Below are 55510 nucleotides of genomic sequence, written 5' to 3'. Positions count from 1 at the left end.
GGCGGCCTCGTGACCAACCTGCTGGGCCTGCACCCGCCCGAGGTGGTGGCGATGACGCTGAACCGGCTGGGCTCGGCCTCGACCGCGCTGGGGCTGATGACGGTGGGCGCCGGGCTGCAGATGAGCGGGGCGACCGGCACGGTGGGACCGGTGGCCTGGTGGACCGGGATCAAGCTGCTGGCGATGCCGTGCGTGGCGTGGCTGGTGGGACGGTACCTGCCGCTGACCGCGTTGCAGTACCAGATCGTGGTGCTGTATGCCTCGCTGCCGACCGCGTCAAGCGCCTATATCCTGGCGGTGCGCATGGGCGGCAACGGGCCGATGGTGGCGGCCACGATCTCGGTGATGACGGTAGGTGCCATCGTTACCACGCCGCTGTGGCTGGCGCTGGTCAGCTAGATCATCAGTTCTAAGGTCAGCCAGATCCGGCCGGCCGGATCCGATTATCCGCTGCGTGCCGGCTCGCCTTGCGCGAGCGCCCAGTCGATATGTTCTTGCACCAGCGGTGAAGCGGATTCGCGCCGCGCCTGCAACGCCTCGCGGATGCGCGCGGCGAGGGCGGCGTCTTCCGCGCCGGTGCCGGAAAGCGCCGTGCGCAGGCTGTTGCCAAGCCCGACGGCAAGGTTGCGCAGCCAGCGCTCATGGCCGATGCGGCGGATCGGGCTGCCCTCCAGGCGCTGGTTGAACTCGTCTTCGGTCCACTGGAACAGCGCCACCATGTCGGGCGCCTCCAGGCCATTGCGCACGTCGAAATCCGGCACGCTGGCCACGTGCGCAAACTTGTTCCACGGGCAGGCAAGCTGGCAGTCGTCGCAGCCATAGACGCGGTTGCCCATCGGCGCGCGGAATTCGACCGGGATCGTGCCCTTGTGCTCGATGGTCAGGTAGGAGATGCAGCGGCGCGCATCGAGCCGGTAGGGCGCGACGATGGCGCGCGTGGGGCAGATGTCGAGGCAGCGGTGGCAGTTGCCGCAGTGGTCCGGTTCGGGCGCATCGGCCGGCAGCGGGATATCGACCAGGATCTCGCCCAGGAAGAACATCGAGCCGCCGTCGCGGTCGAGCAGCAGCGTATGCTTGCCGCGCCAGCCGAGGCCGCCCTGGCTGGCCAGCGCCACTTCCATCACCGGCGCGGAATCGGTGAAGACACGGTAGCCGAACTTGCCGATTTCGGCCTCGATCCGGCTGGCCAGCTGCTGCAGACGGCTGCGCAGGACCTTGTGGTAGTCACGGCCGCGCGCGTACAGCGACACCACCGCCGTGGCCGGATCGCCCAGCCGCGCCAGTTCGCGCCGGCGCCAGTCGGGCGCGCCCGGCGGGGTCTCGGTGGCGGGGACATAGGGCATGCGCGCCACGATGGCGCGTACCGTGCCAGGCACCAGTTCGGCCGGACGGGCGCGCCGCAAGCCGTGGTTCGCCATATAATCCATGTCGCCGTGGTAACCCTGCTCCAGCCATGCCAGAAGCCCCGGCTCGGCGTGGCCAAGATCGACGTCGGCGATGCGCACCGACGCAAAACCCAGCGCCGCGCCCCAGGCGCGGATGGACTCCGCAAGCGCCGCCAGCTCCCCCGGGCCGGCCTGGCCGGATTGCCCTGGAGCATTTGCGGGAACACTGTGCGCGCCTGGCGCGCTGGCCGGCGGCTTGACTGCTGGGTCGATCATCCCTGAATTGTACGCAATGCCCTTGCTCGAAGAACGCACCCTGACGCTGCCCGACGAAGCCGCCACCGCGCGCCTGGGCGCCGCGCTGGCCGGCACGGTGCAGGCCATGCCGCCGCGCGCGGTGCATGTGCAGCTCTCCGGCGACCTTGGCGCCGGCAAGACCACGCTGTCGCGCGCGGTGCTGCGCGCGCTCGGCCATGCCGGCAAGGTCCGCAGCCCCACCTACACGCTGTGCGAGCCTTACGAGGTGGCCCGCGCCGACGGCTCGCCGCTGACCGTCTACCACTTCGACCTGTACCGCTTCGCCGATCCGGAGGAATGGATCGACGCGGGTTTCCGCGACTGTTTCGCCGAACCGGCCTTCAACCTGGTCGAATGGCCGGAGAAGGCGGGCCGCCTGCTGGGGGAACCCGACCTGCATGTGTTGCTCCAATCGGACACGGCACCGCCGGCCGACAGCGAAAACGATGCCGGCGAGCGGCGCATCGCGACCTTGCGCGCCTATACTCACACTGGACTTTCCCTGCTGAACGCATGCTGATCAAGCGACTTGCCACCGACCGCCCCGATGGACCCGACGGCCTGCTGCAGGCGCGCCGCAAATGGATGGCGCAGGCGCTGAAGCTGGGCGCGGGCACCGCCGTGCTGACGCTCGCCGGCCCGCAGATCGCGTTCGGTGCCGGCATCGTCGCGGTGCGCGTATGGCCGGCCGAGGACTACACCCGCGTCACCATCGAATCCGACGCGCCACTGGTCGCGGTGCACCAGATGATTCGCGATCCGGACAGGCTGGTGGTGGATATCGATGGCCTGGACCTGTCGCCCACGCTGCGCGAGCTGGTGGCCAAGATCACCCCCAACGACCCGTATATCCAGACCGTGCGCGTCGGCCAGAACCGCCCGCGCGTGGTGCGCATGGTGTTCGACCTGAAAGAGAGCGTGGCGCCGCAGGTGTTCACGCTGCTGCCGATCGGCAGCTACCGCAACCGGCTGGTGTTCGACCTGTACCCGGTCAATCCGCCCGATCCGCTGTGGAAACTGGTGCGCGACACCGAGGACAAGCAGCGCCGCTTCGCCACCTCGGACCCGGCGCCGGGTCCGGACAGCATCGCCGGCGCCCCGGCCGGTGCCGAGGAAGATGCCATCGGCGCGCTGGTGCGCAGGTTCGACGAGAAGGGCGAAATGCCGGCCACCACCGCGCCGCCCCCGCCGGTGGTCGCGGCCCGGCCCAGGCCGTCGTCGCCGGTGGTGCCGAAGCCCGATGCGCCCGTGGTGCCGCCTGTCGCGCGCGAGAACCCGACTGCCGAGCGCCCGTTCAAGATGCGACGCCTGCTGACGGTGGCCCTCGATCCCGGCCACGGCGGCGAAGACCCCGGCGCGATCGGCGCCGCGGGTTCTCGCGAGAAGGACGTGGTGCTGCAGATCGCGCACCGGTTGCGCGCCAAGATCGATGCCCAGCCCAATATGCGCGCGATGATGACGCGCGATGCGGATTTCTTCGTGCCGCTGAACGTGCGCGTGCAGAAGGCGCGCCGGGTGCAGGCCGACCTGTTCGTGTCGATTCACGCCGATGCCTTCCTGTCGCCGGAAGCCAATGGCGCTTCGGTGTTTGCGCTGTCCGAGCGCGGCGCTTCCAGTACCGCGGCGCGCTGGCTGGCCAACAAGGAAAACGCTTCCGACCTGATCGGCGGCGCCAACATGGGCAACAAGGATGCGCAGGTTGCGCGCGTACTGCTGGACCTGTCCACCACCGCGCAGATCAACGACAGCCTGCAGGTCGGCAAGTCCGTGCTGGGCGAGATCGGCGGCATCAACCGGCTGCACAAGGCGCACGTGGAACAGGCCGGGTTTGCGGTGCTGAAGGCGCCGGACATCCCGTCGATCCTGATCGAGACCGCGTTTATCAGCAACCCGGCGGAGGAGCGCAAGCTCAACGACAGCGCGCACCAGGAACAGCTGGCGAATGCCATCCTGCGCGGGATCAAGGCGTACTTCGCGAAGAATCCGCCGTTGTCGAAGAACCCGTCGGTCTGACCGTAGCGCCGCCGCCACGGCGCACGCTCAGCTCTCGCCGAACTCCTTCTCGCTGCGTGGCGCATCAGGGCATTGCCGGTCCAGCGATTCGCGGTACTTCACGCAGCCGCGCATAAACTGGGGCCACGCCGGAACCGTCGGGACCTGGTCGCCCGGCTCGGGCAGCAATGCCCACAGATCCGGATGGTGCCAGCACAGGTCGTGACCCGAAGCATCCCGATGGCGGCGTATGCCCGCGCGCAGTACCTTCACTTCTTCGATCAGCCGCTCGCGGCTCATCGTATCGAGGTCGTCGTCCATATCCACTCCTCAACCCTCGGGGGTTGCACGCCATGCAGCGGGCCGGCGCGACGACGGATGGCGCAGATCAGGCGCGCGCCGCGGCGCGGTCCTCCAGCAGCGCATCGCGGTTGGCGTAGCGCGAGGCAATCACCGAGCAGACGATCAGCTGCAACTGGTGGTAGACCATCAGCGGCAACACCAGCAGGCCCAGCGCGGGGTGGCCGGCAAACAGGATCTTCGCCATCGGGATGCCGTTGGCCAGGCTCTTCTTCGAGCCGCAGAACACCGCGGTGATTTCGTCCTCGACCGAGAAACCCATCCGGCGGGCGGTCAGCGTGGTGAAGCCCAGCACCACGAACAGCAGCACCGCGGCGATCAGCATCACCGCGCCGATGGTCTGCCACTCGTACTGGTGCCACAGGCCTTCGGCAGTCGCATCGCAGAACGACGAATAGACGATCAGCACGATCACGCCGCGGTCGATCTTGGTGGTGATCTGCTTCTTCTTCGCCAGCCAGCTGCCGATCAGCGGCCGCAGCAGCTGGCCCAGCGCGAACGGCAGCAGCAGCTGCAGCGCCACGCCGGTGAGCGCCTTGCCCAGCGGCATCGAGGCGCCGCTGGCGCTGATCACCAGCCCCATCAGCAGCGGCGTGACCAGCATGCCGATCAGTCCCGAGATGGTGGCATTGAAGATCGCGCCGGACACGTTGCCGCGCGCCATCGAGGTCATGGCCACCGACGACGACACCGTCGAAGGCAGCGCGCACAGGAAGAACACGCCCAGCAGCAGGTCCGCCGGCAGCGTGTTGTGCAGGGCCAGCATCAGCAGCGCGCCGACCACCGGGAAGACCACGTAGGTGAACGACTGCACGAACGCATGCAGGCGCCAGTTCTTGGCGCCAGAGACCAGCTTGTCGCGCGACAGTGCCGCGCCATGCAGGAAGAAGACCAGCGCCACGCCCACGCTGGTGACCACGCCCAAGTGCAGCGGGCCCTTGCCGCTGCCGATTTCCGGGGCTGCCAGCGCGATGGCGATGGCGGTCAGCATGATGAGGACGAAGCCGTCGATCAGGTCATAAAGTTTCTTGAGCTTGGCAAAAAGGCGAGACATGACTGCGGTTGGTTAGGGTTTTGCCTAGTATTGGACGCCAGCCGGGTCTAGAATGCAAATTCATTTATAGAATCTATTTATCCGGTCGTTGCATGAATTACACACTGCGCCAGCTGCGCGTCTTCCTGGCGGTGGCCGGCAGCGGCGGTTTCAGCCGCGCTGCGGAGGTGGTGGGACTGACCCAGCCGGCGGTCAGCCGTGGCGTCGCAGAGCTGGAAGAGGCACTTGGCGTCAAGTTGCTTGACCGCACCACGCGTGAAGTGGTGCTGACCGATGCCGGCCATGCGCTGGTGCCGGCGCTGGAGCGGCTGCTGGGCCAGCTCGACGACACCCTTGAAGAAACGCGCCAGTTAGGCGAACGCTATCGTGGTCGCGTTGTGATAGCCGGTGCGCCGACGATTTCCGCGCGGCTGATGCCGATGTATGTCGCCGCCTGCGCCGCGCAATACCCCGATATCCGGCTGACCGTGCGCGATAACGTGCAGGCCGACGGCCTCGAGCAGGTCCGCGCCGGCGCCGTCGATTTCGGCGTGCTGATCGATCCGCTGGTGCGCGAAGGGCTGGCGGTGGAGCCGGTGGCGACCGACCCGTTCTGCTTCGTCTGCCGGCGCGACCATCCGCTGGCACAGTCGGCGACGGTGCCGTGGTCGGCGCTGCATGGCATGCGGCTGGTGCTGCTGGATTTTGCCTCGGGCAGCCGGCCGCTGATCGACCGCATCTTCGGCCGCCACGGCGTGGCGCCGCAGGTGGTGCAGGAACTTGGGCACTCGGCCAGCGTGTTCGGCATGGTCGAGGCCGGCATCGGCGCTTCCGTGCTGCCCTCGTTCTCGCTGCCGCTTCCTGCCGCATCGCCGCTGGTGTGGCGGCCGCTGGTGCCGCGCGAAGAGCGCAGCATCGTCATGGTCCGGCGCGAGGACCGCTCGCTCTCGCCGGCGGCGGCGGCGGTGTGGGCGCTGGTGCGGCGCCTGACCTTGCGCGTTGAGGCGCCCGCGATGGGCGCCGCGGCCTGAGCGCCGCCGGGTCAGCGCGCGGTGACCATCACCGCTTCCAGTTCAAAGCTGCCATCTGCCTGCACGCGATAGTGCTCCCGCACTTCGGCCGGCGCGACCTGCCACAGATGGCGGATCGCCGCGACCGCTACCGGCGGCGTGCGCATGCGCCGGACCCAGCTGTCGAACTCGATGCCGATGCGCCAGGGCTCGCCCACGCTGACACCCTGCGCGGCGAAGCCCGCCGCCTCGAACAGCGCGCGCCAGCCGCCCGGCGTGTAGTCGCGCACATGCGACGGATCGCGCAGCAGTTCGACCGACTGCAGCCAGGTATCGCGCAACGGATCCGCGGAACCGGCAATATCGATCAGCACCACCTTGCCGCCCGGCTTGAGGACGCGCCGCACTTCGGCCAGCGCCGCGGGGACATCGCGCCAGTGGTGCGCGCTCATGCGCGAGACCACCGCGCAGAAGCTGGCGTCGTCAAACGGCAGCCGCTCGGCAGCGCCCTGGCGCGTGCGGACGTTGGCCAGTCCGCGCTCGCGCGCGGCGCCTTCCACCACGGCCAGCATGTCGGGAGACAGGTCGTAAGCCGTCACTTCGCCTGCCACCGCGGCGGCGGCAAAGCTGGCGTGGCCGGCGCCGCAGCCAAGGTCGAGCACGCGGCTGCGCGGCCGGTTCGCTTCCGGGATCAGCGCGGCCAGTTCGTCCTTCAGCTGCTGCAGGTCGGCGCCGCTGGCATGGACGGCACTGGTGAGGTAGGCGCTGGCGGTGGCGCCAAACTGCGCGGCGACGAGTTCCTGTTGTTGCATGGCTGGCTCCTTGGGCTTTCTTGAGGGAAAGGGTTGCCCGCTAGGCGGGTTCGGCATACTGTAGCGGCACCTATTCCCGGTACAAGTCAGCGTTTTATCCTGGTATAAACGCCACCTGCCTGCGATGTCCGCTTCCGTCTCCGAATCTCTTACCCCATCTACCCGCGAGGCCGTGCTGGGCGCCTTCCTGCGCGCGCACCGCGAGCGGCTGGCGCCAGCCGATGTCGGCCTGGCCCCCGGCCGGCGACGCCGTACCCCGGGCCTGCGGCGCGAAGAGGTGGCACAACTGGCGGGGCTGAGCGCAACCTGGGTGACATGGCTGGAACAGGGCCGTCCGGTCTCGCTGTCGGCACGCGCGCTGGCCAGCCTGGCAGCGGCGCTGCGGCTGTCACGCGCCGAACGCGCCTATCTGTTCGAACTTGCCGGCCGGCGCGATACGCAGCAGGCCGCCGACGAAGCCGTTGCGCCCGCGGTGCTGGCAAGCGTGCATGCGGTCTCGGGCCCGGCCTACCTGCTCGACCGGCAATGGACCGCGCTGGCCTGGAACGACGCCGCGGCGCGGCTGTTCACCGGCTGGCTCGACGCGGCCAGCGGCGAGCGCAATCTGTTGCGCGCGATGTTCCTGTCGCCGCCGCTGCAGGCGCTGGTCGAAGACTGGCCGCACCGCGCCGCGCGGCTGGTGGCCGAATTTCGCGCGCACAGCATCCGCCATGCCGACGAGGCGCCGACACGCGCGTTGATCGATGGACTGATAGGGGAGAGCGCGGCCTTCCGCGACGCCTGGCTGTCGCAGGATGTGGAAGACCGCGAGGGCGGGCGCCGGGGGTTCCGGCATCCGCAGCTGGGGGCGTTGCAGTTCGAGCAGCTGACGCTGGTGCCGGCGGCGGCGCCAGGGCTGATGCTGGTGATACTGCTGCCCGGCTGAGCGGGCTTGCGAGCTTGTTACTTCGGCTGCATCCGGATCGCGCCGTCGAGGCGGATCACTTCGCCGTTCAGCATGGTGTTTTCGATGATTGCGCGTGCCAGCCTGGCGTATTCGGCCGGGCGGCCCAGGCGCGGGGGGAACGGGACCATCTTGCCGAGGGCATCCTGCACTTCCTGCGGCATGCCGAGCAGCATGGGCGTTTCAAAGAGGCCCGGGGCGATGGTCATGCAGCGGACGCCGTCGCGGGACAGGTCGCGCGCGATGGCCAGGGTCATGGCGACCACGCCGCCCTTGGAGGCGGCATAGGCGGCCTGGCCGATCTGGCCATCGAAGGCCGCCACCGAGGCGGTGTTGATGATTACGCCGCGCTCGCCTTCGCTGTCGGGCGTGTTCTGGACCATGGCAGCGGCGGCCAGGCGGATCATGTTGAAGGTGCCGACCAGGTTGATGCGGATGGTCTTGTCGAAGGCATCCAGCGGATGCGGCCCGTTCTTGCCCACCGTCTTGTTGGCGGTGGCGATGCCGGCACAGTTGACCAGGCCTGACAGGCGGCCCAGTACCTGGGCGGCGGCGACCACGGCCTGGCCGTCGGTTTCGGAGGCGACATCGCAGCGGATGAACTGGCCGTTCAGTTCGGTGGCGAGGGATTGGCCGGCTTGCTCGTTGAGGTCGGCGATGACGACTTTGGCGCCGGCTTCCGCCAGCATGGTTGCCGTGCCGGCGCCCAGGCCGGAGGCGCCGCCGGTGATGATGAAGACGTTGTCCTTGATTTGCATTTTGCGGTGTCTCCTTTGTGGTGAGGTTTCCGTTAACGTAAACGTCAACTATTGTACGGGGCGGAGTTTGTAGTGCAAGGGGTTTGGGCCCGTGCGGGTATCTGGTAGTGATTGATGTGCCCGGTTCCGCCCTAAAGGGCGGGTACCTTTTTGTCCGAGCGACAAAAAAGCACCAAAAAGCGCGTTTACTGCCCTGGGCGGGCGGCCACTCTTATCGTAGTGTGCGAGTGCTTTCGTACGGGGCCTTGCTTCGTTGCAGGGCAGGACTGCCTGCCGCCCTGGTGCGCTACGGTGCCTCAGGATGGATGCAATGCCTGAACGAGCCCAGAGCTGGGGGTGGTTCCTGCTGCTGGCGGCATGGTAGGAACGCCTTCGGCTGCGCTGAGCGCGGGTCCAAAGGAAAAAAGCGGCCTTTAGGCCGCTTTTTTGTTGCCGCATTCGACGACGAATTACTTCAGCGCGTCAAACACTTGCGCGGTAATTTCGTCGACGTTGCCGACGCCGGAGATTTTCCGGTACTTCGGCGGAGCTACCTTCGCAGCGGCGTCGCCCTTGGCGGCCCAGTCCGAGTAGTAGTCGACCAGCGGGCGGGTCTGCTGGGAGTAGACGTCGAGGCGCTTCTTGACCGTCTCTTCCTTGTCGTCGTCGCGCTGGATCAGCGCTTCGCCGGTTTCGTCGTCGATGCCTTCGGCCTTCGGCGGGTTGTACTTGACGTGGTAGGTGCGGCCCGAGGCCACATGCACGCGGCGGCCGCTCATGCGCTCGATGATGGCGTCGAACGGCACGTCGATTTCCAGTACGTAGTCGATCGCCACGCCGGCTTCCTTCATCGCTTCGGCCTGCGGGATGGTGCGCGGGAAGCCGTCGAACAGATAGCCGTTCTTGCAGTCGTCCTGCTTCAGCCGGTCTTTCACCAGGCCGATGATGATGTCATCCGACACCAGTCCGCCCGCGTCCATGACCTTCTTGGCTTCCACGCCAAGGGGGGTGCCGGCCTTCACCGCCGCGCGCAGCATGTCGCCGGTGGAGATTTGCGGAATGGCGAACTTCTCGCAGATGAACTTGGCTTGCGTGCCTTTGCCGGCGCCGGGTGCGCCCAACAGGATCAAACGCATTTACGGGTCCTCAGAGTTTTGAATCTGGTATGGCGGGAGATCAGAAGGAGGGTAATGCCGCAACTTGACGCAAGACTTACTGCTGTCTTGCCGGATGTTGACGGCATCTGGCGCGGGCACATCTGCCCACGCGGACGTCTGGCGGCGGCTGCCAGGGGGATGGCTGCGCGGCGCACCAGTCGGGCTCTATCTTTATCTCCCCACCGAGCCTTGGCCGGCGGCGCGTTGGCGCACAGCCGGGCGGCTCTGTATCGGCAAGCATTATGCCATGAGGTGGCGCCGATCCGGCCTGAAATCCGCCCCCCGGTTCAGGTTGCAGCAGTTTGAACCTGAGCGGGCGGCCGGCCGGGCGGGGTGGCGAGCCGGGTGACGATCAGGGCCCGTCCTGCGCCATCGACTCGGCCCACAGCGCGCGCACGCGCTCCAGGTCGGCCGGGGTGTCAACACCCGGCGCCGGTGCGGCAGCGGTTTCCACCACCGCGATGCGCTCGCCATGCCACATTGCGCGCAGTTGCTCCAGCGCCTCGGTCTGCTCGAGCGGCGCGGCGGCCAGGGTCGGGAAGCGCCGCAGGAAGCCGGCGCGATAGGCGTACAGGCCGATATGGCGCAGCACCGGCATGGCCGGCAGCGGGACCTGGGCCATGGCGGCGGGCACGGCCGGCACACCCGCCCAGGCGTCGCGCGCCCACGGGATCGGCGCGCGCGAGAAATACAGCGCGCGTCCGGCGGCGTCGCACACGACCTTGACCACGTTGGGATTGAAAACCTCGGCGATGTCGTGCAGCGGGTGGGCCGCGGTGGCGACGGCGCAGTCGGCGTGGTGCGACAGGTGCAGCGCCACCTCGTCGATCAGGGTCGGGTCGATCAGCGGCTCGTCGCCCTGCACGTTGACCACGATGGCGTCGTCGGGGAGGCCCAGTTGCGCTGCCACTTCGGCCAGACGGTCTGTGCCGGTGGCGTGGTCCGCGCGGGTCAGCACGGCTTCGATGCCGTGGTCCGCGCAGGCCTGCGCCACCGACGGGGCGTCGGTGGCGACCACGGTGCGCGTGGCCGACGAGGCATGGGCGCGCTCGGCCACGCGCACGACCATCGGGCGCCCGCCGATATCGGCCAGCGGCTTGTCAGGCAGGCGGGTCGAAGCGAGCCGCGCGGGGATGACGACGGTGAAGGCCGGGACGGTCATGGTGCTGGCTTGGTTAGCTTCGGTTGCCCTCGGTTGCCCTCAGTTGCCATTGGTCGGCGCGTCCGGGTCGATGGCACGGCCCGGCACCGACTGGCGCGCTTCGTCGGCCAGCATCACGGGGATGCCGTCGCGGATCGGGTATGCAAGCTTGTCAGCGTGGCAGATCAGTTCCTGCGCGGCGCGGTCGTATTCCAGCTTGCCCTTGCACAGCGGGCAGACCAGGATTTCAAGCAGCCGGTTGTCCATCTCGGTGTTCCTCGTTGCGCCCGGCGCTGCCGGACGTAGCCGCCGCGGACTGCGCGGTCGGTGCGGTGTTGATATGCGCCAGCACGGCGCTGCGGATTTTGTCGATCAGGCCCGCGTCGATCACCGGCCTGGTAGGCACGACCCAGATGCGCGGGTCGTCGAAGCGCTCGCATTTTACGGCATCCTTCTCGGTGATCAGGATCACGTCGGCATCGAGCGCGTCGGCGTTGCCGGCGAACGGGTCTTCGGCAAAGTCATAGTGGTCGGGCAGCGGCAGGGTCTTCGGCGACAGCCCGGCGCCGCGCAGGCTGGCGAAGAAGCGCTCGGGGTTGCCGATACCGGCCGCGGCCAGCACGCGGCGGCCAGCGAAGGCGGAAACCGGCCGCGCCATGGTCGGGTCGTTCAGCTGCCAGGCGTCTTCCAGCTCGAGCCGCATGCCGTAGACACCGGGGCGGTCGGGCGTGGCGCGGAAATTGGGATCGTTGATCAGCGTGGCATCGCGCGGGCGCGTCAGCGGTTCGCGCAGCGGGCCGGCCGGCAGCATCAGGCCGTTGCCGCCCATGCGCGTGTCGAACATCACGATCTCGAAATCGCGCTGCAGCTGGTAGTGCTGCAGGCCATCGTCGAGCAGCAGCACGTTGACGCCGGGGTGCGACACCAGCATGGTCTGCGCGCACAGCGCGCGGTCCGGGAACACCCACACCGGCACGTCGGTGGCGCGCGCGATCAGCAGCGGCTCGTCGCCGACGTCGCTGGCCTGCGAGGTCGGCTTGACCCGGCGCGGATGCTTCAGCTCGACGCCATAGCCGCGCGACACCACGCCGGGGCGCAAGCCGGCCTCGGTCAGCGCGTGGGCCAGCGCGATCACCGCCGGCGTCTTGCCGGTGCCGCCCACGGTCACGTTGCCGACCACCACCACCGGCATCGGCAGCCGCGTGGACTTGAACCAGCCGCGCCGGTAACCGTGCCGGCGCACGCGGGCCACCAGCCCGAACAGCAGCGAGAACGGCAGCATGACCCAGGCAAACCAGCCGCGGCGCTGCCACTGGGCGGTCACGAAGTCGGCGAGGGCATGGCGGGGAGCGGGCATGGACGCGGCGGGTCGTTCAGGTCGTGGATGGGATGGGATTGTAGTGCGCTCGGGACTCGCGCCCGGAAGGGAGGATCGGCAAAGAGGCGGATCGATCCATTATGGGCACTGCGCAGCGCATGGGGCAAGGCCGGCCAGGCTTCGCGCCCGCAGGCATAGCCGGTCCCCGCTTGCGCGGGGACGGCGATGGCCAGCGCTCAGCGCGGCTGCGCGCTCTGCGTGGCGAAGGTCAGGCGCGACAGCCCGGCCAGCCGCGCGGCTTCCATCACATTGACCACCGCCTGATGGCTGGCCTGCGCGTCGGCGTTGACGATGACCACCGGCGGCTGGCCATTTCCGGCCCCGGCGGGCCCGGAGGCGGCGCGCAGTTGGTCGGCCAGGCTGGTGACATCCTTCTGCTCCAGCACTTTCTTGTTGACCGAGTAGACCCCGCGCGACGACACCGACACCACGATTTCCTGCGGCCGCTGCTGGGCGCGCTCGGCGTCGGCGGTGGGCAGCTGGATCTGCAGCTCGGTATAGCGCGAGTACGTGGTCGTGATCATCAGGAAGATCAGGATCACGAGCAGCACGTCGATCAGCGGGATCAGGTTGATCTCCGGCTCTTCGCGCCGCTGGCGGGAACGGAATCGCATGGCGTGGCGGGTCCGTGATCAGCTGCGGCGCTGCGGCAGGATCGCGTCCAGGAACGCGGTGGCGCGGAATTCCAGCTCGGCCACGTAGTCGTCCACGCGGCGGCGGAAGTAGCGCCAGAAGATCAGCGCCGGGATCGCCACGATCAGGCCGAAGGCGGTGTTGTAGAGCGCCACCGAGATGCCGTGCGCCAGCTGCTCGGGGTTGGCGCCGGTGCCGCCCTGGCTGCCGAAGATCTCGATCATGCCGATCACGGTGCCCAGCAGGCCCATCAACGGGGCCACCGAGGCGATCGTGCCGAGCGCGTTCAGGTAGCGCTCCAGCTCATGCGCGACCGCGCGGCCGGCTTCCTCGACCACATCCTTGGCGGCGTCGCGCGAGGTGTGCGGCTGCAGCACCACGTGGCGCAGGCCGGCGGCCAGCACGCGGCCGAGCGGCGAATTCTGTTCGAGCGTGTTGACCACTTCCGGTGTGGCGCGGCGCTGCTGCGCGGCGGCCAGCGCTTCTTCATAGAGCCGGGGCGGCAGCACCTTGCTGCGCTTGAGCGACAGGAAGCGTTCGACGACCAGCGCCAGCGCGAGGACCGAGGCCAGCAACAGCGGCCAGATCGGCCAGCCGGCCGCTTGAATGATGGAAAACAATTGGACCCCCGGGATCGACAACCCAATAAAGAAACCCCAACCAGCTGGTCGGCATGCCTTGAGGCGCGTCAGCAGGCAGCGCACTCCGGCATTGCTCTGAAAAATCAGGCGCAACTCTACCCCGCGGCCTGCCGCGCGGCAAGCGAAGGCGGGCCGGCTGTCTCCGGCGCGCATCGGAGCCGGCCGATGTTGCCGCGGACTTTCCACAGGGCGCAGGGACAGAATTGTGGATCGATTGTGGAAAGGCGCCGGACAAGCGATGCAAGTGCTTGATTCGCAAAAGGAAGCCGGGGGTTGCCTGAAAATTGTGCAAGCGTGCTCGGGGCGCTCGCGACGCTTGCCGCACACCGTGGAAAAGTCGGATTCGGCGCTGCCGCACGCCATGTCTGCGCGCTAACGCAGGCTGCGATGCGGTCGTCCACACGAGTGCGGGACAGAATTGTGGAGCGGTTGTGGACAGGTAGCGGAGAAATCATTTAAGTCATTGATTTTAAATGGTTCGCATGTAATTGCTTAAAAAATGGGCAAATGGTTCGTGAGCGGCCGCGGGATGGGCCGATGGTCTGCCGCATGGGTATACCCGAGCTTTTCCACACTGTGCAGGGAGAGGATTGTGGATCGCCTGTGGATAAAGTCTGGAGAGTTCGGCTAACCATTTGATTTCATTAGGTATGCGGCCGAGTGCCTAGAAATTGGGCAGCGCCCTCTGGTTCGGGTGTTTCACATGGTGCAGTGCGGGCGCGCGCCATGACATGCCGGCTACGCCGCCTCGGGCGTGATTCCGGCCGCGCTTGACATAGGGAGCGGCGGAAAAGTCGGGTAAACACCGTGTTTTATCCAGAGATCCTGTGGATAACTTTGTGAACAAGCGCCGTCGGCGCCCGCTAAGTGGTTGATGCAAAAGAGAATCGGTTATATTGCCTAATTTTTATTTCGATCATAAACCTCATAAAAATCAAAGAGTTGAACGAAGCAATGCGGCTTGCCGGGCAGCATTCGGCCATCATCGCTACCCCCTTGACAGACCAGTTATGCTGTGGACATGTCCCATTAACGCCGCTTGACCGGCGTGCGCCATGCCCGACCTGACCAGCTTTTCGCGTGACGCATCCTCCACCGGCCCGCGCAGTGGCCGTGAAGTCATTCCTGTCGGTGAGTTGAATCACGCCATTGCCCGATTGCTGGAGCGCAGCTTTCCGCTGGCCTGGGTGCGCGGGGAAATTTCCAACTTCACCCGCGCTTCGAGTGGCCACTGGTATTTCTCGCTCAAGGATGCGCGTGCCCAGATCCGCTGCGTGATGTTCCGCGGCCGCAACCAGCATGTCGACTTCCAGCCACGCGAAGGCGAGGCGGTCGAGGTGCGCGCCGTGGTCACGATGTACGAGGCGCGCGGCGAACTGCAGCTCGGCGTTGAGGCGATGCGCCGCGCCGGCCTGGGCAACCTGTACGAAGCTTTCCTGCGGCTGAAGGAAAAGCTGGCGCAGGCCGGCCTGTTTGCCCCGGAGCGCAAGCGGCCGGTGCCGTCGCACCCGCGCATCATCGGCGTCATCACCTCGCTGCAGGCCGCCGCCTTGCGCGATGTGCTGACCACGCTGCGCCGGCGCGCGCCGCATGTGCCGGTGGTGGTCTATCCGGTACCGGTGCAGGGAGCCGGGGCGGCGCAGAAGATCGCCGACACGATCGACCTGGCCGACGCGCGCCGCGACTGCGACGTGCTGATCCTGTGCCGCGGCGGGGGCAGCATCGAAGACCTGTGGTCGTTCAATGAAGAGGTGGTGGCGCACGCGATCGCGCGCTGCGCGCTGCCGCTGATTTCCGGCGTGGGCCACGAGACCGACTTCACCATTGCCGATTTCGTCGCCGACGTGCGCGCGCCGACGCCGACCGGCGCGGCCGAGCTGGTCAGCCCCGACCGTTCGCACCTGCTGGCGCAGACCCTGCGTGGCCGCGACGCGCTGGCGCAGGCGATGCGCCGGGCGCTGGACCTGCGCGCCCAGCACCTGGACTGGCTGGCGCGGCGCGTGCGCAGCCCGCAGGCGCAGCTGCAGGAACGCCGCGCGCGCGTCGACAATCTGGCCCGACACTTGCGGTCGGCATTGCGCGACACCGTGGTGTCGCAGCGGCATCGTCAGCAGGTGCTGGCGATGCGCTGGAGCGCCTGCCGTCCCGATACCGCCGCGGCACAGGCGGACCTGGCACGGCTGTGGCAGCGGCTGCAGGCCGCCGCCACGCGCGGCCATGAACGCGCCGGCCAGCGCCTGGCGCGCGCCGCCGGTGCGCTGGAGTTGCTGGCGCCGCAGCGCACCCTCGAGCGCGGTTACGCGGTGCTGCTCGACCAGCGCGGACGCGCGCTGCGCTCGCCCTCCGAGATCCGCCCGGGCAGCGTGGTCGAGGCGCATTTCGCCGAGGGCGTGGCCGACCTGTCGATCGCCGGCGTGCAGGCGAAGCTGCCTGAATTCTGAGCTGCTCGGCATGTCCGCAACGGGTCCGATCCGCGCCCGGGAAAGGGTCAGTAAAACCCCCGGAAACCCGCCTCCGGACAAACTAACATCGGAGCAGGGGGCATAGGCCTGCGGTTTGCGCGGGTATTCCAAGTCCCCTACAATCCGCAATTCCGGACCCTACAACCCCAACCCACAGAGACAGAACAATGGAACACAAGCTCCCCCCGCTTCCGTACGCGCATGATGCCCTGGCTCCGCACATCTCCAAGGAGACGCTGGAGTTCCATCATGACAAGCACCACCAGACCTACGTCACCAACCTGAACAACCTCATCAAGGGCACCGAGTTCGAGAACGCGACCCTGGAAGAGATCGTCAAGAAGTCGTCGGGCGGCATCTTCAACAACGCTGCCCAGGTGTGGAACCACACCTTCTACTGGGATTCGCTGAAGCCCAACGGCGGCGGCCAGCCGACCGGCGCGCTGGCTGACGCCATCAACGCCAAGTGGGGCTCGTTCGACAAGTTCAAGGAAGAGTTCACCAAGGTTGCCGTCGGCACCTTCGGTTCGGGCTGGGCCTGGCTGGTGAAGAAGGCCGACGGCTCGCTGGACCTGGTGTCCACCTCCAACGCCGCGACGCCGCTGACCACCGACGCCAAGCCGCTGCTGACCTGCGACGTGTGGGAACACGCCTACTACATCGACTACCGCAATGCCCGTCCGAAGTACGTCGAGGCATTCTGGAACGTCGTGAACTGGGACTTCGCCGGCAAGAACTTCGCTGGCTGATCCCCGGTCAGCGTTGCATCAGCGAAAAGCCCCGGAAATTCCGGGGCTTTTTGCTTGGCGTCCCGACTCTGCCAATCTCGGTCGCCGTGCGCGTCTGCGTTTGTGCTGCTCACTGCTGTGCCTGCGGTGCCAGCTGCCGCGCCATCTCGAGGTGGTGATTCAGCGTCGGCAGCGTCTGCCGCGCGAATGCCTTGACGCTGTCATCCTTGGCCTCGTCGGCGGCCTTGCGGAACAGCGCCACCGCCTCCTGATGGGCATCGACGCCGATCTGCCGCGCGTAAGCGCTGTCGAACGCGCCGCCGCTGAGCTTGCCGAGGTCTTCCAGCTGCTGCTTCTTTACCTCTGGCGGCGACGCCGGCAGCTGAATGCCGAGCCTTCTCGCCAGCTGGCGCATCTTTTCGTCCGCCGCCTGGTGGTCGCGGATCATCTGCGCGGCGAAGGTCTTGACCGCTTCGCCGCTGGCGCGGGTCTGCGCCAGCTTGCTGGCCGCGATCTCGAGCGCGCTCGCCTCGGCCGCGTCGCGCAGGAACAGCGCGTCTTTGTTCGGTGCCATCGCGGTGCCTGGCTTGTCCGACAACGGCGCCGCAAAGGCGCCGGTGGTGGCAAGGAGCAGCGCTATCGCCGCCAAAACCGTCTTGTGGACCAGTCGCTTCATGATCGATGTCAGCGTCCCTTGGCATCGGGCACGCGGGTCTGGTCGATGCTGGCGCCGCCGCTGCCGGTGCGCGGCTTGCCGTGCAAGCCATCGCGGTCGGCCTTGCCGGCGCTTTCCGACGCCGGCTTGGGTCTGTCGCGGCCAGGCAGGCCGCCAGCCGTATGCGGTTCCTTCGGCACGTCGCCCAGCTCGCGCGCGAGCCCGCCTGGATTGGTCGGTGTGGCACCCGGCGTGCTTGATGGCGCCACCGCGGCGCCCGGCGGCGGAATGGTCTGGCTGCCCATGGGCCCCTTGTCGGTGCGCACACCGGTGCTGTCTGCCTTCTGGGCCAGCGCGCCGCCAGCCAGTAGCGAGAGCAGCGCCGCGGCCGCGGCAAAGCGGGAAGTGGAGGCAAAAGCGGACATCAAAGCGGACACGATGCGGATGCGCATGGATCTCTCCTGACGTGATGGTTTCCTGCTGTTGTTGCGCAAAGCATTTGCCGGGCCACGGACACAGCAGCGGCCCGCGTCAACCGAGGCCGGTCCTTGCATCGCACTTTCTACAAGCACTGGCGGTTCTTACAGGCGTCACCTGCGGCATCTGGTGCCGCCGGGCATGTGTCCGCCCCGCCGCAGCAAGGCCGCGGTGGAATGAAAGTTGCGCGCCGTACTGAAATGGCCGCGCCGCGGCCGATGCCTCAGGAGGTGCCATGAAGCAAAGCAAGCACGACACGTCGGGCAATCCGTCGCTCGACAAGCGCCAGGGACTGGATGACCGCGAACTGCAGGAAAACGCGGCGGAAAACCAGCGCGCGCGCGAACGGGCCGCTGCGGAGTGGGAGCATGCGGCTTCGCATCGAAAGAACGGGCCTGCGGACCGACCCGCGCCGCAAAGTGAAGAAAAGCCAGGCCGCGGCGAGTTTCCGCCGGGCGTAGGCAAGCGCGACCTGCACGACCCGGGCAGCCGCGATCCCGATGCACCGCCCACGGTGAACCGTTCCTGAGTCTGGCTAGCGTTCGCCGCGCGCCAGCCGCGCGGCGGCGCGCAGGCTGCGCACGATGCGATCGAACGCAGCCGCACGCGCGTCGTCGGAACGCTGGCGCAGCGCGAACGACGGATGATAGGTGGCGATGACGAGCCGGCCCTCGTGCTCGACCGGTGTATCCATCATCGTGCCCAGCGTCACGCTCTTGCGGCCCAGCACCGCGCGTGCGGCGGTCGCCCCCAGCGCGACGATGACCGTCGGATCCACCTGCTTGAGCTCGCGCTCGAGCCAAAGGTGGCAGGCTTCGATCTCCAGCTGGCCCGGCGACTTGTGCAGCCGCCGCTTGCCGCGCAACTCGAACTTGAAATGCTTGACCGCATTGGTCATGAACAGCTTGTCGCGGTCCAGTCCGGCCCGCTCCAGCGCATCATCCAGCAGGTGTCCCGCGGGGCCGACGAACGGCGAGCCTTGCAGGTCTTCCTGCGAGCCGGGCTGTTCGCCCACCAGCATGATGCGCGCGTGCGACGCGCCGGCGCCGGGCACGCCCTGCGTGGCGTTGCGCCATAGCGGGCAACGCCGGCATTCATTCAGTTCGGCTCGGCTGACTGGCGGCTTCTTGCGCTCGGGCATGGCATCGATGTCTGGGGGCCGGGACGCATGGCCCCGCTAGCCGGTGCGCAGCAGTTTCCGCGCCATGCGCCGCTGGCGCGACGCACGGTACGGAATTTGCCTCGCCCCAACACCCCGAGGCGGCCGATCCCGCCGCCGTGCCACCTGCGGCACCGAATGCAGATTCCAGTCACGCATGCCACAGCAACCGATAGCGCCCCCGTCCCGCCGCCGCATTGCCGCGGAGCTGTTTCGTGCGATCTGGCGTTTCCGCCTGCGAGTGGTGGTGGCGGTATCGCTGCTGCTGCTGGCCAAGGCCTGCGCGGTGGCGGTGCCGTTGCTGCTGAAGCTGGTGGTCGACGAAGTCACGCCGGCCGCGGCCGGCACCGATGCCGCGCGGCTCGGGCTGGTGACCATGCCCGTGTTCCTGGTGCTGGCCTACGCCATCCTGCGGCTGATGGGCAATGCGTTCGGCGAGTTGCGCGACGTGGTCTTCGCCTACGTCACGCAAAGCACCGTGGCAGCATTCATGGAGCGCACCTTCGCGCACCTGCATGCGCTCGGTGCGCGCTTCCATGCCAGGCGGGCCACCGGCAGCGTGATCCGCGACCTGGAGAAGGGCACTGCGGCGATCGGCTTCCTGCTGGGCGTGGCAGTCTTCACCATCGTGCCGACGCTGATGGAAATCGTCTCCGTGCTGGCCATCATGATCGCCGCCTATGGCGGCGCGTTCGCCGCGATCATCCTCGGCGTGTTCGTGCTGTACTCGGCCTTTACCTGGCACTTCACGCAGCGGCGCATGCGCGTGCAGCGCAAGGTCAATGCGGTGGAGGCCACCACCAACAGCAAGGTGGTCGACAGCCTGCTCAACTACGACACGGTCAAGTTCTTCGCGCGCGAGTCGTTCGAGACGCGCCGCCTTTCCGGCATATTGCAGCGCTGGGTCGGCATCAGCGTGGAGAACCAGTACGCGCTGTCGACACTGCATATCGGCCAGAGCGTATGCATCGCGCTGGGTGTGGCGGCGGTGATGCTGCTGGCCACGCAGCGCGTGATCCAGGGCTCGCTGTCGGTGGGCGACCTGGTGCTGATCAATGCCTACATCATCCAGGTGGTGCTGCCGCTCAATACGCTGGGCTTTATCTTCCGCGAGTCGAATGACGCCATGACCAACGTCGAGCGCCTGTTCGCGTTGCTCGACGCGCGCGGCAAGCCCGGCGAGGACGACGATGCGCCGGCGGCGCGGCCGCTGCGCGTAACGCGCGGCGAAATCGTGTTCGACCGCGTCAACTTCAGCTACGACCCCAGCCACCAGACGCTGTGGGACGTCAGCTTCCGCGCGCAGGCGGGGCAGACCGTGGCGGTGGTCGGCGGCAGCGGCTCGGGCAAGTCGACGCTGGCGCGGCTGCTGTTCCGCCTGTACCAGCCCGACAGCGGCAGCATCGGCATCGACGGGCAGGACCTGCGGCTGGTCACGCAGCGCAGCCTGCGCGAAATGATCGGCATCGTGCCGCAGGACACCATCCTGTTCAACGACACCATCGCCTACAACATCGGCTACGGCCGCGAGGGCGCGAGCCGTGCCGATATCGTCGCGGCCGCGCGCGCGGCGCAGCTCGATGCCTTTATCGACCGCCTGCCCGACGGCTACGAAACGCAGGTCGGCGAGCGCGGCGTGCGCCTGTCCGGGGGCGAGCGTCAGCGCGTGGCGATTGCGCGCGCGATGCTCAAGCGCCCGCCGCTGGTGGTGTTCGACGAGGCCACCTCGGCGCTCGACACGCGCGCCGAACGCGCGATCCAGCAGGAGCTGTCGGCGGTGGCGCGCGGCCGTACCGCGCTGATCATCGCACACCGGCTTTCTACCATCGTCGATGCCGACCAGATCCTGGTGATGGAGCACGGCCGCATCGTCGAGCAGGGCTCGCATGCCACGCTGCTGGCGCGTGGCGGCATCTACACGCAGATGTGGCAGTTGCAGCAGCAGCAGCGCGAACTGGAACGCGCCGAGCGGCGCCTTGCGCTGCAGCCGGTGCGGCTGGAGACGCTGGTGGCCAGCGTGGTCGATGGCCTGCGCGAAACCATCGCCGAGCGCCACGTCAACCTGTTCACGGTGCAGAGCGAATCCGAGCTGCGCGTGACCGGCGATCCCGGCGTGCTGCAGAAGGCGATCTGGGAGCTTTGCCAGCAGATGATCGCCACCACGGAACCGGGCGGGCGGCTGGAGCTGCGGCTGGAACGGCATGACGGGCAGGCCGGGCTGCGCGTGTCGGCGTCGCCGCAGCAGGGGCCGCTGGACGATGTGGAGGGACTGCGCGAATGGCTGGGCGAGCACGGCGTGACGTTGACCGCCGATCCCGGCGCCCATGCGTGCCAGTTGCTGATGCCGATGCGCGCGGTGCAGGAGCCGGAGCCGCGGCCCGCCCCGGCGCCCGGCACGCCCGAGGCGCTCGAAGTTCCCGACACGCAATCGCTCAAGGGCTTGCGCGTGCTGCTGCTGGACGACGACGAAACCACGCGCGAGGTGCTGAGCGGCGCGCTCGAGGACTACGGCGCGCACGCGATCGCGCAGGAGCGCGGCGACGAAGTGATCGGGTTGCTGGCGGCAACGCCTCTGGCCGAGTGGCCGCAGGCGCTGCTGTGCGACCTGGCGCTCGACGAGGAAGACGGCTACACCGTGCTGCGGCGCGTGCGCCGCCTGGAAGCGCAGATGCAGGTTCCGCTTGGGCGGCGCATGACGGCCATCGCGCTATCGGGCCATGCCGAGCCGCAGGACCGCATGCGCGCAATGATGGCGGGGTTCCAGCTGCATCTGTCGAAGCCGGTGCGGATAGGCGAGCTGGTGGCGGCGGTGAGGTCGCTGGCAACGCGGGCAGAGCAGGAGCCTGGATGAGGGCTTTCACCGCCCCTGCAACCTGCGCCTCAGCACCGCCAACTCCTCCGGTATCACCCGCCGCTCGCGCATTACCCACGGCATTCCCTTCAGCACCTCCCCAATACCACGCCACCCCTGCGAACGCAGCAAGCCCGGCAGCTCCGCCGCCGTTTCCTCCAGCGCCTCGCGCCACGGCAGCCGCAGCCAGGCCGCCCACACCGCATTGCGCGCCAGCAGCGAGCGGCGCTGGCAGCCGTCGCGCAGCGGGCTGGGATGGTGGTGCACCACCAGTTGCGGCGCATAGACCAGGTGCCAGCCGCTGGCGGCGAGGTCGAGCGCCAGCAGGGTCTCTTCGCCACCGATAAAGAAGCGCGGATGATAGCCGCCGGCCTGGCGGAATGCTTCAGTGCGGAACGCGGTGGCGCCCGCCATCAGCCCAAGGATGGCGCGCCCCGGCAGCATGGCAGACGGCAGCGGGCTGTCGGCCATGCGCGCGCAGGTCGGATCCTCGCGTCCGCATTCGCCGACGAGGATGCGCGCGGTCAGCGCTGCCACGCGTGGATGGTCACGGAACATGGCACAGGCGGTGGCGAGCGAGCCCGGTGTCCACCAGCAGTCGTCATCGCAGAAGGCGACAAAGGGCGTGCGCGCGCATTGCGCGCCCAGGTTGCGCCCCGCGGCGCCGAGGTTGCGCTGGCAGCGCAGCAACGTAGCATCCGGGAATTCGTCACGAACCATCGCACTGGTGCCGTCGCTGGAGGCGTTGTCGACCACCACGATGGGCGGCCGCTCCGGCAGCGTGCTGAGCTGGCGCAGCGCATGGCGCACGGTGTCGCGCCGGTTATGCGTGAGCACCACCACGCTGATGTCGAACGGGGCATGCGCCGGCGCGGCGTGCAAGGCTTGGTCAGCAGGCATCGGTATCGGCAAGTTGGATCAGCCTTGCGCAGGCTCGCCGGCGGACAGCGACCAGTAGCGCTCCGGCGCGCACAGGTCGCATAGCTGCTCTTCGCCGAACATCTGCAACTGGCTCTGGTAGGCATTGACCGCATAGCTCTTCTGCGCGAGATGCTGGCTGACCGGCAGGTTGACCGGGGTCGCGTGCAGCCCCGCGCGCAGGCATTCGGCCAGCCGTTGCTGCAGCACACCGGGCAAGCGGCGGTAGATCGCGTCTTCGTAGTACAGCCACTGCACCGGCGCCGTCGATGCCGCCTGCGCTCGCGAGGGCACCAGCAGCGCGGCCCACGCCGCCGCGCGCACCTGCGCCGCCTGCATCAGCATGCGGCAGGCTTCATGCGCCAGCACATGATCGGAATGGAACAGGCCGAGCGGCGCAGCCACCATGCCGTCGGTCTGCGTCACCAGGACGTGCTGCAGGCTGTCGGCGATCTCGCGCGGCGTATGGCGGCGGCCGTACTGGCCGTCCCAGAAATCGAGCCAGACCGGCTGCGCGCCCAGCATGCCAAGCGCGCGGTTGTCCTCGCGCCGGCGCGCGCGCACCGCCTGCTCGGCGCTGTCGAAGCCCGCGGCGCGGTCCCAGTCCGGTGCCGGCACGCCGGCGGGCGGGACGCCGGCGAAGACCGTCACCACGCGCGCGCCGCGTGCCGCGGCGATCAGGCCGCCGCAGCTGAACACCGCATCGTCCAGGTGCGGTGAAATCACCGTCACCGGGGCGGCTATGTCAGTCACCATCGAATCACCCTTGCCATTGCCACTGGCAGGTTCGTGTCGCGCGCTACTTGTTGAGCACCACGGCGCGGGCTTCGCGTGCCGTGGCGGATACCGGCACCACGTTGCCCGGCGCGCCCCGCGCATGCGCTTGTGCCGCGAGCCGCGCGGAGAAGTAGTCGACCGTGTGGCGCAGGCCTTCCTCAAGCGACGTGCGCGGCTCCCAGCCCAGCAGGCTTCGCGCCAGCGAGATATCGGGGCAGCGCTGGTGCGGGTCGTCGGCGGGCAGGGGGCGCATCTCGACCGGCGAATGCGAGCCGGTGGCGCGCAGCACTTCCTGCGCAATCTCCAGCATAGTCGTCTCGCGCGGATTGCCGAGGTTGACCGGCATGCCGGAAGCGGGCGCTTCCATCAGCCGCACCAGCGCGTCCACCAGGTCGTCGACGTAGCAGAAGGCGCGCGTCTGCGCGCCGTCGCCATAGACAGTCAGCGGCTGGCCGGCCAATGCCTGGGTGATGAAGTTCGACACCACGCGGCCGTCCGCGGGATGCATGCGCGGCCCATACGTGTTGAAAATGCGCGCGATCCGGACATCGAGCCGGTGCTGCCGGTGGTAATCCATGAAGAGGGTCTCGGCGCAGCGCTTGCCTTCGTCATAGCAGGAGCGGATGCCGATGGGATTGACGTGGCCCCAGTACCCCTCCTGCTGCGGATGCATCTCGGGGTCGCCATAGACTTCGCTGGTCGATGCCTGCAGGATGCGCGCCTTGAGCCGCTTGGCCAGCCCCAGCATGTTGATCGCGCCGTTGACGCTGGTTTTGGTGGTTTGCACGGGGTCGTGCTGGTAATGCACCGGCGAGGCCGGGCAGGCGAGGTTGTAGATCTCGTCGACTTCGACGTACAGCGGAAAGGTAATGTCGTGGCGCAGCAGCTCGAAGTTCGGCCGGCCCAGCAGGTGCGCGATGTTCTCCTTGGTGCCGGTATAGAAGTTGTCCACGCACAGCACGTCCTGCCCGGCCCGCACCAGCCGTTCGCACAGGTGCGAGCCTAGGAACCCCGCGCCGCCCGTGACCAGGATGCGCTTGCGGTCGCTTTCCTTCATCTCTGTCTCCTTTGAGGCGGGGGTCACGCCGCGGCCCGGCGCGCGCCGGCCGTGGCGGTGCCTGCGCCGGCGCACACGCCGGCATACACGGCTTCCATCTGCTGCGCCACGCCGGCCCAGGTGAAATGGCGCTGCGCGCGGCGCCGCCCCGCTTCGCCGAGCTGGCGCGCATGCGCGGGGTCCGCCGCCAGCGCCGCCAGCCGCGCCGCCAGTGCGGCCGGCGCCTTCGGCGGCACCAGGTAGCCGGTCTGCCCATCGACCACGGTGGAGCGGATGCCGCCCACGTCGGCGCCGATCACCGGCGCGCCGCACGCCATCGCCTCCACCGGCGTGATGCCGAAGGGCTCGTACCACGGCGTGGTGACGAACACGTCGGCGGCGCTGTAGAACAGGCGCAGCGCGTCGCGTCCGCGCCGGCCGACGAAGACCACGCTGTCGGCCACCCCTTCCTCCTCGGCCACGCCCTGCAGCCGGCCGATTTCCGGCGTGGCCTGCACGCTGGGCTGCTCGGCATTGCCGCCCACCACGTACAGCGTGGCGCCCACGCCGTGATCGCGGCGCAGGCAGCCGAGCGCGCGGATGACGTTGTCGATGCCCTTGCGCGGCACCATCCGGCCCAACTGCAGCACGCTGAAGCCATCGCGCGGCCAGCCCAGCTCGCGACGCGCTGCGTGTCGCGCCACCGGCGCAAACTCGGCGCCGTCGAACCCGCATGGCACCGTGCTGATGCGGCCGGGGTCGGCGCCGTACAGGCTGACCAGGTCTTCCAGGTCCTGCGGACATTCCGCCACCACGCAGTCGGCCGCGTGCACCAGCGTGTCTTCGATGTCGAAGCGCGCATCGGGGAAGCCGTCGGTGCTGCCCTGGTGCAGGCGCCGCACCTTGCCCAGCGCATGGAAGGTCATCACCAGCGGAATGCCCAGCGCCTGGCGCGCTCGCAGCGCGGCCAGCCCCGACATGAAGAAGTTCGCGTGCAGCACGTCGTAGCCCACGGGATCGTGCCGGATGAACTCCACCAGGAAATCGCCGAATGCGTCCATGTAGGGCAGCAACTGCTCCTTGGGCACCTGCACTGGCGGTCCGGCCGGTACGTGGATCACATGCACATTGGGGGCGAAGGTGACCACCTCGGGCAGCAGCGCCTTATCGCGGCGGGTGAACACATCGACCAGATAGCCGCGGGTGCCAAGCTGGCGCGCCAGGTGCGCCACATAGATATTCTGGCCGCCGCAATCGGTGCTGCCGACGCTGGCCAGCGGCGAAGCGTGTTCGCTGATAAGCGCGATCTTGCGCATGGTGGGCTCCTGTTTGCCGCTATGCCCGCGGGTTGGGGCCGATTTGGGCAGGGCTGGCGCCAGCAGCTAGCGTGCCAGTGCGCGGGCGCGACCGGGCGCGATCGGGCGCATGCGAAATGCGCTGCCAGGCGAGGGCGGAAGGGAACCGATGGAGAAGCGTTATAGCGGTTCTCGGCGTTTCGCCTTCCAGGAGCGTCTTCGTGCGTAGCACGGGCGGAGCTTTGCGTAGTTGCTGCCGCATTGAGTCATTCTTACGCCGCCCGTTGTAATTTGCGCTTCCGAATCTTTCGATTCCAGCCAGGGACAGTGGAACGCTTGCAACACGTGCCAGCGCCTTCCGTTCGGGCGCGATGCTTGCAACGTCGAAGGCGCAAAACATCCAACCACGGAGCAGCCCATGAATCCGAACGACAACGCACGTCCCGCGTCCGGGTCTTCCCCGCGCGCCTCGCATGCCGGCGCGAGCCGCTTCAGCGATGCCGCCGCGGCAAGGCGCGCCGTCGAACTGGCGCTGCCGATGCTGGAAGCATCGCTGCGCGACAAGACCGTCGGCGAGAGCGGATGCATGCACGTGGTCGTGATGGACCCGACGCTGCAGCCCGGCGACTGCACCTTCGAGGAAGCCATCCTGTTTGAACATTCGCTGCCTTCGCGCGAGGCGTGGGACGCGGATTACAGCCTGTATGCGCGCGCCAAGGCCAGCCTGGCGTGGCGCACCGGCATGGCCAGCGCAGCGGTGGTCCACTGCGCGCCGCACCGGTTGCGCAGCGACGACACGCTGCTCGGCGGCGCGGCCGTGCTCGACGGCATCGTGGTCGCGGTAAGCGGTGCCAATGCCTGGTACGACGAAGCCTTCGCGGGCTGCGTGGCGGCGCTGTTGCGCGGCGTTGCGCAGGAGGGTTGCCATCGCGCGCAGGCCGGCTGACGCAAGCTCGCGCCGCGGCTTGGCACATATTTCGCTGCGGCGTGATTCCCGGTCGGGCCGGCGGACTTTTTTCCAGAGTGGCCGAGTCTGTCCGACCGGCTGACCGCCTGTCCGATTCCCGGCTGTCCGAATCTGCGGGGCGCCATGAGCGCCGCGGCAACCGTTCACCTTCGCACGAGGAACCACCATGCAGACTCAGCAAGCTTCACAACGTCCCGAGCCCAACGCGGCGGCGGCGCCGCCGCTGCAGGACCGGCACTACCTGGTGACCGGCGGCGGGCGTGGCCTGGGGGCCGCCGTGTGCCGCACGCTGGTCCAGGCGGGTGCGGGCGTGATCGTTGCCGATATCGACGACAAGCTGGCCCGCGACAGCGCTGCGGCACTGGCCGACGCCGGCGGCCAGGCGTGGGCGCTGCGGCTCGATGTGGCGGAGCCGGCTTCGGTGCGTGCCGCCTTCGATGCCGTGCGCGAACGTGTGCAGCGTCTCGACGGCATCGTCAATAACGCGGCCATCGACGTCACGCTGCCGGTCGAGGAAGTCGATGCGGAGACCTGGCGCAAGGTGCTGATGGTCAACCTGTACGGCCCCTACCTGATGTCGCATGCGGCCGTGCCGCTGATGAAGGCGCAGGGCGGCGGGCACATCGTCAATATCGCGTCGACCGCATCCAAGCGCGCCTGGCCCAATGCCTCGGCGTATCACGCCACCAAGTGGGGCCTGCTCGGCTTCTCGCATGCGCTGCACGCGGAACTGCGCCCGCATGGCATCAAGGTATCGGCGATCATCGCCGGCGGCATGCGCACGCCGTTCCTGCTCGACCGCTTCCCCGACATCGACCAGGGCAACCTGCAGGATCCGGCCAACGTCGCCAATGCCGTGCGTTTCGTGCTGACGCAGCCGGAAGAGACCGTGATCCCCGAGGTCATGGTGCTGCCGATGAAGGAAACCTCCTGGCCATGAGCGACCCGGTTCAGAACACGCGCACATTGCCCGGCGCGGTGCTGCTCGACAAGGACGGCACGCTGCTGGACGACGTACCGTACAACGTCGATCCCGACCGGATGCGGCTCGCGCGCGGCGCCGCCGCGGCACTGCGCGAACTGGGCGGCCTGGGCGTGCCGCTGGTGGTGGTGACCAACCAGCCGGGCGTCGCGCATGGCTACCACGCCGAGGCCGACCTCCTGCCGGTGCGCGAGCGGCTGGGGGCAATCTTTGCCGAGCATGGCGCTACGCTCGCCGGCTTTTATTACTGCCCCCACCATCCGCAGGGCAAGGTGCCCGCTTACACGCGCGCCTGCCTGTGCCGCAAGCCCATGCCGGGCTTGCTGCTGCAGGCCGCCAGGGCGCTGCACTTCGCGCTGGGCCGGTCCTGGATGATCGGCGACATCCTCAACGATGTCGAAGCCGGCCACCGTGCCGGCTGCGGCACCGTGCTGGTCGATTGCGGCAACGAGACCGAATGGGAGCTTTCGCCAACGCGCCAGGCGCACTATGTGGTGCCCACGCTCGACGCCGCTGCGCGCATTGTGGCCGCACGCATGCGCACCTGCGGCACTGTGCCGGCGGCCGCGCCCGCCATGCAGACGGTGGCGCCATGACTACGTGGCAGACGGCGCGGCAGGTGCTGTGCGTACGGCTCGACAACATGGGCGACGTGCTGATGAGCACTCCCGCCATGCAGGCGCTGGCCGAGTCGATGCCCGGCCGCCGGCTGACGCTGCTGACCTCGCATGCCGCCGCCGCGCTCGCGCCGCACTTGCCGATGGTCAAGCGCGTGCTGGCCTGGAACGCGCCCTGGGCACGCCATGATGAAGCCGCGCCAGCCGCGCCTGGCCCCGCGATGCTTCGCTGCGCGCGCTGGCTGGGTCGCTACCGCTTCGATGCCGCGGTGATCTTCACGGTCTACAGCCAGAGCCCGTTGCCCGCTGCGATGCTGTGCGCGCTGGCGGGCATCCCGCTGCGGCTGGCCTGCTGCCGCGAGAACCCCTATGCGCTGCTGACTGACTGGGTGCCCGAGCGCGAGCCCGCGATGCAGCCGGGCCAGCGCCCGCGCCACGAGGCCCGGCGCCAGCTCGACCTGGTCGCGCAGGTCGGCGCCGGCACGCGCGATACGCGGCTGCGCTTCCGCGTGCTGGCGGCTGACCGTGCCGCGTTCGCGGCGCTAGCCGCGCACCTTGCGGGCTGGCGCAGCGGCCGCGGCGGACCGCTGGTGGTGGTGCATCCGGGCGCCAGCGCGGCGTCGCGGCGCTGGCCCGCGGCACGCTTTGCCGAAGTCGCGCGCGCACTCGCCACGCAGGCCGGTGCGCACGTGCTGGTGACCGGCGCCGACAACGAGCGCGAAACCGTCCACGCAGTCTGCGCCGGTGCGCACCATGCGCGCGTAGTGCCGCTGGCCGGCGCGCTCACGCTGGGCGAGATGGGCGCGCTGCTGGAAGCCGCCGACCTGCTGGTGTCGAACAACACCGGTCCGGTCCACCTTGCCGCCGCGCTCGGCACGCCGGTGGTCGACCTGTACGCGCTCACCAATCCGCAGCACACGCCGTGGCAGGTGCCGCACCACACCTTGTTCGCCGACGTGCCGTGCCGCTACTGCTACAAGAGCACCTGCCCGCAGGGCCACCACCGCTGCCTGGAGGACGTGCCGGCCGCGCTGGCCGTGCAGGCCGCGCTGGCGCTGCTCGCCGGCGATGCGCAGGCGCTGCCGGCGCATCCGCTGCCATGGCCAGGCGCCGCCGATGCGCCATTGGCCGGCCCGGCGACGGGCGCTGCCTCGGCCGCTGTCCCCGTTCCCGCCCTGGCCGCGGCACGCACCGTCCCGGCCGTGCCCGCCGCCGATCCACCGAGCCCCGACGAGGTTGCCCATGTTCACCCTTGGCATTAACGCCGCGTACCACGACTCCGCCGCCTGCCTCGTGCACGACGGCGCGGTAATCGCCGCCGCGGAAGACGAGCGTTTCACGCACATCAAGCATGGCAAGCGCCCGGTGCCGTTCACCGCCTGGGAGCTGCCGTTCCACGCAATCGACTATTGCCTCGCCGAAGCCGGCATTGCGCTGCGCGACGTCGACCATGTAGCCTATTCGTTCGACCCGGCGCTGATGCCTGGTGCGCGTGCGCAAGATGCCACCGTGACGCTGCCGCTGGAGCCGTCGAAACAGGGCGCGCCTGCGGGCAACGCATCGCCATGGGACCCGCTGTTCCTGTCATACGTGGTCAACGCGCCGCGGCAGCTGGCCAGCGGCGCGCCGCACCACCTGGCCGCGCGCTTCCGCGGCGTCACGCATGACGGCCCGTTCCGCTGGCATTTCGTCGAGCACCACATGGCGCACGAGGCCAGCGCCTTCCTCGCGGCGCCGTTCACGCGCTGCGCGGTGCTGACCATGGACGGACGCGGCGAGCGCGCCACCACCAGCTATGGCGTGTTCGACGGCAAGGACTACCGGCGCATCAAGCAGATCGACCTGCCCGACTCGCTCGGCCTGCTGTACGAGCGGGTGACCAGGCATCTCGGCTTCCTGCATTCGTCGGACGAGTACAAGGTGATGGCGCTGGCCTCGTATGGCAAGCCGGCCCATCTGGAGGCCTTCCGCGCCATGGTGAGCCGCGATGGCGAAGGCGGTTACCGCGTGGCGCAGGCCGACCTGGCGGCGCTGCTGGGACCGCCGCGACAGCGCGGCGACGCCTTCGGGCCCGGGCATTTCGATATTGCGCGTTCGCTGCAGGAGGTGCTCGAGGAAACCGTGGTTGGCATGACGACGTGGCTGGCCGAGGCTACCGGCGAACGCCAGTTGTCCATGGCAGGCGGCGTCGCGCTGAACTGCGTGATGAACGCGCGCGTGCGCGACCGCAGCCCCTTTGACGAAGTCTGGGTGCAACCGGCCGCGGGCGATGCCGGCACCGCGCTGGGCGCGGCGTTGTGGGTTGACTTCCTGCAGCGCGGCCGGCCGGCGCGGCAGTGGTCGATGGACCACGCTTACCTCGGCCCGGCCTACGCCGACGACGAGATCGCAGCGTTCCTCGACTGGGCCCACCTGCCGTACCGCCGCCTTGACGATATCGCCGCGCAGACCGCCGAGCTGCTGGCGCAGAACAAGATCATCGGCTGGTTCCAGGGGCGCATGGAGTTCGGCCCGCGCGCGTTGGGCGCGCGCTCGATCCTGGCCTCCCCGATCGATGCCGGCATGCAGCAGCGGCTGAACGAGATCAAGGACCGTGAGGACTTCCGTCCGGTGGCGCCGGTGGTGATGCAGGAGCGCAGCGCCGACTGGTTCAGCGCCGCGAAGCCGGGCCGCGGCGAGGCGCCGTTCATGCTGTTCATCTACGACGTGCGGCCGGAACAGGCGCCGCGCATCCCGGCGGTATGCCATGTCGACGGCACCGCGCGCGTACAGACCGTGCGGCGTGAGCAGAATCCCGCCTACTACGACCTGCTGGCCGCGTTCGAGCGCCGCACCGGCGTGCCGGTGCTGGTCAACACCTCGTTCAATACGCGCGGCGAGCCCATCGTCTGCACGCCGCGCGATGCGGTCGAGTGCTTCTGGACCTCGCCGCTGGATGCATTGGTGATCGGCTCGTTCCTGCTGGAGAAACCGGCGGCCCCAGGTGGCCGGGGAGTGGCCCATGCCCAGGACTGAGCCGCTGGTCTCGGTGGTGATCCCCACCTGGCGGCGCCCCGCGCTGCTGGCGCGCTGCCTGCAGGCGTTGTGCGCGCAGCGGCTGTCGCCACAGTCGTACGAGATCATTGTCGCCGACGACGGCTGCGAGGCGCGCATTGAACGGCTGGTGGCGCTGATGGCCTTGCAGCATCCCGCGCATGCGCTGCGCTACGTGGCCGTTGCGGGCACGCAGGGGCCGTCAGGCGCGCGCAATGCAGGCTGGCGGCGCGCGGCCAGCGCGGTGATCGCATTCACCGACGACGATACGGTGCCGGACCCGCACTGGCTGCGCGAAGGCTGCGCGGCGCTGGCGCGCCAGCCCGAATGCTGTGCCGTGGCCGGCGCGGTCGAGGTACCGCTGCCGCCGCGGCCGACCGATCATGAGCGCGATACCGGCGGGCTCGCGCAGGCGGAATTCGTCACCGCCAACTGCTTCGTGCGGCGTAACGCGCTGCAGCGCATCGGCGGCTTCGACGAGCGCTTCACCCGCGCGTGGCGCGAGGATTCGGACCTGCAGTTCCGGCTGATGAACGAGGTCTGCCCGGTCGGGCGCGCGCCGGCGGCGGTCGTCGTGCATCCGGTGCGGGCGGCGGCATGGGGCAGCAGCATTGCCGCGCAGGCCAAGGTGTATTTCGACGCGCTGCTGTACAAGAAGCACCCGCGCCTGTACCGGCAGCGCATCCGCCGCACGCCGCCGTGGCATTACTACGTGGCGGTGCTGGCGCTGCTGGCCGCGCCGGTGGCGTTGCTGGCCGGGGCGCCGGGCGTCGCTGCGGGAGCCGGCCTGCTGTGGCTGGCGCTGACCGTGGCGTTCTGCCTGCGCCGGCTGCGCGGGGCGGCACTGACGCCCGCGCATGTGGCCGAGATGGCGCTCACTTCCATACTGATCCCGCCGCTGTCGCTGTTCTGGCGCCTGCGCGGCGCACTGGCATTCCGGGTGGTGTTCCTATGACAAGCGCAAGCATTTCCCCTTCCATCCTGCCGCTGATGCCCGCGCGGCGCGAGCCGCGCGCGCCGGCGCGCCGCATCGCGGTGTTCCGCGCGCTGCAGCTCGGCGACATGCTGTGCGCGGTGCCGGCGCTGCGTGCGCTGCGCGAAGGCGAGCCTGATGCGCACATCACGCTGATCGGGCTGCCGTGGGCGCAGGAGTTCGTGTCGCGCTTCAGCGCGCTAGTGGATGCGCTGATGGTCTTTCCGGGCGCGCCGGGCATGCCGGAGCAGCCCTATGCCGAGGCGGCCGCCGAGCCGTTCTACGCGGCCGCGCGCGCGGCGCGCTTCGACCTGGCGATCCAGCTGCATGGCAGCGGCTCGCTCAGCAACGCGGTGGTGCGGCGCCTGGAGGCGCGGCGCATGGCAGGCTTCTGCCCCGACGGAGCGGACGGTCCGCAGGCCGCGCGCGTGCGCCGCACGCGCGGCGGTGTGCTGCTGCCGTGGCCACCGGGCAATGAAGTGGTGCGGCTGCTGGCACTGATGCAGGCGCTGGGCTACCCCGCCGCCGATCCCCACCTGGAGTTCCCGCTGCGCCCGCTCGATCATGCCAGCTGGCGCCTGCTGGCTGAAGAGCATGGGCTTGGCCCGGGCGGATACGTCTGCATCCACGCCGGCGCGCGCATGCTGTCGCGGCGCTGGCCGCTGCAGCGCTTCGCCGAGGCGGGCCGGGCGCTGCGCCGCAACTGGAAAGTGGTGCTGACCGGCAGCCGCGACGAAGCGGCCCTCGTCGAGCAGCTCGCGCGGCGCATCGGCAAGCCGGTGGTCAACCTGTGCGGGCAGACTTCGCTGGGCACGCTCGCCGCGCTGATCGGCCACGCGCGCCTGCTGCTGTGCAACGACACCGGCGCGTCGCATATCGCCGCGGCCATGGATACGCCCAGCGTGGTCGTGTCCTGCGGCAGCGACAGCGCGCGCTGGGCGCCGCTCGATGCCTCGCTGCACCGCGTGCTGGCCGAGCAGCCGCCGTGCCGTCCGTGCATGCACCAGCAATGCCCGGTCGCGGGACATCCGTGCGCGGCCGATATCAGCGTGAAGCGCGTGGTCGATGCCGCGCTGGAACTGGCGGCGCGGGAATATGATCATGCCTAGGCGCCTGCGCATCCTGACCTGGCACGTCCATGGCAACTACCTGTACTACCTGTCGCAGATCCCGCACGACCTGTACCTGGTAACGCGGGACGACGGAACGCCGGGTTACGCCGGCGCCGGCGGTGCGCTGCCATGGGGTGCCAACGTGCACGAGGTGCCGTTCGAGAGGGTGCCGGACGGGCAGTTCGACTGCGTGCTGTACCAGCACCTTCACCACTACCTGCGCGACCGCGTGGAACTGCTCAACGACGCCCAGCGCGCGCTGCCGGCGATCTATCTCGAACACGACCCGCCGCAGGAGCATCCCACCAATACGCTGCATCCGGTCCAGGATGCATCGATGCTGCTGGTGCACGTGACGCCGTTCAATGCGCTGATGTGGGACAGCGGCGTGACGCCATGCCGGGTGATCGAGCATGGCGTGGTCGTGGACAGCCACGTGCGCTACAGCGGCGAGCTGGCGCGCGGCATCAGCGTGGTCAACAACCTGTCGCGCCGCGGCCGCCGGCTGGGCGCGGACGTGTTCGCGCAGGTGCGCGAGCAGGTGCCGCTGGACCTGGTCGGCATGGCGGCGCAGGACGCCGGAGGGTTGGGCGAGGTGCCCAATCCGGAACTGGCCGCGTTTGTCGCGCGCTACCGCTTCTTTTTCAATCCGATCCGCTATACCAGCCTGGGGCTGGCGGTGGTGGAGGCCATGTCGCTGGGCGTGCCGGTGGTGGGACTGGCGACCACGGAGCTCGCCACGGTGATCCAGAGCGGCGATAACGGCTACGTCGACACGCGCCTGGACGTGCTGGTCAGCGTGATGCGCGAATTGCTCGACGATCCGGAACTGGCGCAGGCATGGGGCGAGCGTGGCTGCCATCTGGCGCGCGAGCGTTTCGGCATCGGGCGTTTCGTTGCCGAATGGGACGAGACGCTGCGCATGGTGGCTGGGTAAGCCGCCAGGCGACTGAATCCGTTCAGCTCCGTTCAGCGCTTGCCGTGGGCGCGGCCATTGCCATTGCCGCGGCCGCGAAGGTCCGGTGGCGCCCCGGGGTCCCTGCGCACGGATGTATCGGCCGAGATCGTGCAGCAGACCAGGTAGTAGGCCCGCTTCAGCGCCATCGCGGCCTGCGCTTTCGAGCCAGCTCCGGCGCTGGCAAACGCTTCGTGCAAGCATTGGTCGATGCTGGCGGCGGTGCCATGCTGCTCGAACAGGCCCTCGGGGCGCTGCGCCCATAGCGCGAGCAGCACCCGTTGGCGTTGCGCCATCGTGTGCGAGGGCCACACCCCGTCCCGGCTCAGCAGTTCCAGGCGGGTGGCCAACAGGGTTTCAAGGAACAGCGTGGGCCGCGCTCGCTGCGTGGCACGGGCGGAAGGCCGTATCGCCGGGACGAGCTCGGCGTTGGCGCCAACTGAGGGCTCGGTCTGCTGAGGCGCGTCGTGATGCTGGAGGAAGGTCATGGCGGTGGTGCGGCCCGTATCCGGCACTCATGCCAGGCATGACGTTGTGCCGCGGGACCGGTGTCTGGTTGCGCTTGCGCGCTCACTGGTAGCGCTGCAAGGAGCGTTCCAACCCGCCACCGAGACGCCAGGCGCGGCGCCGGCACGGGCGGCGCCTGACCTGCAGGGATTATTGCAACGTTGCGCGTAAATCCAGCGCGGGCGTTCGTTGGCGCACAGCGAAACGCGCTCGAAACGTACGCCGCGGTGCATCAGGCAACGCGCAGCTCCCGGATGGCGTTCAGCAAGGCTTCCAGCGAAACCGGCTTGGTCAGGTGAGCGTCGAAGCCTGCCTGCATCGACTCGCGGATATCGTCCGGCCGGCCATAGCCGCTCAATGCGATCGCGGTCAGCTTGTGCAGGTGCGGCTGGCGGCGGATGGCGCGAATGAAGTCCAGGCCCGACATGCCGGGCATGCCGATGTCCGACAGCAGCAGGTCGGGGCAATGCTGTCCGAGACGGTCCAGTGCCTCCTGCCCGCTGGTGGCGACCGACACGCTGGCCCCTTCCATTTCGAGCAGCAGCTTGAAGGTTTCGACCGTGCCGGCATCGTCGTCGACCAGCAGGATCTCGGTGCCGACCAGTGGCAGCGACGGCGTGGACGCCGGCGCGGTCTCGGGGGAGATCTCCTCGCGCAGCGGCAGCGTGACCGTGAATACCGAACCCTTGCCGAGCCCCTCGGAATTCGCGCGCACCGTGCCGTTCTGCATGGTCACCAGTTCGCGTACCAGCGACAGGCCGATGCCAAGGCCGCCTTGCCGTGCGCTCGGCGCGGTGCCCTGGCGGAACATGTCGAAGATGTGCGGCAGGTTCTGGGCGTCGATGCCAACGCCGGTGTCGCGTACCTCCAGTACGCCGTCGTCGCCCTCTCTCGTCAGCGAGACCGTGATCTTGCCGTCGGCGCTGGTGTATTTGAGCGCGTTGCTGACCAGGTTCCACACCACCTGCTCGACCCGGGTCAGGTCGGCGTCGATCATCAGCGGGCCGGACGGCAAGTTGCGCTCCAACGTGATTTCCTTGCGTCCGGCCTCTTCCTCGATGGCCTGGCAGACGCGGTCGACCACTTCGCGCCAGTCGACCGGCGCGCGCGCGATCGACAGCTTGCCGGTGCGCAGGCGCGACATGTCGAGCAGGTCGTCGATGATGTGCGCCTGGCCGATCACGGTGCGCCGGATGGTGCCGGCGGCACGCTGGATCACCGGGTTGCCGCGTGCTTCGGGCGAACGGATGATCAGTTCGGCGCTGGCGCTGATCAGGTTGAGCGGATGCTTGAGTTCATGCGACACCACGGCGAGGAACTCGTCGCGCATGCGTTCGGCACGCGCATCGGCGCGTTCGCCGGCGAGCGCGTCGGCGGAATCGATGATCCCCTGGCGCCCGGTGCGCGTGGCCAGCCGCGTCAGCGCCACTTCGTCGAGGTTGCGCATGATCTTGGCGAAGCCGCTGAAGCCGCCTTTGTCCAGGCGCGACAGCACGCCGCTGGCGCGAAAGCGGCTGCCGTCCTTGCGCTGGTGCCAGCGGTCTTCCTCGACGCGGCCGTACAGGCGCGCCTGCGCCATTTCTTCGTGCGCGATGCGGTCGGCACGGTCTTCGGGCGTGTACAGAACTTCAGCCTCCTGTCCGAGCATTTCCGCCTCGGTATAGCCGAAGATGCGTTCCGCGCCGGTGTTCCAGCTGGTGACGCGGCCCTCGTCGTCGAAGGTGATGATGGCGTAGTCGCGGGTGCTTTCCGCGACGATATTCATGCGCTTCTCGCCTTCGCTCAGGCGCTCTTCGGCGGCGCGGCGCGACGTGATGTCGATGAACGACAGCACCGCGCCCTCGATGCGGTCCTCGGTGGTGCGGTACGGCAGGAAGCGCGCCAGGTACCAGCGGCCGTCGCTGCTCTTGACTTCGCGTTCGATCAGGCGCAGGGAGTCGAAGGCTTCGCCGGCATCGTCGGCAAGCTTGTCATACTCGAGCCGGTGCGTGATATCGAGCAGCGAACGGCCGATGTCGGACGGGATGATGCTGAAGACGTCGGTGGCGCGCGGGGTGTAGCGCTTGATGCACAGGTTGCGATCGACGAAGACCGTGCCGATATCGTTGGCCATGATCAGGTTCTGCAGGTCGTCGTTGATCTTGCCCGTTTCCTCGACCTTGGACTTGAGTTCGGCGTTGACGGTGGTCAGCTCCTCATTGATCGACTGCAGTTCTTCCTTGCTGGTCTCCAGCTCTTCCGTGGTCGAGCGCAACTCTTCGTTGATCGCCTGCAGTTCTTCGTTGGAGGCCTTGAGTTCCTCGGTCGAGGTTTCGGACTGCTCGATGGTGGCCTGCAGCTGTTCTTTCGTGCGATGCAACTCGCGTTCGAGCTGCGCGATCATCGGGTCGCGCTCGTCGGTGGCCTGGCCGCGCGGCGTTGCGCTCATGCTGTCCTCGACCTCGTCGAACAGCACCAGCACGAAGTCGCCGTTGGCCTCGGCGTCGTGTACCGGGCGTGCCGTCATGTTGACGAAGAAATGCCTGCCGTCGCGTTCGAGCTGCACGCGCCTGGCCTCGACGCTGTGGTTGGTCTGCAGCGCCTGGTAGATCGCGGTACGCAGTTCCAGCCGCAGTTCCTGGCGCACCGCGCCGATGATGTTGTGCGACGGCATGCCGCCGGCGTACTGCAGGAAGCGCCCGGCGCGGTCCGACAGGTGCACGATCTCGGAATCGCGGCTGACCAGCACGCTCGGCGGCGCGTGCTGTTCGATCAGCCGCTGGTGCAGGTCGCCGAAGGAGAACTTGCGCTTGCCGGCCGGCTGCAGCACCGTCACCGGCGCGCGCGCATTGAGCATGCCGGCCGACAGCGGCAACGGCGTCTCGGCGCGCACCGCGACGTTGGCGCGGTAGATGCGGGCCTTCTTGTCGACCACCGAAAACAGGTTGCTGACGCTGTCTGCGGCTTCGGAGCTGCCCAGGAACAGGTACCCGCCCGGGCGCAGCGCGAAATGGAAGGTGCGCAGGATTTCCGCCTGCGCATCGCGGTCCAGGTAGATCAGCAGGTTGCGGCAGCAGATCAGGTCCAGCCGCGAGAACGGCGGGTCGCTGAGCACGTTGTGCAGCGCGAACAGCACGCGCTCGCGCAGCTCCTTGCGCACGCGGTAGTGCGCGCCGTCCTTGGTGAAGAACTGCCGTACCCGCGCCGGCTCGACGTCGGCGATGATCGGTTCGGGGTACAGCCCGTTGCGCGCGATCGCCACGGCGCGCTCGTCGATATCGGTGGCAAAGACCTGGAACGGCAGCTGCTCGGGTGTCTGCGACGAGGTTTCCTGCAACAGCATGGCCAGCGTATAGGCTTCTTCGCCGGTGGCGCAGCCGGGCGCCCACACGCGGATCGAGTCGTTCTCGGCGCGGTCCTGGAACAGCCGCGGCAGCACGTCGGCGCGCAGCAGGTCGTACGCTTCCTTGTCGCGGAAGAAATTGGTCACGCTGATCAGCATATCCTGCAGCAGCGGTGCCGTTTCTTCCGGATGCAGGTGCAGGTAGTCGCGGTATTGCTGCAGGTCCGTCAGGCCATTGACCTGCAGCCGGCGCTCGATGCGACGCAGCACCGTGGCGCGCTTGTAGTGGCGGAAATCATGCGAGGTGCGGGTGCGCAGGATCACCATGACCTCGCGCAGCGCGCGCTCATTGCTTTCGGACTGCGGCGCGGGTTCGGGTGCGTCCTCTTCCTCGGGCGCCCTGGGCAGCTGGATATGGCTGGCGGTATTCCACAGGTCGAGCAGGCGCTGCGGGATCTCGTTGGCCGGCATGACGAAGTCGACCAGGCCGGTGCCGATGGCGGCGCGCGGCATGCTCGAGTATTCGGCATCGTCCGGCTCCTGGGCGATGGCGATGCCGCCCAGTTCCTTGATGCGGGTCAGGCCGACCGAGCCGTCGGAGCCGGCGCCGGACAACACCACGCACACCGCGCGCTGGCGATGCGCATCGGCCAGCGAGCGGAAGAACAGGTCGATGGCCGCGCCGCGGCCGTCGCGGCGTTCCTGCAACTCCACGCGCAGGTAGCCGTCGATCATGGTCAGGCTGTGGTTGGGCGCAATCACGTAGACGTGGTTGGCTTCGATGCGCGTGGTGTCGGTGACCTGGCGCACCGGCATGGTGGTACGTGCCTGCAGTACCGGCGCCAGGTTGCTGGCGTGGTCAGGCGCGAGGTGGACGACAAGGACAAAGGCTGCGCCGGTGCTGGCGGGCAGTCCGTCGAACACCTGGATCAGGGCTTCAATTCCCCCGGCGGACGCCCCAATCCCGACGATGGGAAAGGAGAGCTGGCTGGATAGGGGGCGTTCACGATTCTTGGCCATTGCTGCGAGGATAAGTTAACTGCGCCGGCCGGTGCGGCGCTATCCTTCGCGAAGCCAGCCTTCGATGCGCTTCGCAGACGCTGCAGCGCGGCCCGCTGCCTCGGTGTACCGGCGTGATTCGCTGGTTTCGCCGACCTGCATATGATACGCCGCAATCTGCGTGTAAAGCTCGCGCTGTTCGTGCAGTGCGCGCAAGGCGTCGAAGAGCGTATGTTCGAGTGCGCCATTGGCGGCCTGGCGCAGCGTAGACATGCCGAAGGCATGCCCGGTGTGGCAACGAAAGCGCGGCGGCACCGCCTCGCGCACTTGCCATAGCGCGCCGCCGCATTCAGGACACGTCAGCGCCGAAGGCAGCGCGATCTTGTCCACTGCCCCGATCGAGGAGGGGCCCAGCGTGATGCTGTTCTCGATGCGCAGCGATTCGGGCGGGTCGGCGGGGGGGCCTGCCGCGGAGCCGGCCAGTTCGACCAGCTTGGGGGCGATCGCCGCCAGTGGCAGCACGTAGTCGGGTGGCGAGGCGCGGATGGCGTTGCGCGGCATGTCGGCGGCAAAAGCGCTGTCGGGATCCTGCACGATGGTCACGCCGCCGCACTCGCGTACCGCGCGCAGGCCGGCCCCGCCGTCGTCGAGCTGGCCGGTCAGCACCGCCGCCACGACGCGGTTGCCGCGCGCCACGGCCGCGCTGCGGAACAGCGGGTCGATCGCCGGCCGCGCGAAGTTCTCTTTCGGGCCGCGCACCAGCCGCACATGCTCGTCGACGATCATCAGATGCTGGTCGGGCGGCGCCACGTAGATCGCGCCGGGTCGCAGCGGCTCGCCATCGCGGGCGTGGCGCGCCGGCAGCGGCCCGACGCTGGTCAGCATGTCGGGCAGCATGCTCGGGTTGGCGCCGATGTGCAGGACGGCCAGTACGGTCGCATCCAGGTCCGGTGGCAGGCCGGCGGCGATGTCCCGCAGCGCATCGACGCCGCCGGAGGAGGTGCCCAGGACTATGGTGTCGCGCTTCATGGGATCTCGGGTTGGGTTCAGGCCACCGCCCCTCGCACGAGGGATCGACAGACTGCGGTCTACTCCGCGGTGGATACCTCTGCCGGCACTTCGGGCGCGGCAGCGGCGCCGGCCTCGGCTGGCTGGACGATGGCTGGTGCCGCCGCGCGTATCCGCAGCACGGTCTGGCGCGAGGTGTTGAAGCGCCGCGCGGTTTCGCTGACCGAGAGGCCTTCCGCCAGCGAGCGCAGGATGGCATCGCGCTCGTCAGGCTTGTGCTTGGGCGGGCGTCCGACCGCCCGGCCCATGGCCTTGGCCGCCGCCAGGCTGTCGCGCACGCGCGCACTGCGCGTGCTGCCCTCCAGCGCAGCCACCGCGCGCAGCACCATGACCGCCTCGGGCGGGGTGGGGCTGCTCAGGTTGGCGCGGGTGAGCTGCACGCAATGCAACGCAACCCCGAGCAGGCGGAACCTGCGGATCGTGCCCAGCACTTCCTGCACGCTCCAGCCCAGGCAGCTCAGCTGCATCGTCACTACGGTATCCCCGGCCCGCACCCGTTGCAGCAGCGACAGCAGCCGTGACCGCTCGGCCGCGGGCACCGAGGCCGGCTCGCACTCCCAGAATGCCCGGCGCAGGTCGACGGTATAGCCAGCCCGGTCGGCTATGCGCAATTCGTCTTCCATCGTTTCGAGGTCACGGGTGCGGTTCGAGTAGATGAAGGTAGACGTCATGAGAAATCCTCGTTCTGGTTTCGTCTCCGGTCGCGCGGCGGGCGTTCCTCCCGGCAGCCTGCAGACGACCTGTTTCTTCTGATTAGCAAAACTCGTCCCAGCAGCAGGGCGCGGCATGATAGTGACGGTTAACGTGCGCATGTGTGCATTTTTGGCGTGTACGTAAAGCGGCTTTTACGTACTCTTTCGAATGGCTCTGCGACGCGCATGCCTCGGCTAGGATGTCCTGTAGGTGCGGCCTGCGTGTGCGCAGGACGCCAGGCGTGTGCGGGCGCCAACACCATCGGCAATCACGAGCGGCGGATCTCCACGGCAAGGGGCAGGCAATGACAGCGCAGCACTATTTCGGCTATCTCGTTCACGGCACGGCGCACGCGGGCGCCAGCGGGCTGTTTGAAGCGTCGGGTATGGTCGAGCACGATGGCACGCCGGTGAACAGTTCCGGGCCGCTGGGCTGCCATCCGACTCGGGAGCGTGCCATTGCCGAAGGCATAGCCTGGGGCAAGGGCTGGGTCGACATGCGCGTGTGCGGCTACACCGACGTGCGTGCCGGCGTGCGCAAGCCTGTGGCGGCGAGGACGTAGCCATGGCCAGGGTGATCCACATTGTCATCACCGCAGTGTGCGGGCGCTGGTACGCCACGCCGGTCCATGAGGACGAGAGCGCCGGCGGGCCGACGGGTTTCGATTCGCGCCAGGCCGCGCAACGGTTCTGCGCGCGCGCCTTCCCGGGCGTGCCGATCTCGCAGGGCGGCATGCGCGCCCCGCGCCGCACCGTCGCCTGCCCTGCGGCTGCGGGGCTCGGCTCGAAGCCGCAAGCCTGACCTGCAAGGCTGGCCCGCCAGGCAGCGCCACACCTCTGACGGCGTTCCGGCCGGCGCGAAGGCACTCCCTCGAGGGTCGTCCACGCCGTGGCGGCCAATGCCTGCGCCGTCCGGCGTTCGCGTGTTTCCAGTCTTCTTGTTCTCGCGTGCGCCGCCGTCGGCAGCTGCAAGCACCGGGCGCCACGCGCCTGGACCCGGCTGCGGCGGCGCGCGCCTTGGCGGGCACAAATAACAACCCTTCGCGCAGGAATTGCAATGTGTGCCGTGCACGCGTGCCGGATCGTGCCGCCGCTGCCCCGGCTCTGCCGTGCACGGGCTGGGCACAGAACCTGCCTGCACGGGTGGCAAAGCCGATTACGGCCGGCTTCCCATCCAAGCTCCCAGGAGGTAATCGTGGACAAGTCGAAGATCCCTGCAGACCAGGCCGAGGCCCTCGGTGCCCTGATGGACGATCACCGCGCGGTCAAGAAGCTGTTCAAGGCTTTCAAGGACACCGAAGACCGCAATGAAAAGGAATCGATCGCGCTCGAGGTCTGCCACCAGCTGACCGTGCATGCCACCATCGAGGAAGAGATTTTCTACCCGGCGTTGCGCGGCGCCGGCGATGACATCGACGACATGCTGGACGAAGCCCAGGTCGAGCATCAGGTCGCCAAGGACCTGATCGCGGCGATCGAGGGCGACCCGGCCGGCGATATGCTCGAAGCCAGCTTCACGGTGCTGTCCGAGTACGTCGCTCACCATATCGAGGAAGAGGAGGGCGAACTGTTCAAGAACGTGATCAGGGAGAAGATAAGCCTGCGCGACGTGGCACAGGCCATGGCGGCGCGCAAGGAAGAACTGATGCAGGAAACCGCCTGACCGGTTTTCCACGTGCGCAGCGAGGGGTGGCGGGGCGATCTTCCGCCACCCCTCGTGCTCGTTTGCCGCCCGATGACTCCGGCCACTTCTGCCAGCTTCTTCCCCTTTGCCTCCCGAGCAGCGCGGAACAGCGCGGACATCAGTCGATTTGAAGGAGTCGCACAAGGCAGCGGGTCCCATTGCGGCCGTCAGGCGGCTACCATGGCGCGGTTTTCACTGCCGTACTGCCGTACCGCCGTACTGTCCTGCCCATGACCTTTGTCGTGACGGATGCCTGCATCCAGTGCCGCCATACCGATTGTGTAGAAGTCTGCCCGATGACCTGCTTCCACGAAGGGCCCAACTTCCTCGCCATCGACCCCGACCAGTGCATCGACTGCTCGATGTGCGTGCCGATGTGCCCCGTGGGCGCCATCTGTTCAGAGCATGACCTTCCCGACGACAAGCGCCATTTCGTTGCGCTGAACGCCGAACTGTCGCGCCGGCCGGACTGGCCGCCGCTGCTGCAGGCCAAGGGCCCGATCGCCGGCCACGAGCAATGGGCGGACCATCCTGACCGCCTGGCGCTGCTGGTGCGCTAGCGCGTGCCGGCGTAGTCGGGGAACGCTTCGCCCAGCGACAGCACGCTGCCGGTCAGCGCGCCGTCATAGCCCGGCAGCGCATTGACGCGCTGGCGGAAGGCCTCGCTGGTCAGCGCGCCGACCGCGCCCGACAGCGCCGCGCTGCGCAGCTTCGATTTTTCGATGGCGAAGAAGTAGCGCTCCTTGATCACCGGCTCGAACCCCAGCCCGAACCGCCGCGCCGCGGTTTCCACGCCGAAGCCCACATCCGCCATGCCGCTGCCGATATACGCCGCCACCGCGGCGTGGGTGAACTCGCCGTTGCTATAGCCCTCGATCCGTGCCGGGTCGATATGGCGCGCGGCCAGCATCAGGTCGAGCAGCAGCCGCGTGCCCGAGCCCACCTGCCGGTTGACGAAGCGCACCTCGCGCCGGATCAGGTCTTCCAGCGTGCGGATCCCGAGCGGGTTGCCCGGGCGCACGAACAGTCCCTGGCTGCGCACCGCCAGGTGCACCAGGCAGTGCGTGTCGGGCTTGAGCCAGGTGGTGAAGTGGCGCCACATGCCGTGCTCGAACTCGCCCACCGGCACATGGAAGCCGGCAATATCGCACGCCCCCTCGGCCAGCGCCGCCACCGCCTCGACGCTGCCGCAGTACTTCAGGTCGTGCCGCACGTGCTGTTCGTCGAGGAAATCGCGCAGCGCGGCCACCGCGAAGCCGTGGCTGGCGTGCAGCCGCACTGCCGCCCCGGACTGCTCCATCAGCTTCTTCAGCTCGATTTCCAGCTCGGATGCCAGGCTGTCCAGCGTCGGCGACAGCCGCGCGCCGATGCGCTTGCTGGCCCACACCAGCTGCTGCGCCAGCGGCGTCAGCGCGCTGCCGCGCCCGCGGGTCTTGTCGATCAGCGGGCCGCCGAACAGCGCCTCGGCATCGCGCAGGATGCCCCAAGCGTAGCGGTACGACAGCGACACCGCCTGCGCGGAGTGACTGATGCTGCCTGATTCCTCGATATGGCCGAGCAGGGCAACCAGCCGCGATACGTCGAGGGCGTCGGTGCTGGCCGCGGCGTCGTCGCGGATTTGCAGGTGGGGGAGGATCGAGATACGGAGCATATGAAAAAAATAGCTTATTGATGGGCCGCTGTCACTCTCTTATATTGCATTCCACGGCCTCTGCAGCGTAGCTGACGGGTCGGGAATAGGAAAAAAATAGCATATAAGGGGTGCGGACGGCAGTGGCTGCCAGCCCCAGCGACCCCCACAGGAGACGCCATGCCAGACATCGCTCCCACCGCCCAGGCCTCCGCGGCCGCCATCGACGCCATCGTCGCCGCGCGGCAAGACATGCCGGGCGCATTGCTGCCGATCCTGCACGAGATCCAGGACACACAGGGCCATATCCCGGACGCAGCCGTGCCGGTGATCGCCCGCGCGCTGAACCTGTCGCGGGCCGAGGTGCATGGCGTGATCACCTTCTACCACCACTTCCGCCAGCAGCCGGCCGGGCGCCATGTGATCCAGGTGTGCCGCGCCGAAGCCTGCCAGGCGGTCGGCGCCGAGGCGCTGGCCGACCACGCCAAACGTGCGCTGGGGTGCGGCTTCCATGAAACCACTGCCGACGGCGCGGTCACGCTGGAGCCGGTGTACTGCCTGGGCCAGTGCGCGTGCGGCCCGGCCGTGATGGTCGGCGAACGGCTGCACGGCTATGTCGATGCGAAGCGCTTCGATGCACTGGTGCGGTCGCTGCGCGAAGCGCAGGCCGCCAACGAAACCGCGGAGGCCCAGGCATGAGCGCCACTGTCAACACCATCTTCGTGCCGCGCGATTCCACCGCGCTGGCGCTCGGCGCCGATGAAGTCGCCCGCGCGATCGAACGCGAGGCGGCCCGGCGCGGCGAAGCGGTGCGCATCGTCCGCAACGGCTCGCGCGGCATGTTCTGGCTCGAGCCGCTGGTCGAGGTGCAGACCGAGGCGGGGCGCGTGGCCTATGGCCCGGTCAGCGCGGCAGACGTGCCGTCGCTGTTCGACGCGGGCCTGCTGCAGGGCGGTGCGCACGCGCTGGCGCTTGGCCTGACCGAGGAGATCCCGTTCCTCAAGAAACAGGAGCGCCTGACCTTTGCCCGCGTCGGCATCACCGACCCGCTGTCGCTGGACGACTACCGCGCGCACGAGGGCTTCGCCGGCCTGGAGCGCGCGCTGTCGATGGCGCCCGCCGAGATCGTGCAGGAAGTTACCGATTCCGGCCTGCGCGGCCGCGGCGGCGCGGCCTTCCCGACCGGCATCAAGTGGAAGACGGTGCTGGGCGCGCAGTCGGCCGTCAAGTACATCGTGTGCAATGCCGACGAAGGCGACTCGGGCACGTTCTCCGACCGCATGGTGATGGAGGACGACCCGTTCATGCTGATCGAAGGCATGACCATCGCCGGCCTCGCGGTGGGCGCCGAGCAGGGCTACATCTACTGCCGTTCCGAATACCCCCACGCCATCGCCGTGCTGGAAAGCGCCATCGCCATCGCCAACGCGGGCGGCTGGCTGGGCGAAGATCTCCGCGGCAGCGGCAAGCGCTTCCACCTTGAAGTGCGCAAGGGCGCGGGCGCCTATGTCTGCGGCGAGGAAACCGCGCTGCTGGAAAGCCTGGAGGGCAAGCGCGGCGTGGTGCGCGCCAAGCCGCCGCTGCCGGCACTGGAGGGTCTGTTCGGCAAGCCCACTGCCATCAACAACGTGATCTCCCTGGCCACCGTGCCGGTGATCCTGGCGCGCGGCGCGCAGTACTACCGCGACTACGGCATGGGCCGTTCGCGCGGCACGCTGCCGTTCCAGCTGGCCGGCAATATCAAGCAAGGTGGTTTGGTCGAGAAGGCGTTCGGCGTCACGCTGCGCGAGCTGCTGGTCGACTACGGCGGCGGCACCCGCAGCGGCCGCGCCATCCGCGCGGTGCAGGTGGGCGGCCCGCTTGGCGCCTACCTGCCGGAGTCGCGCTTCGACGTGCCGCTGGACTACGAGGCCTATGCCGCGTTCGGCGGCGTGGTCGGCCACGGCGGCATCGTGGTGTTCGACGAGACCGTCGACATGGCGAAGCAGGCGCGCTACGCGATGGAGTTTTGCGCGATCGAATCCTGCGGCAAGTGCACGCCGTGCCGGATCGGCTCGACCCGCGGCGTCGAGGTGATGGACCGCATCATCGCCGGCGACGAGCCGCAGGAAAGCGTCATCCGGCACGTCAAGCTGGTGCGCGACCTGTGCGACACCATGCTGTACGGCTCGCTCTGCGCGATGGGCGGCATGACGCCATACCCGGTGCTGTCCGCGCTCAATGAATTCCCCGAGGACTTCGGCCTCGCCCCTAATCGGACAACTGCGCCGGCCAAGGCGGCTTAAGCCGACATTGTCTGACGCCAGAACAGAACACGGGAGACAAAGATGGACTGCCGCGATGTGATCGACTTCGGTACCCCCGCCAGCGAATCGACCGAGATGGTCACCCTTGAAGTCGACGGCGTCAGCGTCACCGTGCCCGCCGGCACGTCGGTGATGCGCGCCGCGATGGAAGCCGAGATCGCCGTGCCCAAGCTGTGCGCGACCGACAGCCTCAAGGCCTTCGGCTCGTGCCGCCTGTGCCTGGTCGAGATCGAAGGGCGCCGCGGCTATCCGGCCTCGTGCACCACGCCGGTGGAAGCCGGCATGAAGGTGAAGACGCAGAGCGACAAGCTCGCCGACCTGCGCCGCGGCGTGATGGAACTGTATATCTCCGACCACCCGCTCGACTGCCTGACCTGCCCGACCAACGGCAACTGCGAGCTGCAGGACATGGCCGGCGTGGTGGGGCTGCGCGAAGTGCGCTACAACGACGGCGGGCCGGATGTTGGTACAAGCGCCAAGCCCATCGCCACGCACACCGCGCTGAAGAAGGACGAATCGAATCCCTACTTCACCTATGACGCTTCGAAGTGCATCGTCTGCAACCGCTGCGTGCGCGCCTGCGAAGAGACGCAAGGCACCTTCGCGCTGACCATCAGCGGCCGCGGGTTTGATTCCCGCGTCTCGCCCGGCACCAGCCAGTCGTTCATGGAATCAGACTGCGTCTCGTGCGGCGCCTGCGTGCAGGCGTGCCCGACCGCGACGCTGACCGAGACCTCGGTGATCAAGCTGGGCCAGGCCTCGCACAGCACCGTCACCACGTGCGCCTACTGCGGCGTGGGCTGCTCGTTCAAGGCCGAGATGAAGGGCAATGAAGTGGTGCGCATGGTGCCGTACAAGGACGGCAAGGCCAACGAAGGCCACGCCTGCGTCAAGGGCCGCTTTGCGTGGGGCTATGCGACACACAAGGACCGCATCCTCAAGCCGATGATCCGCGCGAAGATCACCGACCCGTGGCGCGAAGTGTCGTGGGAAGAGGCGATCGGCTACGCGGCTTCCGAGTTCAAGCGCATCCAGGCGAAGCACGGCAAGGATTCGATCGGTGGCATCGTGTCGTCGCGCTGCACCAACGAAGAGGGCTACCTGGTGCAGAAGCTGGTGCGCGCCGCCTTCGGCAACAACAACGTTGACACCTGCGCGCGCGTTTGCCATTCGCCCACCGGCTATGGCCTGAAGCAGACGCTGGGCGAATCGGCGGGCACGCAGACCTTCAAGTCGGTGGAAAAGGCCGACGTGATCATGGTGATCGGCGCCAACCCGACCGACGGCCACCCGGTGTTTGCCTCGCGCATGAAGAAGCGGCTGCGGGCCGGCGCGAAGCTGATCGTGGTCGATCCGCGCCGCATCGACCTGGTCGACTCGCCGCATATCCGTGCCGATTTCCACCTGCAACTGCGCCCGGGGACCAACGTCGCGCTGGTGACGTCGCTGGCACACGTGATCGTCACCGAAGGGCTGCTCAACGAAGCCTTTATCGCCGAGCGCTGCGAGGACCGTGCGTTCAACCAGTGGCGCGATTTTGTCGCGCAGCCGGAGAACTCGCCCGAGGCAATGGAAAGCGTCACCGGCATTCCCGCCGACCTGCTGCGCGGCGCCGCGCGCCTGTACGCCACCGGCGGCAATGCCGCGATCTATTACGGCCTGGGCGTGACCGAGCATGCGCAGGGTTCGACCACCGTGATGGGCATCGCCAACCTGGCCATGGCCACCGGCAACATCGGCCGCGAAGGCGTGGGCGTGAACCCGCTGCGCGGGCAGAACAACGTGCAGGGTTCGTGCGATATCGGCTCGTTCCCGCATGAGCTGCCGGGCTATCGCCACGTGTCGGACTCGACCGTGCGCGGCCTGTTCGAATCCGCGTGGAATGTCGAGATCAGCCCGGAGCCGGGCTTGCGCATCCCCAACATGTTCGAAGCCGCGCTGGCCGGCAGCTTCATGGGCCTGTATTGCCAGGGCGAGGACATTGTGCAGTCCGACCCGAACACGCAGCACGTGTCCGAGGCGCTGTCGTCGATGGAATGCATCGTGGTGCAGGACATCTTCCTGAACGAGACCGCCAAGTACGCGCACGTGTTCCTGCCGGGTTCGTCGTTCCTGGAGAAGGACGGCACCTTCACCAACGCGGAACGCCGCATCTCGCGCGTGCGCAAGGTGATGCCGCCCAAGGCCGGCTACGCCGACTGGGAAACCACCATCCTGCTGGCCAACGCGCTCGGCTATCCGATGGACTACACCCACCCGTCGCAGATCATGGACGAGATCGCGCGCCTGACGCCGACATTCTCCGGTGTCAGCTACAAGCGCCTGGACGAACTGGGCAGCATCCAGTGGCCGTGCAACGCCGATGCGCCGGAAGGCACGCCGACCATGCATATCGATGCCTTCGTGCGCGGCAAGGGCAAGTTCATCATCACCAAGTATGTGCCGACCACCGAGAAGATCACGCGCGCCTTCCCGCTGATCCTGACCACCGGCCGCATCCTGTCGCAGTACAACGTGGGCGCGCAGACGCGGCGCACGGATAACGTCTACTGGCACGCCGAGGACCGGCTGGAAATCCATCCGCACGACGCGGAAGAGCGCGGCATCAAGGATGGCGACTGGGTCGGCGTGCAGAGCCGCGCGGGCGATACGGTGCTGCGCGCCATTGTCAGCGAGCGCATGCAGCCGGGCGTGGTCTACACCACCTTCCACTTCCCGGAATCCGGCGCCAACGTGATCACCACCGACAACTCGGACTGGGCCACCAACTGTCCGGAATACAAGGTCACCGCGGTGCAGGTGATGCCGGTGGCGCAGCCGTCGGCCTGGCAGCAGCAGTACCAGGACTTCAACACGCAGCAGCTGCAGTTGCTGGAAGCCGCCAGCGCGGACCCGGCACAAACCGCGGCGCAGGCCGCGAACTGAGCGGAGGGCGACATCATGATGCGCTGCATGCAGTCACCGCAGGCCCCTCCCGACGCGTCGGCTGCGCTGGACGAGATGCCGACCCACAGCACCTTTGCCGTCAGCCGCTGGCGGCAGGGCGAGATCTCGCTCAGTCCCGACGAGGTGGCCGAGGAGGTGCCGGTCGCGCTGGAATACAACGGCATCTCGCACGCGGTGATGCTCGCCACGCCGGCCGACCTGGAGGACTTCGCGCTCGGCTTCAGCCTGAGCGAAGGCATCGTGTCGACGGCGCGCGATGTCTATGACATCGAAGTCGACATGCGCGAGCATGGCATCGCGGTGCGGCTGGAAATCGCCTCGGAAGCGTTCATGCGGCTCAAGGACCGGCGCCGCTCGCTGGCCGGGCGCACCGGCTGCGGGCTGTGCGGCACCGAATCGCTCGAGCAGGTGATGCGCGCGCCGGCGCCGGTGCGCAGCGATGCCGGCTTCCATACCGACGTGATCCAGGCCGCGTTCGTGCAGCTCCAGCTGCGCCAGGCACTGCAGCGCCACACCGGCGCCACGCACGCCGCCGCATGGCTGCGTGCCGATGGCCACGTATCGTTGGTGCGCGAAGACGTGGGGCGCCACAACGCGCTCGACAAGCTGGCCGGCGCGCTCGCGCGCAGCGGCGAGGACATTGCCACGGGCGCCGTGCTGGTCACCAGCCGGGCCAGCTACGAAATGGTGCTGAAGACCGCCGCCATCGGCGCCGGCGTACTGGCGGCAGTGTCGGCGCCGACAGCGCTGGCAGTGCGGCTGGCCGAGCAAAGCAATATCACGCTGGCCGGGTTCGTGCGCGCCGGCGCGCACGTGGTCTATGCCCATCCCCAACGCCTGCAACACGGCCGGCAACACGGCCTGCAACACGAAGCGAGCCTCGCATGAACGTCGAGAACCTGATCACCATGGCCAACCAGATCGGCAGCTTCTTCGAGGCGATGCCCGATCGCGAGGAGGCGGTCTCCGATATCGCCGGGCATATCAAGCGCTTCTGGGAACCGCGCATGCGCAGGGCGTTGCTGGGACACGTCGACAGCGAATCCGGCATCGGGCTGGATGCGATCGTGCAGGAGGCGCTGGCGCGGCACCGGAGCGTGCTGGAATAGCAGGCCTGGCAGCGGCCAACGACCGCCAGCGCCGGGCGTCAGCCGCTGTTGCCGTATTCCAGCTGCGGATACCAGTCGCCACCGCGGCCTTCCGGCGTGGTGTCCAGCAGCGTCCAGAGCGGGTCCAGGTCCGGCGCGCCGCGCGGATCCTGTCCGGGGTCGGCCGTGAGGGCATACATCTCGCCGCTCCAGAAGTGCCGGATCTTGCCGTCGCGCCGCGTGAAGACCGAGTAGCCGGGCACGTCGCCGTCTTCCGGGCTGACATAGTCGCGCGTGAATGCGCCGTCGAGGTCGGCATAGACCTTCAGACTGGTCCAGCCTCGTTCCTTCTTTGCCTGCAGCAGGCGTTCGATCGGTGAGCGAGCGATCATTGCCAGCGCCACGCGCTGCTCGATATCCGGCACCTTGTGGTCCCACGAAGCCATCAGCGACGTGCACATCGGGCAGGGACGTTCGCGCTGCGGCCCGAACATGTAGCTGTAGATAATGAGAGTGTCCTTGTCGCCGAACAGGTCTTCCAGCGTCACGGGGCCGTGTTCGCCCTGAAAGGTATAGCGCCTGGTGACCTCGCCGCCGGGCGGCAGCTTGCGGCGTTGCGCGGCGACGCGTTCGATATGCCGCCGCAGTTCGATCTCTTCGGCCAGCAGCGCATTGCGGGCTTTGCGGTACTCGGTACTTTCGTTGGGGAAATGAACCGGATTGCGTTGCGCCAGGTCCGTGGCCGGGGTGAGTGTTGACTTGGCTTCCATGTCGGCCCTCCTTGTCAGGCTAGCGTCTCGGAACAGCCATGCAAGGTGCGCTGCCCGCCACCAGGCGGGCGCTGCGGATGGCATGGCCCGTCATGGTTGGTGCGCGTCCGGCACGGATCGTTCCCGCGCCGCGCGTCGGGCATCACTTCAGGCGCAAGGGCTCCAGCAGCGCCCCGTCATATTCGGGATGCGAAATCCTGCCCAGCTCCAGCATGCGCCGCAGGATATAGACCTGCCGTTGCCGCGCCCGGCGCGGATTGGCGACCGGGTTGTTGGCCGAGGGCGCCTTGGGCAGGCCGGCCAGCATCGCGGATTCGGCCAGCGACAGTTGCGCCAGCGGCTTGCCGAAATAGGTCTGCGCCGCATCGGCAAAGCCATACGCGCCCTGGCCGAGGTAGATCTTGTTCAGGTACAGCTCGAGGATCTCGTCCTTGCTCAGCGCGTCCTCGATCCGGTACGACAGCAGCACCTCGTACAGCTTGCGCGTATAGGTCTTGTCGCGCGACAGGTAGAAGTTCCGCGCCACCTGCATGGTGATGGTCGACGCGCCCTGCGACAGGTCGTCCGACAGGTTGGCGACGCCCGCGCGGATCACGCCGACATAGTCGATGCCGTCATGCACGTAGAAGCGCTCGTCCTCGATCGCCACCACGGCGTCGATCAGCTCGCGCGGATAGCGCGACAGCGGCACGTAGTCAGCGGTGCGGCGGAAATCCTGCAGCGCGTCGAGCGACGGCAGCTGCCGCTGGACGGCGAGGAGGGCAACGGTGGCAAGCAGCGCGCCACCGACCAAGGCGAGCGCCAGCAGCTTGAGAAAGGCGGACCAGAGACTTTTCATGCCGCGTATTGTGCCAGCCGCGGGCGGCGGGGTGAGAGTCCCCGCTGTCCCTCGCGCCCGTGGTTGCTGGCACCGCCACGGTCAGCCCTTCGGCCCTTGTGCAGGCCGAACGGCAGCAGCGCGCCGGGGTCTTCGCCGAACATGGTCGACGCGTCGGTGGTGGGATTGCCTTCGGCATCGATGATGCTGTTCTCGGGCTCGGCTTCCCCTTTCTCCGCCAGCACGCGGGCCTTGTTGATGGCGATCGCGCTGGTGGCCATCGAACACCATCAGCGTGCCCCGGTCCAGCGCGCAGGTGGCGCGGCCTTCGCGGTTGACATTGTCGGTCTCGATCGCCTTGCGGTAGCCGGGCAGGATCGAGATGCCGTGGCTGGCGTAGCCGCAGCGGTCGGCTCGACCAGGTGCTCGGCGACGTCGTCGGCGATATCCCCGGGTACGGACTGCGCCACCAGCAGGTCGCGCGCAAAACGGCGGGCGGAATCAAGGGAGAGTTTCATCGTGGCCTCTTCATGGCGTCCTCATGATCCTCATACCCACCCCAGCCAGCGCCAGTAGGTGGCCGCGAACAGCAGCATCAGGCCATAGCCGACGATGGTGACCGGGATGCCGATGCGCGCGAACTGGCGTCCGTTGAAGGTCTCGGTGCCCAGGCACACCATGTTCTGCGGCGCGTTGATCGGCAGGATAAAGCCGAAGCTCACGGTAAAGCCCAGCAGCATGGTCAGGCCGACGCGGTTGATGTCGCCGGGCAGGGTCTGCAGCACCGAGATCAGGATCGGCAGCAGCGCCGCGGTCAGCGCGGTGGCGCTGGCAAAGCCCAGGTGGATCAGGATCAGGAACGCCGCCAGGATCGCGAACACCATCACCGCGCCCTGCGTGGCCAGGCCCGAATGCGTCACCACGAACTCGCCCAGCCACTGGCCGGCCTTGGTGGACAGCAGCGCCGTGCCCAGGCTGATGCCGACGCCGAACACGATCAGCGTGCCCCAGGGCGTGCGCTGCTGCATGGTTTTCCAGTCCATCACGCCGATGCGCGGCAGCATCAGGATCACCAGCCCGACAAAGGTCACGGTGGCGGTGTCGAAGCTGTGCAGCTTGCCTTCGGTGGCCCAGAACAGCAGCAGGCCGATCGACACGGCGGCCAGGCGCTTCTGCGGGCTGGTCATCGGGCCCAGTCCGGACAGCTCGCGCTGCACCGCTTCCTTGCCGCCGGGAATCGCGTCGGTCTCGGGCGGCAGCAGCCAGCGCACCAGGAAGTACAGCACCACCGACATGACGATGGCCCACGGCGCGCCCGCGATCAGCCATTGCAGCCAGGTGATGCGCTCGCCGAGCAGCTTGTCCATGAAGCCCACGGTCAGCAGGTTCTGCGCGGCGGCGGTCTGGATGCCGACGTTCCAGATGCTGGTGGCCTGCGCCACCGTGATCATGATGCCGGCGGCGATATTGGATTTCTTGTCGACGCCGAACGCGGCGATCACGCCCATCATGATCGGCACCACGCAGGCGCTGCGCGCGGTGGCGCTCGGCACCACCAGGCTCAGCGCGATGGTGACGGCAATCGTGCCGATCAGGATGCGGCGCGTACTGGTGCCAATGGCCGACAGCGTCACCAGCGCGATGCGCCGGTCCAGCCCGGTCACGGTCATGGCCGCGGAGATGAACAGCGCCGCGGCCACCAGCGCCAGCGCGGTGTTGGAGAAGCCGGCCAGCGCCATGCCCAGCGCCCGGGAGGTGCCGTACTGGACGCTGGGGTCGTTGACCGTCGGCGCGAAGCCGATCAGCCCGGCCATCAGCGAGGTGATCATGATCGCGCTGGCCTCGTACGAGACCGCCTCGGTGATCCACACCACAATGGCGAAGGCCAGGATGGCCAGCATGCGCTGGCCGGCAATGGTCAGTCCCTCCGGCTGCGGGATCGCGAGTACGCCGAGCAGCACGGCGACTGCGAGAAACAGGCCCCAGTGCAGCGTCATCCTGGGCGCGGCGGCGCTGGCGGTTGCAGCGGTCGCGGGCGCCGTCGGCGGAGTTGGTGGAGTCGGGGAGGCCGGTGAAGCGTGAGAGGTATCGGGCATCGCCATCATCCTTTTCGTTGAGGATCCTTGTCGGATACCTCGACACGGCGTGCTGGTGCGATGCGATCGGTGCGGCAGGCCGGCAACTGCGCCGGCGGGGGCTGTCAGTCGCGAGGCGCCATCCGCGTCGGGCTTGCTCTGGCGGCCGGGCTTCTGGCCTGGCCGTTGCGTTCGACATGATAGGAATTGTCCGAGCCGGTAGGGACGATGTCGAGGATTCCAGACGCCTCATTGCGCCGACAATGACTCAGATCAAGTGTTGCTTCGGACGGCGAAATCTTGCGGCGAATTCGTTATCCCATCTGTAAAGGCAGGCGCCACAAGGCCTGGCGGGCAAAGCGGCGCACGCGCCGCCAAATCCCCGCCAGCCAGGTGATGCATGCGTCGGGGTGATCTGAAATAATTGGAGCCGATGATGAAGGTTTTGGTGCGCGGACTGAAGGCAGGACTCAGCGCAGCAGCGCTGCGCAAGGCACTGGCGCATTACGCCAGCATCCGCTCGGTCGAGCTGGTCGAGGCCGGCGACCCGAAGCGCCCGTGGGCCTGGGTCGATATCGACGCCGGCGCGCTCGCGGTGTGGAAGCTGGTGGCGCGGCTGGACCGGCGCTATATCGCTGGCTGCCACCTGCGCTGGTATGTGCCGGCGTATCGCGGCCGCTGACGGCTGCCGGGGTCCGCATCGATAAGAACAGTCAGGGAGCAATAATGAACAAGTGGTTCCGACGGGCATTTCCGCATGTCCACACGGTCGTGTCGCCCGGGCCGGCGGCACTGGACGGCATGATCGGTACAAACGGCACAAACGGCACAAACGGCACAAACGGCACAAACGGCACAAACGGCACAAACGGCACGATCGGGCATGCGGCGCTGGCATTCGACACCATCAGCAATGCGCGCGACCTCGGCGGCCTGCGCGGCGCCGCCGGCCGCCGCGTGCGCAGTGGCCGGCTGTATCGCAGCGGCAACCCGGCGCTGGCCAGCAAGGCGGACCTGGACCGGCTGCATGCGCTCGGTCTCGACATGGTGGTTGATTTCCGTTCTCCCGGGGAGAAGTCGCCGGACGAGG

Annotated in this window: 54 protein-coding genes and 1 pseudogene (2 of these 55 only partly in view); 28 read left to right on the top strand and 27 right to left on the bottom strand. The window is 68.3% G+C overall.

The annotated features are described in order from the left end of the window. A protein-coding gene (locus J8I82_RS28710; RefSeq protein ID WP_209762513.1) for an AEC family transporter crosses the window boundary here: on the top strand, window positions 1-399 show its final stretch. It extends 495 nt beyond the left edge of the window; the window shows 399 of its 894 coding nt (coding positions 496-894); its start codon lies off the left edge, out of view; it ends in the stop codon at window positions 397-399. A gap of 44 nt (window positions 400-443) precedes the next feature. Here J8I82_RS28710 and queG read toward each other — a convergent pair whose 3' ends face one another. Further along, window positions 444-1661 (bottom strand): tRNA epoxyqueuosine(34) reductase QueG, encoded by a 1218-nt coding sequence (queG, locus tag J8I82_RS28705; RefSeq protein WP_245180215.1) that lies wholly within the window; start codon window positions 1659-1661, stop codon window positions 444-446. 16 nt (window positions 1662-1677) lie between these two features. Between queG and tsaE the strand changes: the two genes are divergently transcribed. After that, window positions 1678-2202, top strand: a complete 525-nt coding sequence (gene tsaE / locus J8I82_RS28700) for a tRNA (adenosine(37)-N6)-threonylcarbamoyltransferase complex ATPase subunit type 1 TsaE (RefSeq protein ID WP_209762507.1) — start codon at window positions 1678-1680, stop codon at window positions 2200-2202. Next, the gene (locus J8I82_RS28695) at window positions 2196-3695 is read left to right on the top strand and encodes an N-acetylmuramoyl-L-alanine amidase (RefSeq protein WP_209762504.1); all 1500 of its coding nucleotides are present in this window, start codon (window positions 2196-2198) and stop codon (window positions 3693-3695) included. The genes tsaE and J8I82_RS28695 overlap by 7 nt, the downstream gene beginning before the upstream one ends. Window positions 3696-3722: 27 nt before the next feature. Here the strand turns inward: J8I82_RS28695 and J8I82_RS28690 are convergent, their stop codons facing one another. Then, window positions 3723-3995 (bottom strand): hypothetical protein, encoded by a 273-nt coding sequence (locus tag J8I82_RS28690; RefSeq protein WP_209762501.1) that lies wholly within the window; start codon window positions 3993-3995, stop codon window positions 3723-3725. 67 nt (window positions 3996-4062) lie between these two features. Further along, a complete protein-coding gene (locus tag J8I82_RS28685) occupies window positions 4063-5088 on the bottom strand; it encodes a bile acid:sodium symporter family protein (RefSeq protein ID WP_209762498.1) in 1026 nt (341 codons plus the stop codon). A 92-nt stretch (window positions 5089-5180) separates the two neighbouring features. Between J8I82_RS28685 and J8I82_RS28680 the strand changes: the two genes are divergently transcribed. Further along, on the top strand, window positions 5181-6098 hold the full coding sequence (locus J8I82_RS28680; protein WP_209762495.1) for a LysR family transcriptional regulator: 918 nt from the start codon (window positions 5181-5183) through the stop codon (window positions 6096-6098). A gap of 11 nt (window positions 6099-6109) precedes the next feature. On the opposite strand, the gene J8I82_RS28675 is transcribed toward J8I82_RS28680, so the two are convergent. Further along, entirely contained in the window at window positions 6110-6889 is a 780-nt protein-coding gene (locus J8I82_RS28675) for a class I SAM-dependent methyltransferase (protein WP_209762493.1), read from the bottom strand. A 124-nt stretch (window positions 6890-7013) separates the two neighbouring features. Here J8I82_RS28675 and J8I82_RS28670 point away from each other — a divergent pair, with 124 nt between their 5' ends. Further along, window positions 7014-7814, top strand: a complete 801-nt coding sequence (locus J8I82_RS28670; protein WP_209762490.1) for an MmyB family transcriptional regulator — start codon at window positions 7014-7016, stop codon at window positions 7812-7814. Between the two features lie 17 nt (window positions 7815-7831). On the opposite strand, the gene J8I82_RS28665 is transcribed toward J8I82_RS28670, so the two are convergent. The 7 genes from J8I82_RS28665 to J8I82_RS28635 form a co-directional block, all read right to left on the bottom strand. Continuing rightward, window positions 7832-8590, bottom strand: coding sequence for a 3-hydroxyacyl-CoA dehydrogenase (locus tag J8I82_RS28665; protein WP_209762488.1), 759 nt, complete (start codon window positions 8588-8590; stop codon window positions 7832-7834). A 449-nt stretch (window positions 8591-9039) separates the two neighbouring features. After that, a complete protein-coding gene (gene adk / locus J8I82_RS28660; protein ID WP_209762485.1) occupies window positions 9040-9705 on the bottom strand; it encodes an adenylate kinase in 666 nt (221 codons plus the stop codon). Between the two features lie 373 nt (window positions 9706-10078). Next, window positions 10079-10888, bottom strand: coding sequence for a 3-deoxy-manno-octulosonate cytidylyltransferase (gene kdsB / locus J8I82_RS28655; protein WP_209762481.1), 810 nt, complete (start codon window positions 10886-10888; stop codon window positions 10079-10081). A 39-nt stretch (window positions 10889-10927) separates the two neighbouring features. Further along, window positions 10928-11134 (bottom strand): Trm112 family protein, encoded by a 207-nt coding sequence (locus J8I82_RS28650; RefSeq protein WP_209762478.1) that lies wholly within the window; start codon window positions 11132-11134, stop codon window positions 10928-10930. Further along, entirely contained in the window at window positions 11115-12224 is a 1110-nt protein-coding gene (gene lpxK / locus J8I82_RS28645) for a tetraacyldisaccharide 4'-kinase (protein WP_209762475.1), read from the bottom strand. Before lpxK ends, J8I82_RS28650 begins: the two co-directional genes overlap by 20 nt. 197 nt (window positions 12225-12421) lie before the next feature. Beyond that, entirely contained in the window at window positions 12422-12859 is a 438-nt protein-coding gene (locus J8I82_RS28640; protein ID WP_029047916.1) for an ExbD/TolR family protein, read from the bottom strand. 18 nt (window positions 12860-12877) lie between these two features. Then, complete coding sequence (locus tag J8I82_RS28635; RefSeq protein WP_209762473.1) at window positions 12878-13498, bottom strand: MotA/TolQ/ExbB proton channel family protein; 621 nt, start codon at window positions 13496-13498, stop codon at window positions 12878-12880. Window positions 13499-14574: 1076 nt separating this feature from the next. Between J8I82_RS28635 and xseA the strand changes: the two genes are divergently transcribed. Together xseA and sodB are read left to right on the top strand one after the other, a co-directional pair. After that, the gene (xseA, locus tag J8I82_RS28630; RefSeq protein ID WP_209762470.1) at window positions 14575-15960 is read left to right on the top strand and encodes an exodeoxyribonuclease VII large subunit; all 1386 of its coding nucleotides are present in this window, start codon (window positions 14575-14577) and stop codon (window positions 15958-15960) included. Window positions 15961-16148: 188 nt separating this feature from the next. Beyond that, window positions 16149-16730 (top strand): superoxide dismutase [Fe], encoded by a 582-nt coding sequence (gene sodB / locus J8I82_RS28625; protein ID WP_012351891.1) that lies wholly within the window; start codon window positions 16149-16151, stop codon window positions 16728-16730. Between the two features lie 109 nt (window positions 16731-16839). Here the strand turns inward: sodB and J8I82_RS28620 are convergent, their stop codons facing one another. Then, window positions 16840-17385, bottom strand: coding sequence for a DUF4142 domain-containing protein (locus J8I82_RS28620; RefSeq protein ID WP_209762467.1), 546 nt, complete (start codon window positions 17383-17385; stop codon window positions 16840-16842). An 8-nt stretch (window positions 17386-17393) separates the two neighbouring features. Further along, entirely contained in the window at window positions 17394-17816 is a 423-nt protein-coding gene (locus J8I82_RS28615) for a hypothetical protein (RefSeq protein WP_245180213.1), read from the bottom strand. Window positions 17817-18076: 260 nt separating this feature from the next. Between J8I82_RS28615 and J8I82_RS28610 the strand changes: the two genes are divergently transcribed. Beyond that, window positions 18077-18370 (top strand): hypothetical protein, encoded by a 294-nt coding sequence (locus J8I82_RS28610; RefSeq protein WP_209762464.1) that lies wholly within the window; start codon window positions 18077-18079, stop codon window positions 18368-18370. Between the two features lie 6 nt (window positions 18371-18376). Here J8I82_RS28610 and J8I82_RS28605 read toward each other — a convergent pair whose 3' ends face one another. Further along, the gene (locus J8I82_RS28605; RefSeq protein WP_209762461.1) at window positions 18377-18982 is read right to left on the bottom strand and encodes a UdgX family uracil-DNA binding protein; all 606 of its coding nucleotides are present in this window, start codon (window positions 18980-18982) and stop codon (window positions 18377-18379) included. A 175-nt stretch (window positions 18983-19157) separates the two neighbouring features. On the opposite strand from J8I82_RS28605, the gene J8I82_RS28600 reads away from it, so the two are divergent. Continuing rightward, a complete protein-coding gene (locus J8I82_RS28600; RefSeq protein ID WP_209762458.1) occupies window positions 19158-21851 on the top strand; it encodes an ABC transporter transmembrane domain-containing protein in 2694 nt (897 codons plus the stop codon). A gap of 6 nt (window positions 21852-21857) precedes the next feature. Here the strand turns inward: J8I82_RS28600 and J8I82_RS28595 are convergent, their stop codons facing one another. From J8I82_RS28595 to J8I82_RS28580, 4 genes are read right to left on the bottom strand one after another with little or no spacing between them, the layout of a single operon-like run. Beyond that, complete coding sequence (locus tag J8I82_RS28595; RefSeq protein WP_209762454.1) at window positions 21858-22751, bottom strand: glycosyltransferase family 2 protein; 894 nt, start codon at window positions 22749-22751, stop codon at window positions 21858-21860. A gap of 18 nt (window positions 22752-22769) precedes the next feature. Continuing rightward, the gene (locus J8I82_RS28590) at window positions 22770-23525 is read right to left on the bottom strand and encodes a PIG-L deacetylase family protein (RefSeq protein WP_209762451.1); all 756 of its coding nucleotides are present in this window, start codon (window positions 23523-23525) and stop codon (window positions 22770-22772) included. Between the two features lie 43 nt (window positions 23526-23568). Further along, entirely contained in the window at window positions 23569-24603 is a 1035-nt protein-coding gene (locus J8I82_RS28585) for a UDP-glucuronic acid decarboxylase family protein (RefSeq protein WP_209762448.1), read from the bottom strand. Between the two features lie 23 nt (window positions 24604-24626). After that, window positions 24627-25898 carry a glycosyltransferase gene (locus tag J8I82_RS28580; RefSeq protein WP_209762445.1) on the bottom strand — a complete coding sequence of 424 codons (1272 nt, stop codon included), beginning with the start codon at window positions 25896-25898 and terminating at the stop codon, window positions 24627-24629. Window positions 25899-26295: 397 nt separating this feature from the next. On the opposite strand from J8I82_RS28580, the gene J8I82_RS28575 reads away from it, so the two are divergent. The 8 genes from J8I82_RS28575 (at window position 26296) to J8I82_RS28540 (ending at window position 34498) form a co-directional block, all read left to right on the top strand. Next, entirely contained in the window at window positions 26296-26823 is a 528-nt protein-coding gene (locus tag J8I82_RS28575) for a hypothetical protein (protein WP_209762442.1), read from the top strand. A gap of 187 nt (window positions 26824-27010) precedes the next feature. After that, window positions 27011-27784 (top strand): SDR family oxidoreductase, encoded by a 774-nt coding sequence (locus J8I82_RS28570; RefSeq protein ID WP_209762437.1) that lies wholly within the window; start codon window positions 27011-27013, stop codon window positions 27782-27784. Continuing rightward, window positions 27781-28422: a D-glycero-alpha-D-manno-heptose-1,7-bisphosphate 7-phosphatase gene (locus tag J8I82_RS28565; RefSeq protein WP_209762434.1), complete on the top strand. Its 642-nt coding sequence runs from the start codon at window positions 27781-27783 to the stop codon at window positions 28420-28422. Before J8I82_RS28570 ends, J8I82_RS28565 begins: the two co-directional genes overlap by 4 nt. Next, window positions 28419-29705: a glycosyltransferase family 9 protein gene (locus J8I82_RS28560; RefSeq protein ID WP_209762431.1), complete on the top strand. Its 1287-nt coding sequence runs from the start codon at window positions 28419-28421 to the stop codon at window positions 29703-29705. Before J8I82_RS28565 ends, J8I82_RS28560 begins: the two co-directional genes overlap by 4 nt. Further along, a complete protein-coding gene (locus J8I82_RS28555) occupies window positions 29686-31458 on the top strand; it encodes a carbamoyltransferase family protein (protein WP_209762429.1) in 1773 nt (590 codons plus the stop codon). The genes J8I82_RS28560 and J8I82_RS28555 overlap by 20 nt, the downstream gene beginning before the upstream one ends. Then, entirely contained in the window at window positions 31445-32431 is a 987-nt protein-coding gene (locus tag J8I82_RS28550; protein WP_209762426.1) for a glycosyltransferase family 2 protein, read from the top strand. The genes J8I82_RS28555 and J8I82_RS28550 overlap by 14 nt, the downstream gene beginning before the upstream one ends. A 35-nt stretch (window positions 32432-32466) precedes the next feature. Next, window positions 32467-33558: a glycosyltransferase family 9 protein gene (locus J8I82_RS28545; protein WP_209762561.1), complete on the top strand. Its 1092-nt coding sequence runs from the start codon at window positions 32467-32469 to the stop codon at window positions 33556-33558. Continuing rightward, complete coding sequence (locus J8I82_RS28540; protein WP_209762559.1) at window positions 33548-34498, top strand: glycosyltransferase family 4 protein; 951 nt, start codon at window positions 33548-33550, stop codon at window positions 34496-34498. The genes J8I82_RS28545 and J8I82_RS28540 overlap by 11 nt, the downstream gene beginning before the upstream one ends. A 32-nt stretch (window positions 34499-34530) precedes the next feature. Here J8I82_RS28540 and J8I82_RS28535 read toward each other — a convergent pair whose 3' ends face one another. The 4 genes from J8I82_RS28535 to J8I82_RS28520 form a co-directional block, all read right to left on the bottom strand. Then, on the bottom strand, window positions 34531-35004 hold the full coding sequence (locus J8I82_RS28535) for a hypothetical protein (protein ID WP_209762423.1): 474 nt from the start codon (window positions 35002-35004) through the stop codon (window positions 34531-34533). Between the two features lie 251 nt (window positions 35005-35255). Beyond that, complete coding sequence (locus tag J8I82_RS28530) at window positions 35256-39365, bottom strand: CheR family methyltransferase (protein WP_209762420.1); 4110 nt, start codon at window positions 39363-39365, stop codon at window positions 35256-35258. 39 nt (window positions 39366-39404) lie between these two features. After that, entirely contained in the window at window positions 39405-40373 is a 969-nt protein-coding gene (locus tag J8I82_RS28525; protein WP_209762417.1) for a chemotaxis protein CheB, read from the bottom strand. A gap of 59 nt (window positions 40374-40432) precedes the next feature. Next, window positions 40433-41083 (bottom strand): recombinase family protein, encoded by a 651-nt coding sequence (locus J8I82_RS28520; RefSeq protein ID WP_209762414.1) that lies wholly within the window; start codon window positions 41081-41083, stop codon window positions 40433-40435. Window positions 41084-41409: 326 nt separating this feature from the next. On the opposite strand from J8I82_RS28520, the gene J8I82_RS28515 reads away from it, so the two are divergent. The 4 genes from J8I82_RS28515 to fdxA all read left to right on the top strand — a co-directional run bounded on the left by J8I82_RS28515 (window position 41410) and on the right by fdxA (window position 43348). Continuing rightward, on the top strand, window positions 41410-41667 hold the full coding sequence (locus J8I82_RS28515; RefSeq protein ID WP_209762411.1) for a DUF6566 family protein: 258 nt from the start codon (window positions 41410-41412) through the stop codon (window positions 41665-41667). A gap of 2 nt (window positions 41668-41669) precedes the next feature. Continuing rightward, complete coding sequence (locus tag J8I82_RS28510; RefSeq protein ID WP_209762409.1) at window positions 41670-41906, top strand: hypothetical protein; 237 nt, start codon at window positions 41670-41672, stop codon at window positions 41904-41906. A 393-nt stretch (window positions 41907-42299) separates the two neighbouring features. Beyond that, window positions 42300-42767 carry a hemerythrin domain-containing protein gene (locus J8I82_RS28505; RefSeq protein WP_209762406.1) on the top strand — a complete coding sequence of 156 codons (468 nt, stop codon included), beginning with the start codon at window positions 42300-42302 and terminating at the stop codon, window positions 42765-42767. Between the two features lie 251 nt (window positions 42768-43018). After that, the gene (fdxA, locus tag J8I82_RS28500; RefSeq protein WP_209762403.1) at window positions 43019-43348 is read left to right on the top strand and encodes a ferredoxin FdxA; all 330 of its coding nucleotides are present in this window, start codon (window positions 43019-43021) and stop codon (window positions 43346-43348) included. On the opposite strand, the gene J8I82_RS28495 is transcribed toward fdxA, so the two are convergent. After that, entirely contained in the window at window positions 43345-44439 is a 1095-nt protein-coding gene (locus J8I82_RS28495) for a substrate-binding domain-containing protein (protein WP_209762400.1), read from the bottom strand. The genes fdxA and J8I82_RS28495 overlap by 4 nt on opposite strands. A gap of 159 nt (window positions 44440-44598) precedes the next feature. On the opposite strand from J8I82_RS28495, the gene J8I82_RS28490 reads away from it, so the two are divergent. The 5 genes from J8I82_RS28490 to J8I82_RS28470 are packed head-to-tail and all read left to right on the top strand — an operon-like array spanning window position 44599 to window position 50779. Further along, the gene (locus J8I82_RS28490; RefSeq protein ID WP_209762397.1) at window positions 44599-45117 is read left to right on the top strand and encodes a formate dehydrogenase subunit gamma; all 519 of its coding nucleotides are present in this window, start codon (window positions 44599-44601) and stop codon (window positions 45115-45117) included. After that, window positions 45114-46703, top strand: a complete 1590-nt coding sequence (locus J8I82_RS28485; protein WP_209762394.1) for a formate dehydrogenase beta subunit — start codon at window positions 45114-45116, stop codon at window positions 46701-46703. Before J8I82_RS28490 ends, J8I82_RS28485 begins: the two co-directional genes overlap by 4 nt. A gap of 42 nt (window positions 46704-46745) precedes the next feature. Continuing rightward, a complete protein-coding gene (gene fdhF, locus J8I82_RS28480; RefSeq protein WP_209762391.1) occupies window positions 46746-49649 on the top strand; it encodes a formate dehydrogenase subunit alpha in 2904 nt (967 codons plus the stop codon). A 15-nt stretch (window positions 49650-49664) separates the two neighbouring features. Continuing rightward, on the top strand, window positions 49665-50558 hold the full coding sequence (fdhD, locus tag J8I82_RS28475) for a formate dehydrogenase accessory sulfurtransferase FdhD (protein ID WP_209762388.1): 894 nt from the start codon (window positions 49665-49667) through the stop codon (window positions 50556-50558). Continuing rightward, on the top strand, window positions 50555-50779 hold the full coding sequence (locus J8I82_RS28470) for a formate dehydrogenase subunit delta (RefSeq protein WP_116294412.1): 225 nt from the start codon (window positions 50555-50557) through the stop codon (window positions 50777-50779). The genes fdhD and J8I82_RS28470 overlap by 4 nt, the downstream gene beginning before the upstream one ends. A 38-nt stretch (window positions 50780-50817) precedes the next feature. Here J8I82_RS28470 and J8I82_RS28465 read toward each other — a convergent pair whose 3' ends face one another. From J8I82_RS28465 to J8I82_RS28450, 4 genes and pseudogenes are all read right to left on the bottom strand, one after another. Continuing rightward, complete coding sequence (locus J8I82_RS28465; protein WP_209762385.1) at window positions 50818-51528, bottom strand: DUF899 family protein; 711 nt, start codon at window positions 51526-51528, stop codon at window positions 50818-50820. Window positions 51529-51670: 142 nt separating this feature from the next. Beyond that, a complete protein-coding gene (locus tag J8I82_RS28460; protein WP_209762382.1) occupies window positions 51671-52366 on the bottom strand; it encodes a transglycosylase domain-containing protein in 696 nt (231 codons plus the stop codon). A gap of 92 nt (window positions 52367-52458) precedes the next feature. Beyond that, window positions 52459-52863, bottom strand: a pseudogene (locus J8I82_RS39700) (Ldh family oxidoreductase); the annotation flags it as partial. 30 nt (window positions 52864-52893) lie between these two features. Then, on the bottom strand, window positions 52894-54441 hold the full coding sequence (locus tag J8I82_RS28450; RefSeq protein ID WP_209762380.1) for a DASS family sodium-coupled anion symporter: 1548 nt from the start codon (window positions 54439-54441) through the stop codon (window positions 52894-52896). Window positions 54442-54856: 415 nt separating this feature from the next. On the opposite strand from J8I82_RS28450, the gene J8I82_RS28445 reads away from it, so the two are divergent. Both J8I82_RS28445 and J8I82_RS28440 read left to right on the top strand, forming a co-directional pair. Then, entirely contained in the window at window positions 54857-55102 is a 246-nt protein-coding gene (locus J8I82_RS28445) for an RNA-binding protein (RefSeq protein WP_209762556.1), read from the top strand. Between the two features lie 44 nt (window positions 55103-55146). After that, on the top strand, window positions 55147-55510 hold the 5' portion of the coding sequence (locus J8I82_RS28440; protein ID WP_245180205.1) for a tyrosine-protein phosphatase. It continues 530 nt past the right edge of the window; 364 of the gene's 894 nt are visible here — the first part of the coding sequence; the start codon lies at window positions 55147-55149; the stop codon falls past the right edge of the window.

It is taken from the genome of Cupriavidus consociatus, assembly GCF_017814975.1.
GTDB classification, from domain to species: Bacteria; Pseudomonadota; Gammaproteobacteria; order Burkholderiales; family Burkholderiaceae; genus Cupriavidus; species Cupriavidus consociatus.
The sequence above is the reverse complement of the archived record's forward strand: the minus strand, read 5'-3'. Positions and strand labels throughout refer to the sequence as shown.

Coding starts and splice junctions, on each gene's coding strand:
- J8I82_RS28465 (WP_209762385.1), bottom strand. CDS start 51,528: ATGGAAGCCAAGTCAACACTCACCCCGGCCACGGACCTGGCGCAACGC.
- adk (WP_209762485.1), bottom strand. CDS start 9,705: ATGCGTTTGATCCTGTTGGGCGCACCCGGCGCCGGCAAAGGCACGCAA.
- J8I82_RS28610 (WP_209762464.1), top strand. CDS start 18,077: ATGAAGCAAAGCAAGCACGACACGTCGGGCAATCCGTCGCTCGACAAG.
- J8I82_RS28600 (WP_209762458.1), top strand. CDS start 19,158: ATGCCACAGCAACCGATAGCGCCCCCGTCCCGCCGCCGCATTGCCGCG.
- J8I82_RS28485 (WP_209762394.1), top strand. CDS start 45,114: ATGAGCGCCACTGTCAACACCATCTTCGTGCCGCGCGATTCCACCGCG.
- J8I82_RS28555 (WP_209762429.1), top strand. CDS start 29,686: ATGTTCACCCTTGGCATTAACGCCGCGTACCACGACTCCGCCGCCTGC.
- J8I82_RS28445 (WP_209762556.1), top strand. CDS start 54,857: ATGAAGGTTTTGGTGCGCGGACTGAAGGCAGGACTCAGCGCAGCAGCG.
- J8I82_RS28545 (WP_209762561.1), top strand. CDS start 32,467: ATGCCCGCGCGGCGCGAGCCGCGCGCGCCGGCGCGCCGCATCGCGGTG.
- J8I82_RS28460 (WP_209762382.1), bottom strand. CDS start 52,366: ATGAAAAGTCTCTGGTCCGCCTTTCTCAAGCTGCTGGCGCTCGCCTTG.
- J8I82_RS28565 (WP_209762434.1), top strand. CDS start 27,781: ATGAGCGACCCGGTTCAGAACACGCGCACATTGCCCGGCGCGGTGCTG.
- J8I82_RS28680 (WP_209762495.1), top strand. CDS start 5,181: ATGAATTACACACTGCGCCAGCTGCGCGTCTTCCTGGCGGTGGCCGGC.
- fdhD (WP_209762388.1), top strand. CDS start 49,665: ATGATGCGCTGCATGCAGTCACCGCAGGCCCCTCCCGACGCGTCGGCT.
- J8I82_RS28605 (WP_209762461.1), bottom strand. CDS start 18,982: ATGCCCGAGCGCAAGAAGCCGCCAGTCAGCCGAGCCGAACTGAATGAA.
- J8I82_RS28670 (WP_209762490.1), top strand. CDS start 7,014: ATGTCCGCTTCCGTCTCCGAATCTCTTACCCCATCTACCCGCGAGGCC.
- J8I82_RS28690 (WP_209762501.1), bottom strand. CDS start 3,995: ATGGACGACGACCTCGATACGATGAGCCGCGAGCGGCTGATCGAAGAA.
- xseA (WP_209762470.1), top strand. CDS start 14,575: ATGCCCGACCTGACCAGCTTTTCGCGTGACGCATCCTCCACCGGCCCG.
- sodB (WP_012351891.1), top strand. CDS start 16,149: ATGGAACACAAGCTCCCCCCGCTTCCGTACGCGCATGATGCCCTGGCT.
- kdsB (WP_209762481.1), bottom strand. CDS start 10,888: ATGACCGTCCCGGCCTTCACCGTCGTCATCCCCGCGCGGCTCGCTTCG.
- J8I82_RS28470 (WP_116294412.1), top strand. CDS start 50,555: ATGAACGTCGAGAACCTGATCACCATGGCCAACCAGATCGGCAGCTTC.
- J8I82_RS28665 (WP_209762488.1), bottom strand. CDS start 8,590: ATGCAAATCAAGGACAACGTCTTCATCATCACCGGCGGCGCCTCCGGC.
- J8I82_RS28450 (WP_209762380.1), bottom strand. CDS start 54,441: ATGCCCGATACCTCTCACGCTTCACCGGCCTCCCCGACTCCACCAACT.
- J8I82_RS28675 (WP_209762493.1), bottom strand. CDS start 6,889: ATGCAACAACAGGAACTCGTCGCCGCGCAGTTTGGCGCCACCGCCAGC.
- J8I82_RS28510 (WP_209762409.1), top strand. CDS start 41,670: ATGGCCAGGGTGATCCACATTGTCATCACCGCAGTGTGCGGGCGCTGG.
- J8I82_RS28495 (WP_209762400.1), bottom strand. CDS start 44,439: ATGCTCCGTATCTCGATCCTCCCCCACCTGCAAATCCGCGACGACGCC.
- J8I82_RS28595 (WP_209762454.1), bottom strand. CDS start 22,751: ATGCCTGCTGACCAAGCCTTGCACGCCGCGCCGGCGCATGCCCCGTTC.
- J8I82_RS28650 (WP_209762478.1), bottom strand. CDS start 11,134: ATGGACAACCGGCTGCTTGAAATCCTGGTCTGCCCGCTGTGCAAGGGC.
- J8I82_RS28590 (WP_209762451.1), bottom strand. CDS start 23,525: ATGGTGACTGACATAGCCGCCCCGGTGACGGTGATTTCACCGCACCTG.
- J8I82_RS28695 (WP_209762504.1), top strand. CDS start 2,196: ATGCTGATCAAGCGACTTGCCACCGACCGCCCCGATGGACCCGACGGC.
- J8I82_RS28515 (WP_209762411.1), top strand. CDS start 41,410: ATGACAGCGCAGCACTATTTCGGCTATCTCGTTCACGGCACGGCGCAC.
- J8I82_RS28570 (WP_209762437.1), top strand. CDS start 27,011: ATGCAGACTCAGCAAGCTTCACAACGTCCCGAGCCCAACGCGGCGGCG.
- queG (WP_245180215.1), bottom strand. CDS start 1,661: ATGATCGACCCAGCAGTCAAGCCGCCGGCCAGCGCGCCAGGCGCGCAC.
- J8I82_RS28535 (WP_209762423.1), bottom strand. CDS start 35,004: ATGACCTTCCTCCAGCATCACGACGCGCCTCAGCAGACCGAGCCCTCA.
- J8I82_RS28530 (WP_209762420.1), bottom strand. CDS start 39,365: ATGGCCAAGAATCGTGAACGCCCCCTATCCAGCCAGCTCTCCTTTCCC.
- J8I82_RS28490 (WP_209762397.1), top strand. CDS start 44,599: ATGCCAGACATCGCTCCCACCGCCCAGGCCTCCGCGGCCGCCATCGAC.
- J8I82_RS28575 (WP_209762442.1), top strand. CDS start 26,296: ATGAATCCGAACGACAACGCACGTCCCGCGTCCGGGTCTTCCCCGCGC.
- J8I82_RS28580 (WP_209762445.1), bottom strand. CDS start 25,898: ATGCGCAAGATCGCGCTTATCAGCGAACACGCTTCGCCGCTGGCCAGC.
- J8I82_RS28685 (WP_209762498.1), bottom strand. CDS start 5,088: ATGTCTCGCCTTTTTGCCAAGCTCAAGAAACTTTATGACCTGATCGAC.
- tsaE (WP_209762507.1), top strand. CDS start 1,678: ATGCCCTTGCTCGAAGAACGCACCCTGACGCTGCCCGACGAAGCCGCC.
- fdxA (WP_209762403.1), top strand. CDS start 43,019: ATGACCTTTGTCGTGACGGATGCCTGCATCCAGTGCCGCCATACCGAT.
- fdhF (WP_209762391.1), top strand. CDS start 46,746: ATGGACTGCCGCGATGTGATCGACTTCGGTACCCCCGCCAGCGAATCG.
- J8I82_RS28620 (WP_209762467.1), bottom strand. CDS start 17,385: ATGAAGCGACTGGTCCACAAGACGGTTTTGGCGGCGATAGCGCTGCTC.
- J8I82_RS28525 (WP_209762417.1), bottom strand. CDS start 40,373: ATGAAGCGCGACACCATAGTCCTGGGCACCTCCTCCGGCGGCGTCGAT.
- lpxK (WP_209762475.1), bottom strand. CDS start 12,224: ATGCCCGCTCCCCGCCATGCCCTCGCCGACTTCGTGACCGCCCAGTGG.
- J8I82_RS28585 (WP_209762448.1), bottom strand. CDS start 24,603: ATGAAGGAAAGCGACCGCAAGCGCATCCTGGTCACGGGCGGCGCGGGG.
- J8I82_RS28520 (WP_209762414.1), bottom strand. CDS start 41,083: ATGACGTCTACCTTCATCTACTCGAACCGCACCCGTGACCTCGAAACG.
- J8I82_RS28550 (WP_209762426.1), top strand. CDS start 31,445: ATGCCCAGGACTGAGCCGCTGGTCTCGGTGGTGATCCCCACCTGGCGG.
- J8I82_RS28560 (WP_209762431.1), top strand. CDS start 28,419: ATGACTACGTGGCAGACGGCGCGGCAGGTGCTGTGCGTACGGCTCGAC.
- J8I82_RS28615 (WP_245180213.1), bottom strand. CDS start 17,816: ATGCGCATCCGCATCGTGTCCGCTTTGATGTCCGCTTTTGCCTCCACT.
- J8I82_RS28640 (WP_029047916.1), bottom strand. CDS start 12,859: ATGCGATTCCGTTCCCGCCAGCGGCGCGAAGAGCCGGAGATCAACCTG.